This window comes from Pseudomonas sp. 43NM1, assembly GCF_002836905.1.
Lineage (GTDB): Bacteria > Pseudomonadota > Gammaproteobacteria > Pseudomonadales > Pseudomonadaceae > Aquipseudomonas > Aquipseudomonas prosekii.
This window is the reverse complement of the sequence record NZ_MKGS01000159.1, coordinates 1-40,613: the sequence shown is the minus strand read 5'-3', so window position 1 is coordinate 40,613 and position 40,613 is coordinate 1. Positions and strand designations below refer to the sequence as shown.

General features: G+C 60.9%; 30 protein-coding genes. 15 read left to right on the top strand and 15 right to left on the bottom strand.

From position 1 onward, the window contains the following. Window positions 1-214 precede the first annotated feature (214 nt). From BI292_RS19000 to BI292_RS18985, 4 genes are all read right to left on the bottom strand, one after another. Window positions 215-3,061 (bottom strand): valine--tRNA ligase, encoded by a 2,847-nt coding sequence (locus BI292_RS19000; RefSeq protein WP_092272893.1) that lies wholly within the window; start codon window positions 3,059-3,061, stop codon window positions 215-217. A 275-nt stretch (window positions 3,062-3,336) separates the two neighbouring features. Beyond that, window positions 3,337-3,735 (bottom strand): DNA polymerase III subunit chi, encoded by a 399-nt coding sequence (locus BI292_RS18995; protein WP_101208776.1) that lies wholly within the window; start codon window positions 3,733-3,735, stop codon window positions 3,337-3,339. Between the two features lie 8 nt (window positions 3,736-3,743). After that, window positions 3,744-4,172, bottom strand: a complete 429-nt coding sequence (locus BI292_RS18990) for a DNA polymerase III subunit chi (protein ID WP_092272887.1) — start codon at window positions 4,170-4,172, stop codon at window positions 3,744-3,746. A 60-nt stretch (window positions 4,173-4,232) separates the two neighbouring features. Next, window positions 4,233-5,723, bottom strand: coding sequence for a leucyl aminopeptidase (locus BI292_RS18985; RefSeq protein WP_092272884.1), 1,491 nt, complete (start codon window positions 5,721-5,723; stop codon window positions 4,233-4,235). Between the two features lie 319 nt (window positions 5,724-6,042). Here BI292_RS18985 and lptF point away from each other — a divergent pair, with 319 nt between their 5' ends. From lptF to pdxJ, 8 genes are all read left to right on the top strand, one after another. After that, window positions 6,043-7,161 carry an LPS export ABC transporter permease LptF gene (gene lptF / locus BI292_RS18980; RefSeq protein ID WP_092272881.1) on the top strand — a complete coding sequence of 373 codons (1,119 nt, stop codon included), beginning with the start codon at window positions 6,043-6,045 and terminating at the stop codon, window positions 7,159-7,161. After that, the gene (lptG, locus tag BI292_RS18975) at window positions 7,154-8,215 is read left to right on the top strand and encodes an LPS export ABC transporter permease LptG (protein ID WP_092272878.1); all 1,062 of its coding nucleotides are present in this window, start codon (window positions 7,154-7,156) and stop codon (window positions 8,213-8,215) included. The genes lptF and lptG overlap by 8 nt, the downstream gene beginning before the upstream one ends. A 172-nt stretch (window positions 8,216-8,387) precedes the next feature. Continuing rightward, window positions 8,388-10,187 carry a translation elongation factor 4 gene (gene lepA / locus BI292_RS18970; RefSeq protein ID WP_092272875.1) on the top strand — a complete coding sequence of 600 codons (1,800 nt, stop codon included), beginning with the start codon at window positions 8,388-8,390 and terminating at the stop codon, window positions 10,185-10,187. Window positions 10,188-10,192: 5 nt separating this feature from the next. Continuing rightward, window positions 10,193-11,047, top strand: a complete 855-nt coding sequence (lepB, locus tag BI292_RS18965) for a signal peptidase I (protein WP_092272872.1) — start codon at window positions 10,193-10,195, stop codon at window positions 11,045-11,047. A gap of 185 nt (window positions 11,048-11,232) precedes the next feature. After that, window positions 11,233-11,922, top strand: a complete 690-nt coding sequence (gene rnc / locus BI292_RS18960; RefSeq protein ID WP_092272869.1) for a ribonuclease III — start codon at window positions 11,233-11,235, stop codon at window positions 11,920-11,922. After that, window positions 11,915-12,817, top strand: coding sequence for a GTPase Era (gene era, locus BI292_RS18955; RefSeq protein ID WP_092272866.1), 903 nt, complete (start codon window positions 11,915-11,917; stop codon window positions 12,815-12,817). Before rnc ends, era begins: the two co-directional genes overlap by 8 nt. Before the next feature lie 172 nt (window positions 12,818-12,989). Then, complete coding sequence (gene recO / locus BI292_RS18950) at window positions 12,990-13,679, top strand: DNA repair protein RecO (RefSeq protein ID WP_101208775.1); 690 nt, start codon at window positions 12,990-12,992, stop codon at window positions 13,677-13,679. Window positions 13,680-13,726: 47 nt separating this feature from the next. Continuing rightward, a complete protein-coding gene (gene pdxJ / locus BI292_RS18945) occupies window positions 13,727-14,473 on the top strand; it encodes a pyridoxine 5'-phosphate synthase (RefSeq protein WP_092272859.1) in 747 nt (248 codons plus the stop codon). 127 nt (window positions 14,474-14,600) lie between these two features. Here pdxJ and mltF read toward each other — a convergent pair whose 3' ends face one another. Next, on the bottom strand, window positions 14,601-16,061 hold the full coding sequence (gene mltF / locus BI292_RS18940; protein WP_092272856.1) for a membrane-bound lytic murein transglycosylase MltF: 1,461 nt from the start codon (window positions 16,059-16,061) through the stop codon (window positions 14,601-14,603). A gap of 274 nt (window positions 16,062-16,335) precedes the next feature. Here mltF and purL point away from each other — a divergent pair, with 274 nt between their 5' ends. Both purL and BI292_RS18930 read left to right on the top strand, forming a co-directional pair. Further along, a complete protein-coding gene (gene purL, locus BI292_RS18935) occupies window positions 16,336-20,232 on the top strand; it encodes a phosphoribosylformylglycinamidine synthase (RefSeq protein WP_101208774.1) in 3,897 nt (1,298 codons plus the stop codon). A gap of 5 nt (window positions 20,233-20,237) precedes the next feature. Continuing rightward, entirely contained in the window at window positions 20,238-20,549 is a 312-nt protein-coding gene (locus BI292_RS18930) for a YqfO family protein (RefSeq protein WP_101208773.1), read from the top strand. Between the two features lie 100 nt (window positions 20,550-20,649). Here the strand turns inward: BI292_RS18930 and BI292_RS29210 are convergent, their stop codons facing one another. From BI292_RS29210 to BI292_RS18890, 9 genes are all read right to left on the bottom strand, one after another. Next, window positions 20,650-23,418, bottom strand: coding sequence for a membrane-targeted effector domain-containing toxin (locus tag BI292_RS29210; protein ID WP_256592712.1), 2,769 nt, complete (start codon window positions 23,416-23,418; stop codon window positions 20,650-20,652). Window positions 23,419-23,430: 12 nt separating this feature from the next. Further along, window positions 23,431-26,385, bottom strand: a complete 2,955-nt coding sequence (locus BI292_RS29205; RefSeq protein WP_256592711.1) for a hypothetical protein — start codon at window positions 26,383-26,385, stop codon at window positions 23,431-23,433. A gap of 89 nt (window positions 26,386-26,474) precedes the next feature. Next, window positions 26,475-28,184 (bottom strand): N-acetylglucosamine-specific PTS transporter subunit IIBC, encoded by a 1,710-nt coding sequence (gene nagE / locus BI292_RS18920; protein WP_101208772.1) that lies wholly within the window; start codon window positions 28,182-28,184, stop codon window positions 26,475-26,477. 29 nt (window positions 28,185-28,213) lie between these two features. Further along, the gene (gene ptsP / locus BI292_RS18915; RefSeq protein WP_101208771.1) at window positions 28,214-30,745 is read right to left on the bottom strand and encodes a phosphoenolpyruvate--protein phosphotransferase; all 2,532 of its coding nucleotides are present in this window, start codon (window positions 30,743-30,745) and stop codon (window positions 28,214-28,216) included. A 264-nt stretch (window positions 30,746-31,009) separates the two neighbouring features. After that, window positions 31,010-32,032, bottom strand: a complete 1,023-nt coding sequence (locus tag BI292_RS18910) for an SIS domain-containing protein (RefSeq protein WP_101208770.1) — start codon at window positions 32,030-32,032, stop codon at window positions 31,010-31,012. Next, complete coding sequence (gene nagA, locus BI292_RS18905; protein ID WP_101208769.1) at window positions 32,013-33,119, bottom strand: N-acetylglucosamine-6-phosphate deacetylase; 1,107 nt, start codon at window positions 33,117-33,119, stop codon at window positions 32,013-32,015. The genes BI292_RS18910 and nagA overlap by 20 nt, the downstream gene beginning before the upstream one ends. A 33-nt stretch (window positions 33,120-33,152) precedes the next feature. Then, window positions 33,153-33,884, bottom strand: coding sequence for a GntR family transcriptional regulator (locus BI292_RS18900; RefSeq protein ID WP_092272830.1), 732 nt, complete (start codon window positions 33,882-33,884; stop codon window positions 33,153-33,155). Between the two features lie 510 nt (window positions 33,885-34,394). Beyond that, the gene (locus tag BI292_RS18895) at window positions 34,395-34,898 is read right to left on the bottom strand and encodes a murein L,D-transpeptidase family protein (protein WP_092272827.1); all 504 of its coding nucleotides are present in this window, start codon (window positions 34,896-34,898) and stop codon (window positions 34,395-34,397) included. A gap of 78 nt (window positions 34,899-34,976) precedes the next feature. Then, window positions 34,977-35,528 carry an NUDIX hydrolase gene (locus tag BI292_RS18890; RefSeq protein WP_092272824.1) on the bottom strand — a complete coding sequence of 184 codons (552 nt, stop codon included), beginning with the start codon at window positions 35,526-35,528 and terminating at the stop codon, window positions 34,977-34,979. Between the two features lie 146 nt (window positions 35,529-35,674). Between BI292_RS18890 and BI292_RS18885 the strand changes: the two genes are divergently transcribed. The 5 genes from BI292_RS18885 (at window position 35,675) to purT (ending at window position 39,110) form a co-directional block, all read left to right on the top strand. Continuing rightward, window positions 35,675-36,274: a CoA pyrophosphatase gene (locus BI292_RS18885; RefSeq protein ID WP_092272821.1), complete on the top strand. Its 600-nt coding sequence runs from the start codon at window positions 35,675-35,677 to the stop codon at window positions 36,272-36,274. Between the two features lie 51 nt (window positions 36,275-36,325). Next, window positions 36,326-36,850, top strand: coding sequence for a gamma carbonic anhydrase family protein (locus BI292_RS18880; RefSeq protein ID WP_092272818.1), 525 nt, complete (start codon window positions 36,326-36,328; stop codon window positions 36,848-36,850). After that, window positions 36,847-37,056: a DUF1289 domain-containing protein gene (locus BI292_RS18875; protein WP_092272815.1), complete on the top strand. Its 210-nt coding sequence runs from the start codon at window positions 36,847-36,849 to the stop codon at window positions 37,054-37,056. Before BI292_RS18880 ends, BI292_RS18875 begins: the two co-directional genes overlap by 4 nt. 304 nt (window positions 37,057-37,360) lie before the next feature. After that, window positions 37,361-37,828, top strand: coding sequence for a VUT family protein (locus tag BI292_RS18870; RefSeq protein WP_092272811.1), 468 nt, complete (start codon window positions 37,361-37,363; stop codon window positions 37,826-37,828). A gap of 100 nt (window positions 37,829-37,928) precedes the next feature. Continuing rightward, window positions 37,929-39,110, top strand: coding sequence for a formate-dependent phosphoribosylglycinamide formyltransferase (gene purT, locus BI292_RS18865; RefSeq protein ID WP_092272808.1), 1,182 nt, complete (start codon window positions 37,929-37,931; stop codon window positions 39,108-39,110). Between the two features lie 100 nt (window positions 39,111-39,210). On the opposite strand, the gene BI292_RS18860 is transcribed toward purT, so the two are convergent. Beyond that, window positions 39,211-40,527 carry an MFS transporter gene (locus tag BI292_RS18860; RefSeq protein ID WP_092272805.1) on the bottom strand — a complete coding sequence of 439 codons (1,317 nt, stop codon included), beginning with the start codon at window positions 40,525-40,527 and terminating at the stop codon, window positions 39,211-39,213. Window positions 40,528-40,613: the final 86 nt, after the last annotated feature.

Here is a 40,613-nt window from a genome sequence, read left to right as displayed (position 1 = left end):
GTATGGCTGAAAGTGGCGGGCATTGTCCCACAGACGATGCTCGCGCGGGGATCCTGTAGGAGCGAGGCTTGCCCGCGAAGGCCGCGACACGGTTAATCAGGTACACCGCGTTATCGTTCTTCGCGGGCAAGCCTCGCTCCTACGGAGGGGAGAAAGCGTCGGGCAGAAAAAAGGGAGGCCATTGCTGGCCTCCCTGTTTCATTGCGCGTTGCCGTTACAGGCTGGCAATCCGCGCGTGTTGCTCGGCCAGTTTGCCCAAAGCCTGTTCGGCTTCAGCCAGTTTGGCGCGTTCCTTGTCGATGACTTCGGCCGGGGCCTTGTCGACGAAACCGGCGTTCGACAGCTTGCCGCCAACACGCTGGACTTCGCCCTGCAGACGCAGGATTTCCTTGTCCAGGCGCGCCAGTTCGGCGTCCTTGTCGATCAGGCCGGCCATTGGCACCAGCACTTCCATCTCGCCCACCAGTGCGGTAGCGGACAGCGGTGCTTCTTCGCCAGCAGCCAACACAGTGATCGATTCCAGACGCGCGAGCTTCTTCAGCAGCGCTTCGTTCTCGGTGAGACGACGCTGATCTTCGGCGCTGACGTTTTTCAGGAACAGATTCAGCGGCTTGCCCGGCCCGATGTTCATCTCGGCGCGGATGTTGCGCGTGCCGAGCATCAAGGTTTTCAACCACTCGATATCATCTTCGGCGCCCTGATCGATGCGCGCTTCGTTGGCCACTGGCCAAGGTTGCAGCATGATCGTCTTGCCTTCGATACCGGCCAGCGGCGCGATGCGCTGCCAGATTTCTTCGGTGATGAACGGCATGAACGGGTGCGCCAGGCGCAGCGCCACTTCCAGAACCCGCACCAGCGTCCGGCGAGTGCCACGCTGACGCTCGACCGGGGCGTTTTCGTCCCACAGCACAGGCTTGGAGAGTTCCAGGTACCAGTCGCAATACTGGTTCCAGATGAACTCGTACAAGGCTTGCGCGGCCAGGTCGAAACGGAACTGGTCGAGTTGACGAGTCACTTCGGCTTCGGTGCGTTGCAGCTGCGAGATGATCCAGCGATCCGCCAGCGACAGCTCGTAGGCTTCGCCGTTCTGGCCGCAGTCTTCGCCCTTGTCCAGAACATAACGCGCGGCGTTCCAGATCTTGTTGCAGAAGTTGCGATAGCCTTCGACGCGACCCATGTCGAACTTGATGTCGCGACCGGTCGATGCCAGCGAGCAGAAGGTGAAGCGCAGGGCGTCGGTGCCGTAGCTGGCGATGCCGTCGGCGAACTCGTCGCGGGTCTGCTTCTCGATCTTCTTCGCCAGTTTCGGCTGCATCATGCCCGAGGTGCGTTTCTGCACCAGGTCTTCCAGCTCGATGCCGTCGATGATGTCCAGCGGGTCAAGGACGTTGCCCTTGGACTTGGACATCTTCTGGCCCTGGCCATCGCGGACCAGACCGTGCACATAAACAGTCTTGAACGGCACTTGCGGCGTGCCGTCTTCGTTCTTCACCAAGTGCATGGTCAGCATGATCATCCGGGCAACCCAGAAGAAAATGATGTCGAAACCGGTGACCAGCACGTCGGTGGAGTGGAATTTCTTGAGGAATTCGGTCTGCTCAGGCCAGCCCAGCGTCGAGAACGTCCACAGGCCGGAACTGAACCACGTGTCCAGAACGTCGTTGTCCTGTTGCAGCGCAACGTCCGGGCCGAGGTTGTTTTTCGCGCGGACTTCGGCTTCGTCGCGGCCGACGTAGACTTTGCCCGACTCGTCGTACCAGGCCGGAATCCGGTGGCCCCACCACAACTGACGGCTGATGCACCAATCCTGGATGTCGCGCATCCACGAGAAGTACATGTTTTCGTATTGCTTCGGCACGAACTGGATGCGGCCATCTTCCACGGCAGCAATTGCAGGCTCGGCCAAAGGTTTGGTCGATACGTACCACTGGTCGGTCAGCCACGGCTCGATGATGGTCCCGGAGCGATCGCCTTTCGGCACTTTCAGGCCGTGATCGTCAACGCTGACCAGCAGGCCGGCGGCGTCGAATGCCGCGACGATTTGCTTGCGCGCTTCGAAACGGTCGAGGCCGGCGTATTCGGCCGGGATCTTGCCGTCGATGCTTTCGTTCAGCGTGCCGTCGAGGTTGAACACCTGACAGGCTGGCAGCACGGCGGCGTTCTTGTCGAAGATGTTCAGCAGCGGCAGGTTGTGGCGCTTGCCGACTTCGTAGTCGTTGAAATCGTGGGCCGGGGTGATTTTCACGCAACCGGTGCCGAATTCTGGGTCGCAGTAATCGTCGGCGATGATCGGGATGCGGCGGCCGACCAGCGGCAGCTCGACAAATTTGCCGATCAGGGCCTGGTAGCGCTCATCGTTCGGGTTAACCGCAACGGCGGCGTCGCCGAGCATGGTTTCCGGGCGAGTGGTCGCGACGATCAGGTAATCATTGCCTTCAGCGGTCTTGGCGCCGTCGGCCAGCGGGTATTTCAGGTTCCACAGGAAACCTTTCTCGTCGTGGTTTTCCACTTCGAGGTCGGAAATCGCCGTGTGCAACTTGGTGTCCCAGTTGACCAGACGCTTGCCGCGATAGATCAGGCCGTCTTCATGCAGGCGCACAAAGGCTTCTTTCACCGATTCCGAGAGGCCGTCGTCCATGGTGAAGCGCTCGCGGCTCCAGTCCACGGACGAGCCGAGGCGGCGGATCTGCCGGCTGATGTTGCCGCCGGACTGATCCTTCCATTCCCAGATTTTCTCGAGGAATTTCTCGCGACCGAGGTCGTGACGGCTCTGGCCCTGAGCTTCGAGCTGGCGTTCCACGAGCATTTGCGTGGCGATGCCGGCGTGGTCGGTGCCCGGCTGCCACAGGGTGTTGCGACCCTGCATGCGGCGGAAACGGATCAGGGCGTCCATGATCGCGTTGTTGAAGCCGTGACCCATGTGCAGGCTGCCGGTGACGTTCGGCGGCGGGATCATGATGGTGTAGGACTCGCCCGCGCCTTGCGGGGCGAAGTAATTCTCGGACTCCCAGGTGTTGTACCAGGAAGTTTCAATGGCGTGCGGCTGGTAGGTCTTATCCATGCGCGGCGGGACCCTATTGGCAGTAATTCAGGAAAAGCCGACGAGTATAGCGGGGCATGGGACGCAGAGCGAGCAGGGGCGGACGGCGCGCAGGCTAAATGTGGGCATGAGCTTTTGTGGCGAGGGGGTTTACCCCCGTTCGGCTGCGAAGCAGTCGTCAAACCTGAGCATGCGGTCCGCCAAACACACCACGCTGGCAGGTTTTAGGGCCGCTTCGCGACCCAACGGGGGTAAATCCCCTCGCCACACTAGCTCGCTCCCACAAGGGACAGCGGTTAGTCGTACTGACTGAGCAACCGTTCCATGCGCGCGTCGAGTCGGCGCTTGATCTCGGTTTCGATGTGCGGCGCGAAGTCGTCGATCACGTCTTGCAGGATCAATTGCGCGGCGGCGCGCAGTTCGCTGTCCAAGTGCAGCAAAGCGTCGGGGCCTTTGCTCGCGGTGTCAGCCGGTTGCGCGGCTGGGGCAGGCGTAGGGGCAGGGGCAGCAGCCTCGGTGGCTTGCGGCGTATTGCCGGTGGCCTCGAATAACATCGGAATCTGTTCCTGTTCGTCTTCATTGACCGTGTCGGTCAGCAACGGCGGTTGCAGGTTGTCATCGCCGAGCAGTTGGCGGATCGACTCGAGGTCATCCAGCAGGTGCGCGGACTTTTGTGGCGGTTTTGGCGTGTCCATCGGAATACTCAGAGTCGCTGTAAACGGTGGTCTTGCAGAGGATAGCCCTGTTCGCGGTAGAAGCGGAAACTCTCCCGCGCGGCTGCCCGGCTCGTCGGATCTTCGACCACCACTTCCGCCACACGGGCGAACTTGTTGGCAAAACCCGGCACTTTCAGGTCGAGATTGACCAGCAAATCCTGGTGCGCGCCACAGTCGTCGCCGAACCCGAGCACCACCAGACTTTCCGGTTCGCTCTCGGCTGGGCCATGCGGCACGAAGCTTTCGCCCTTGAACGCCCACAGGCGCGCATCGAGGTCGTCACGCTGGGCGGCATCGCTGCAATGCAGGTAAATGCGGTGGCCCATGCGCCAGGCTTTCTCGGTGAGCTTGCAGGCAAAATCCAGACGCGCGGAAGGATCGGCGCTCGGCAGGATATAAAAGTCGACTTTGGTCATTGCGGTTCCTGAGCCAGAGGCGGCGCTGCTGGAAAACAGCGCCGCCCCGGGTCATCGGTTTCAGGCTTTGGCGCGGTCCAGCAGGTATTGGGTCAGCAACGGCACTGGACGGCCAGTGGCGCCCTTGTCCTTGCCGCCGCTGGTCCATGCGGTGCCAGCGATGTCCAGGTGCGCCCAGTTGAGGTTCTTGGTGAAGCGCGAGAGGAAGCACGCGGCGGTGATGGTCCCGGCTTTCGGGCCGCCGATGTTGGCGATGTCGGCGAACGGGCTGTCCAGCTGTTCTTGGTATTCATCGAACAGCGGCAGTTGCCAGGCGCGATCGTCAGCGGTCTGGCCGGCGCTCAGCAGTTGACCGATCAGCTCGTCGTTGTTGCCGAGCAGGCCGGAGGTGTGCGCGCCCAGCGCAACCACGCAAGCGCCGGTCAGGGTGGCGATGTCGATTACCGCTTGTGGCTTGAAGCGCTCGGAGTAGGTCAGCGCATCGCACAGCACCAGACGGCCTTCGGCGTCAGTGTTGAGGATTTCCACGGTCTGGCCGCTCATGGTGGTGACGATGTCGCCCGGACGCGAAGCGTTGCCGCTCGGCATGTTCTCGGCGCACGCCAGAATACATACCAGGTTGATCGGCAGTTTCAGTTCGAGCACGGCACGCAGGGTGCCGAACACGCTAGCTGCGCCGCCCATGTCGTACTTCATTTCGTCCATGCCGGCGCCCGGTTTCAGGCTGATGCCGCCAGTGTCGAAGGTGATGCCTTTGCCGACCAGCGCGTAGGGCTTCTCGGATTTCTTGCCGCCGTTGTATTGCATGACGATCAGGCGCGGTGGCTGGGCGCTGCCCTGGCCGACGGCGTAGAACGAACCCATGCCCAGGTCCTTGATCTTCTTCTCGTCGAGGACTTCGACTTTCAGCGATTTGAATTCTTTGCCGAGGCTTTTCGCTTGCTCACCGAGGAACGTCGGGTGGCAGATGTTCGGCGGCAGGTTGCCGAGGGTGCGGGTGAACGCCATGCCGTTGGCGATCGCAGTACCGTGGGCCACGGCGCGCTCGACTTCAGCCTGGGCAGCCTTGATCGTCACCAGAGTGATTTTCTTCAGCGCGCGCGGTTCGGCTTTCTGGCTCTTGAACTGGTCAAAGGTGTATTGACCGTCGACCAGGGTTTCGGCCAGCAGGCGGGTCTTGCCGTAGCTGTCGCGGCCCTTGACCACGACTTCGTCCAGCGCCAGCACGGCATCGCTGCCGCCCAGACCTTTAAGGGTGTTGAGGACGCCGGCGATGATTTTGCGGAACGGGCGGTCGCCCAGTTCTTCATCCTTGCCGACGCCGACCAGCAGAACACGTTCGGCCTTGAGGTTCGGCAGGCTGTGCAGCAGCAGGCTCTGGCCGACTTTGCCGGCGAGGTCGCCGCGTTTGATCACGGTGCTGATGGCGCCGCCGCACAGTTCGTCGAGCTGTCTGGCGACGGCGCCGAGCTTGCGGTTTTCGCCGACGGCAACCACCAGCGTGGCGGTTTTCAACGTTTCCGGGCTAACGCTTTTTACAACCAGTTCCATGTCGGGGTCCCTGAATTAATGGTCAACACGCAGCATTCGACAGAGTCTGCAAACGCCTGCTTATATAGATGAAAAGACAGATAGAAAGACGCAGGTCACGGCCCGCGACAAAGGCCGCAGTTTGAACCTCGCTACCAGCGCCTGACAACCCTCGGTTCGACGATCTTCGGTGCTTTGCGCATGTGCTTGAGCTTGCGCAGTGACAGGCGCACCCAATCACAGGATAATGCGCCATCTTTTTTGGCGGCCCTGCCTTGCGGGTCGGCCGCTACGTTTGCTTGTTTGGCCGCCTTAGCCTGACAACCCTGGAGTGTCTGGTTTGATCGTCTTCCGTTATCTGTCCCGCGAAGTCCTGTTGACCTTGAGCGCCGTGAGCGCCGTGCTGCTGGTCATCATCATGAGCGGTCGCTTCATCAAATACCTCGCGCAGGCGGCTTCCGGCCAGCTCGATCCGGGTTCACTGTTCCTGATCATGGGGTTTCGCCTGCCGGGTTTCCTGCAGCTGATCCTGCCATTGGGGCTGTTCCTCGGGATCCTGCTGTCCTACGGCCGCTTGTACCTGGAAAGCGAAATGACCGTGCTGTCGGCCACCGGCATGAGCCAGCAACGGCTGTTTCGTATCACCCTGTTTCCAGCGACGCTGGTCGCGCTGGTGGTGGCGTGGCTCAGCCTGAGCCTGGCGCCGCAGGGTGCCAATCAGTTCCAGTTGCTGCTGAACAAGCAGGACGCGCTGACCGAATTCGATACCTTGGAGCCGGGGCGCTTCCAGGCGCTGCGCGACGGTACGCGGGTGACCTACACCGAAACCCTGACCGATGACCGGGTCAATCTGGGCGGCGTGTTTATCTCGCAGAAAAACTTTTCCTCCGACAAAAAAGAGCGCGGGATTTCCGTGCTGGTGGCCGAGAAGGGGCGCCAGGAAATCCGTCCTGACGGCAATCGTTACCTGATTCTGGAAAACGGCTTCCGCTACGACGGTAATCCGGGGCAGGCCGACTATCGCAAAATCAAGTACGACGAATACGGCGTGCTGCTGCCCAAGCCGGATGTCAGTGAAGAAGTCACCGACCGCGATGCCATGACCACGCTGTCGCTGGTCGGCAGTGATGACATCCGCGCGCGTACCGAACTGCAATGGCGTCTGTCCCTGCCGTTGCTGGTGTTCATCGTGACCCTGATGGCGGTGCCGCTGTCGCGCGTCAACCCGCGTCAGGGCCGTTTCCTCAAGCTGCTCCCGGCGATTCTTCTTTATATGGGTTACCTGACCATCCTCATTGCCGCTCGTGGCGCCCTCGAAAAAGGCAAGATCCCGCCTGCGCTGGGCTTGTGGTGGGTGCACGGGATATTCCTCGTCATCGGCCTGATCCTGCTCTACTGGGAGCCGATGCGCCTGAAGCTGGCCAGTCGCCGCGATGCGCGGGAGGTGGCCCGTGGTTAAGCTCGATCGCTACATTGGTAGCAGCGTTTTCGTGGCGATCCTCGCGGTTCTGGGGATCATCCTCGGTCTGGCGACCTTGTTTGCCTTCATCGATGAAATGGGTGACGCCAGCGACACCTACACCTTGGTCGATGTGCTTGTCTATGTGCTGCTGACCGCGCCACGGCGCATGTACGACATGTTGCCGATGGCCGCGCTGATCGGTTGCCTGATCGGCCTCGGCAGTCTGGCCAGCAACAGCGAACTGACGATCATGCGCGCCGCTGGCGTCTCAATCGGGCGGATCGTCTGGGCCGTGATGAAACCGATGCTGGTGCTGATGATTGCTGGCGTGTTGATCGGCGAATACGTGGCGCCGGCCACCGAAGTTGCCGCGCAAGCCAAGCGCTCGCTGGCCCAAGGCAGCGGTGATGCGCAAAGTGCCCGGCACGGTTTGTGGCACCGCCAGGGCGACGAGTTCATTCACGTCAACTCGGTGCAACCGAACGGCTTGCTGTACGGCGTCACTCGTTATCACTTCGACAAAGAACGCAACATGCTCTCGGCGAGCTTCGCCAAACGTGCGGAGTTCGACACCGATCACTGGCAGTTGAGCGAAGTAACGACCACGCGGTTCCATGAAAAGAACACCGAAGTGGTCAACGCGCCGGTCGAACGCTGGGAAGTGGCGTTGAGCCCGCAATTGCTCAGCACCGTGGTGATGGCGCCCGAGTCGCTGTCGATCAGCGGTTTGTGGGGTTACATCCATTACCTGTCGGACCAGGGGCTGGCGAACGGCCGTTACTGGCTGGCGTTTTGGGTCAAGGTGTTGCAGCCGTTGGTCACCGCAGCGCTGGTGCTGATGGCGATCTCCTTTATCTTCGGGCCGCTGCGTTCGGTGACCCTCGGCCAGCGGGTATTTACCGGTGTGCTGGTGGGCTTCACCTTCCGTATCGTCCAGGATTTGCTCGGGCCTTCGAGCCTGGTGTTCGGTTTCTCGCCGCTGTTCGCGGTACTGGTGCCGGCCACGGTGTGTGGCCTCGCCGGGGTCTGGTTGCTGCGTCGGGCCGGTTGATTCCGGGGTTTTCCTGACCTTGCCAGTTGCTCAAAAACGCCCTTGTCGCAAGACCGGGGCGTTTTTGTATTCGCCGTCTGACCTGTGAACGTGACGCTTGCGCCGAGGATCAGGTACAATTCCCGGCTATTTTTCGGCGGGCTATGCCTGCAGCCTTTTTGAGTGTTGATCCGTGAGTGATTTGAGTCATATCCGCAATTTCTCCATCATCGCCCACATTGACCATGGCAAGTCGACGCTGGCCGACCGCTTCATCCAGATGTGTGGCGGCCTTGCCGAGCGCGAAATGGAAGCCCAGGTCCTCGACTCCATGGACCTGGAACGTGAACGCGGGATCACCATCAAGGCCCATAGCGTCACTCTTTATTACACTGCCCGCGATGGCATCAAGTACCAGCTGAACTTCATTGACACCCCCGGCCACGTCGACTTCACCTACGAAGTCAGCCGTTCGCTGGCGGCGTGTGAAGGTGCGTTGCTGGTGGTCGATGCCGGTCAGGGCGTTGAAGCGCAATCGGTTGCCAACTGCTACACGGCGATCGAGCAGGGCCTGGAAGTCATGCCGGTGCTGAACAAGATCGACCTGCCACAGGCCGATCCGGACCGCGTCAAAGAAGAAATCGAGAAAATCATTGGCATCGACGCCACTGATGCCGTCGAGTGCAGCGCCAAGACTGGCCTGGGCGTCGATGAAGTACTCGAGCGCCTGGTTCACACCATTCCCGCGCCGACCGGCAACTACGAAGATCCGCTGCAAGCGTTGATCATCGATTCCTGGTTCGACAACTACCTGGGCGTTGTTTCCCTGGTTCGCGTGCGCCACGGTCGTGTGAAGAAGGGCGACAAGATCCTGGTCAAATCCACCGGCAAGATCCACCTCGTGGACAGCGTCGGTGTATTCAACCCGAAACACACCGCCACCGTTGACCTGAAGGCCGGCGAAGTGGGCTTCATCATTGCCGGTATCAAGGACATTCACGGTGCGCCAGTAGGTGACACCCTGACCTTGAGCTCGACCCCCGACGTTGACGTGCTGCCCGGCTTCAAACGTATACAGCCGCAGGTTTACGCCGGTCTGTTCCCGGTCAGCTCCGACGACTTCGAAGATTTCCGTGAAGCCCTGCAAAAGCTCACGCTCAACGACTCGTCGCTGCAGTACACCCCGGAAAGCTCCGACGCCCTGGGCTTCGGTTTCCGTTGCGGGTTCCTCGGCATGCTGCACATGGAAATCATCCAGGAGCGCCTTGAGCGCGAGTACGACCTGGACCTGATCACCACGGCGCCGACGGTAATCTTCGAGCTGCTGCTGAAAACCGGTGAAACGATTTACGTCGATAACCCGTCGAAGCTTCCAGACCTGTCTTCGATCGAAGACATGCGCGAGCCGATCGTGCGGGCCAATATTCTTGTGCCGCAAGAGCACCTGGGCAACGTCATTACCCTGTGCATCGAAAAGCGTGGCGTTCAACACGACATGCTGTTCCTCGGTTCGCAGGTCCAGGTGACTTACGATTTGCCGATGAACGAAGTGGTCCTGGACTTCTTCGATCGTCTGAAATCGACCAGTCGCGGCTATGCTTCGCTGGACTACCATTTCGATCGTTATCAATCAGCTAATCTGGTGAAACTGGATGTGTTGATCAACGGTGACAAGGTCGACGCCCTGGCGCTGATCGTGCACAAGGATAACGCGCACTACAAAGGTCGCCAGTTGACCGAGAAGATGAAAGAACTGATTCCGCGCCAGATGTTCGACGTTGCGATCCAGGCCGCCATTGGCGGGCAGATCATTGCGCGGACCTCCGTCAAGGCACTCAGAAAGAACGTATTGGCCAAATGCTACGGCGGTGACGTTAGCCGTAAGAAGAAACTGCTCGAGAAGCAGAAGGCCGGTAAAAAACGCATGAAGCAAGTCGGCAACGTGGAAATTCCACAAGAAGCCTTCCTTGCAGTGCTCAGGTTGGATAGTTAGGTCCTATGTCACTAAATTTCCCGCTGTTGCTGGTCATCGCCGTGTTCGTCTGCGGCCTGTTGGCGTTGCTCGATCTGGTTTTCCTGGCGCCGCGTCGGCGTGCCGCCATTTCCTCCTATCAGGGCAGCGTCAGCCAGCCGGATGTGGTGGTGGTCGAGAAACTGAACAAAGAGCCGCTGCTGGTCGAGTACGGCAAGTCGTTCTTCCCGGTGTTGTTCATCGTGCTGGTGCTGCGTTCGTTCCTGGTGGAACCGTTCCAGATTCCGTCCGGCTCTATGAAACCGACCCTGGACGTTGGCGACTTCATTCTGGTGAACAAGTTTTCTTACGGGATCCGCCTGCCGGTGATCGACAAGAAAGTCATCGAAGTCGGTGATCCGCAGCGCGGCGATGTGATGGTGTTCCGCTATCCGAGCGACCCGAACGTCAACTACATCAAGCGTGTAGTCGGCTTGCCGGGCGACCAGATTCGCTACACCGCCGACAAGCGCCTGTTCGTCAACGGCGAGTCGATCGCCGAAAAACTGGTCGGCACCGAGCCGGGCACGTTGGGCAGCGCTGAGCTCTACGAAGAAAAACTCGGTGCGGCCGAGCACTTGATCCGCAAGGAAATGAGCCGCTACCGCGCCACGCCGGACCATAGCTGGACCGTGCCTGCCGGCCATTACTTCATGATGGGCGACAACCGCGACAACTCTAACGACAGTCGCTATTGGGATGATCCGAGCATTCCGAAAGATCTGCTGGGCATGGTTCCCGACAAGAATATTGTCGGCAAGGCCTTCGCAGTCTGGATGAGCTGGCCAGAACCCAAACTCAGCCACCTGCCGAATTTCTCGCGGGTTGGCCTGATCAAGTAATCACTCCACGGCGCTGTTGAACACAGCGCCGAATGCATTTCTGGAGCCGCCACAATCGGCGCCAGCAGCATGAAAACACTGATATTCAGGACGTAATTTTTGAACACAGCGTTAATTGTCCCAGGCCTGCGCCGCATCACGGCGATGGCGGTGGAATCCATCCACGAACTCAGCGTGGGTAAACCGTGAGCGCCTCCTTAAGTCGTCTAGAGCGTCAGCTCGGCTACACCTTCAAGGACCAGGAACTGATGATTCTGGCCCTGACTCACCGTAGTTTTGCCGGGCGTAACAATGAACGCCTGGAATTCCTCGGTGATGCCATCCTCAACTTCGTCGCGGGCGAGGCGCTGTTCGATCGCTTCCCGCTGGCGCGCGAAGGCCAGTTGTCGCGTTTGCGCGCGCGCCTGGTGAAAGGTGAGACTCTGGCCGTACTGGCCCGTGGGTTTGATCTGGGCGACTACCTGCGCCTGGGTTCGGGTGAATTGAAAAGTGGCGGTTTCCGTCGCGAATCGATTCTGGCCGATGCCCTCGAAGCGCTGATCGGTGCGATCTACCTGGACGCCGGCATGGACATGGCGCGCGAGCGCGTGCTGGCCTGGCTGACCGGTGAATTCGAGGGGCTGACCCTGGTCGACACCAACAAAGATCCAAAAACCCGTCTGCAGGAATTCCTGCAATCGCGGGGCTGTGAGCTGCCACGTTACGAAGTGGTGGATATCCAGGGTGAGCCGCATTGCCGAGTTTTCTTCGTCGAATGCGAAATCACCTTACTGAATGAAAAAAGCCGAGGTCAGGGTGTGAGTCGTCGTATTGCCGAACAGGTAGCGGCCGCCGCAGCACTGATTGCCCTGGGTGTGGAGAATGGCAATGACTGATACAACTGCAACTCGCTGTGGCTATGTTGCCATCGTCGGCCGTCCCAACGTGGGCAAGTCCACGCTGCTGAACCATATCCTGGGTCAGAAGCTGGCGATCACCTCGCGCAAGCCGCAAACCACTCGTCACAACATGCTGGGCATCAAGACCGAAGGCGCCGTTCAGGCCGTCTACGTCGATACCCCGGGCATGCACAAGGGTGGCGAGAAAGCGCTGAACCGCTACATGAACAAGACCGCTTCGGCTGCGTTGAAAGACGTCGACGTGGTGATCTTCGTGGTTGACCGCACCAAGTGGACCGACGAAGACCAGATGGTGCTCGAACGCGTCCAGTACGTGACCGGCCCGTTGATCGTCGCGCTGAACAAGACCGACCGCATCGAAGACAAAGCCGAGCTGATGCCGCACCTGAGCTGGTTGCAGGAACAGCTGCCGAACGCGCAGATCATGCCGATCTCGGCCCAGCACGGGCACAACCTCGAAGCGCTGGAGCGGGTGATCGCCGGTTATCTGCCGGAGAACGAGCATTTCTTCCCGGAAGACCAGATCACCGACCGCAGCAGCCGCTTCCTCGCCGCCGAGCTGGTACGCGAGAAAATCATGCGCCAGATGGGCGCCGAGCTGCCGTACCAGATCACCGTCGAAATCGAAGAGTTCAAGCAGCAGGGCAAAACCCTGCACATTCATGCACTGATCCTCGTCGAACGTGACGGCCAGAAGAAGATCATCATTGGCGACAAGGGCGAGCGCATCAAACGCATCGGCACCGAAGCGCGCAAGGACATGGAGCTGCTGTTCGACTCCAAGATCATGCTCAACCTCTGGGTGAAAGTGAAAGGTGGCTGGTCCGACGACGAGCGCGCTCTGCGTTCGCTGGGTTATGGCGATTTGTAAAACGGGTCTGCGCTACACCGTAGATCCCCTGTGGGAGCGAGCTTGCTCGCGATGAGGGCCTGACATTCAACAGCCATGTTGACTGACGGACCGCAATCGCGAGCAAGCTCGCTCCCACATTGGTTTTGGGTGGTTTATAAATCTGTGCTGACTCATTGAGAAACTGACTTCCATGTCTCAAACCCCACCCATCGGCCAACTCGCCTACGTGCTCCACTCCCGCGCCTACCGCGAAAGCAGTGCGCTGGTGGATTTCCTTACGCCGCAAGGTCGGCTGCGGGCGGTGTTGCGCAGTGCGCGGGGCAAGGCCGGGACGTTGGCGCGGCCTTTCGTGCCGCTGGAAGTCGAGTTTCGCGGGCGCGGCGAGCTGAAGAATGTCGGGCGCATGGAAAGCGCCGGTATTTCCACCTGGCTCAACGGCGAAGCGCTGTTCAGCGGGCTCTACCTCAATGAACTGCTGATTCGCCTATTGCCGTCCGAAGACCCGCACCCCGGCGTGTTTGATCACTACGCGGCGACGTTGCTCGCGTTGGCCGAAGGTCGGCCGCTGGAGCCGCTGCTGCGTTCGTTCGAATGGCGCTTGCTCGATGATCTCGGTTACGGCTTCGCCCTGAGCACCGACATCCACGGCGACGCGGTTGCGCCCGACGGGCTCTATCGCTTGCAGGTGGATGCGGGGCTGGAGCGGGTTTATCTGCTGCAACCCGGCCTGTTCAACGGCACCGAATTGCTCGCCATGTCCGAGGCTGACTGGACCGCCCCCGGCGCCTTGTCCGCCGCCAAGCGCCTGATGCGTCAGGCACTCGCGGTGCATTTGGGCGGTCGTCCCCTGGTCAGTCGCGAACTGTTTCGCAAGCCGTAGTCTCCCCGTATGCTGTGCGCCGAATCTTTAAATTCAGGAGCGCTTCCGTGACCACCAGCAATCGCATTCTTCTTGGCGTCAACATCGACCACGTCGCCACCCTGCGTCAGGCCCGCGGCACGCGTTACCCGGACCCGGTCAAAGCAGCGCTGGACGCGGAAGAGGCGGGCGCCGATGGCATCACTGTGCATTTGCGTGAAGACCGTCGGCACATTCAGGAGCGCGACGTATTGCTGCTCAAGGATGTGCTGCAAACCCGCATGAATTTCGAAATGGGCGTCACCGAAGAAATGCTGGCGTTCGCCGAGCGCATCCGCCCGGCGCACATTTGCCTGGTGCCGGAAACCCGTCAGGAACTGACCACCGAGGGTGGGCTGGATGTGGCGGGGCAGGAAGCGCGGATCAAGGCTGCGGTGGATCGCCTGGCGAAGATTGGTTGCGAAGTGTCGCTGTTCATCGATGCCGATGAGCGGCAGATTGCGGCGTCGAAGCGTGTCGGTGCGCCGGCCATCGAGCTGCACACTGGCCGTTATGCCGATGCCGAAACGCCAACCGATGTCGCGGAAGAATTGCAGCGTGTGGCCGATGGTGTCGCGTTTGGTCTGGCCCAGGGACTGATCGTCAACGCTGGCCACGGGTTGCATTATCACAACGTCGAAGCCGTGGCAGCGATCAAAGGCATCAACGAACTGAACATCGGCCACGCGTTGGTGGCGCATGCTTTGTTTGTCGGGTTCAAGTCAGCTGTTGCCGAGATGAAAGCGCTGATCCTCGCGGCCGCCGCAAAAGCTTAAACCGCACACAAAACAATTGTGGGAGCGAGCTTGCTCGCGATGAGGCCCAGTCAGTCACCATAATTGGTGGCTGTCAGACGGCTATCGCGAGCAAGCTCGCTCCCACAGTTTTGATGGGTGTACGGCTTTAGAGCGGCGGGGTTTCCTGATTCGGCTTGGTCTTGTCGATCCCCGGCACGTGCAGGTTGCCTTCCGCCACCTGATCACCTTCAAGCTGCGGCTGCGTGACCCAGGTCAGGATGTCGTAATAGCGGCGGATGTTCGCCACAAAATGCACCGGTTCGCCGCCGCGCGCGTAGCCGTAGCGGGTTTTGCTGTACCACTTCTTCTCCGACAGGCGCGGCAGAATCTTCTTCACGTCCAGCCATTTGTCCGGGTTCAAACCTTCCTTCGCCGCCAGTTTGCGCGCGTCATCCAGGTGACCGCTGCCGACGTTATAAGCCGCCAGGGCAAACCAGGTGCGGTCCGGTTCCTGGATCGAATCGTCCAGTTGGTCCTTCATGTAAGCCAGGTACTTGGCGCCGCCCATGATGCTTTGCTTTGGATCGAGGCGATTCGACACGCCCATCGCTTGCGCTGTGTTTTGGGTCAGCATCATCAAGCCGCGCACGCCGGTTTTCGAGGTGACTGCCGCTTGCCATAACGATTCCTGATAACCGACCGCCGCCAACAGGCGCCAATCGACTTTCTCTTTCTTCGCGTAATTCTTGAAATGCTGTTCGTACTTCGGCAGGCGTTGCTGCAGATGCTGGGCGAACGTGGTGGCGCCCATGTAGCCGAGGACATCGACGTGCCCGTAATAACGGTCCTTCAGGCGTTGCAGGGTGCCGTTTTTCTGCACCTTGTCGAGGTAGGCGTTGATCTCGTTGAGCAGGCTGTTGTCTTCGCCGGGCGCCACGGCCCAGCTCTGGTTGCTTGCGTCACCGAGGTCGAAGGCCACCTGAATCTTCGGGAAGTAGACCTGGTTCATCGCCACTTCATTGGAATCGACCAGCGTCAGGTCAATCTGCCCTTCATCGACCATGCGCAGCAGGTCGACCACTTCAACCGCGTCGGACTCTTCGTATTCAATGCCGGGATATTTCTTTTTCAGCTCCGCCAGTTGCTCGGCGTGGGTGCTGCCCTTGAGCACCATGATCTTCTTGCCGACCAGATCGCCAGCATCCGTCGGCCGCGACTGGCCGTTGCGGTAGATCACCTGCGGGGTGACTTCGAGGTAGGAGTGGGAGAAGCGCACCTGCTTTTTGCGCTGTTCGCTGCTGACCAGGCCGGCCGCCGCGAGTACCGGGCCGTTCGGCTTGCCGACTTGAGTGAACAAGTCGTCGAGGTTGTCGGCGGTCTCGATTTTCAGTTCGACCCCCAGATCTTCGGCAAAGCGCTTCACCAGCTCGTATTCGAAGCCGGTTTCACCGTTACGATCCTGGAAGTAAGTGGCGGGGCTGTTGCGGGTAACCACCCGCAGCACACCGTCCTCCTTTACGCGCTCCAGCGTGTTGGGTTTATCAACACAGCCACTGAGCATCAGGAAGAGTCCGGTTGCGATCAGCCATTTGGCGTACCGCGGACGCAAAGCCGTTGGGGAAAACATCTGCGCAGTATACGCAAAGGACCACGGCCGCCATATCTCGACAGCGCAGGGCTTGTCTGCTAGGCGCCGAAAAACTGCTCGCGAGCCCGCAGGAATGGGCGTGTAGCGCATTTTGTCACAGAAAAAATAAGCGCCGATTTGTGCCGTTTGCCGGCGCAGTCAACCGCCCCGACGTTCGGGTACGGCCGCGCGTACCGTTTCGGGTGATGTCGCGGACGGTTTAGGCTAGAATGCACGGCCTCAAAGCACACCCCTTCCCGAGGCTGTCCCGAAGATGTTGATCCTGCGCGGCGCTCCTGCCCTTTCTGCCTTTCGCCACAGCAAACTCCTTGAGCAACTGAGCCAGAAAGTTTCGGCTGTCAGCGGCTTGTATGCTGAATTCGCTCACTTCGCCGAAGTTACCGGTGACCTGACCGGCGACGAACAGCAGGTGCTTGCGCGCCTTCTGAAGTACGGCCCAAGTGTCCCGGTGCAAGAACCGACCGGCCGTCTGTTCCTGGTGTTGCCGCGTTTCGGCACTATTTCGCCATGGTCGAGCAAGGCCAGCGACATCGCTCGCAACTGCGGCCTGAGCAAGATCCAGCGCCTGGAGCGCGGCATCGCGTTCTACGTGGCCGGCCAGTTCAGCGACGCCGAAGCCCAGCTGATCGCCGATGTGCTGCACGACCGCATGACCCAGATCGTCCTCGGCAACCTCGAACAGGCCGCCGGCCTGTTCAGCCATGCCGAGCCGAAACCGCTGACCGCGATCGACGTGTTGGGTGGCGGCCGCGCCGCGCTGGAAAAAGCCAACACCGAGCTGGGCCTGGCCCTCGCTGAAGACGAGATCGATTACCTGGTCAACGCCTTCATCGGCCTCAAGCGCAACCCGCACGACATCGAATTGATGATGTTCGCCCAGGCCAACTCCGAGCACTGCCGTCACAAGATCTTCAACGCCAGTTGGGACATCGACGGCCAGAGCCAGGAAAAAAGCCTGTTCGGCATGATCAAGAACACCTACGTAATGCACAGCGAAGGTGTTTTGTCGGCTTATAAGGACAACGCCTCGGTGATCGTCGGCAACGTTGCCGGCCGTTTCTTCCCGGACCCTGAGACCCGCCAGTACGGCGCGGTGCAGGAACCGGTGCACATCCTGATGAAAGTCGAAACGCACAACCACCCGACTGCGATTGCCCCGTTCCCCGGCGCATCGACCGGCAGTGGCGGGGAGATTCGCGACGAAGGTGCAACCGGTCGCGGCGCCAAGCCAAAGGCTGGCCTCACCGGTTTCACCGTGTCCAACCTGCAGATTCCGGGTTTCGAGCAGCCGTGGGAAGTGCCTTACGGCAAACCCGAGCGCATCGTTACCGCGCTGGACATCATGATCGAAGGCCCACTCGGTGGCGCCGCGTTCAACAACGAATTCGGCCGTCCAGCCCTGACCGGTTACTTCCGTACCTTCGAACAGTCGATCACCACCCCGCGTGGCGACGAAGTTCGCGGTTACCACAAGCCGATCATGCTGGCCGGCGGCATGGGTAACATCCGTGCCGAACACGTACAGAAAGGCGAAATCATCGTTGGCTCGAAGCTGATCGTGCTCGGCGGCCCGGCGATGTTGATCGGTCTGGGCGGCGGCGCGGCTTCCTCGATGGCCACCGGCACCAGCTCGGCTGACCTCGACTTCGCTTCGGTACAGCGCGAAAACCCGGAAATGGAACGTCGCTGCCAGGAAGTCATCGACCGTTGCTGGCAGTTGGGTGAGCACAACCCGATCAGCTTCATCCACGACGTCGGCGCGGGCGGTCTATCCAACGCCTTCCCGGAACTGGTCAACGACGGCAACCGTGGCGGTCGCTTCGAACTGCGCAATATTCCAAATGACGAGCCGGGCATGGCCCCGCACGAAATCTGGAGTAACGAATCTCAGGAACGCTACGTTCTGGCGGTCGGCCCGTCCGACTTCGAGCGCTTCCAGGCGATCTGCGAGCGCGAGCGTTGCCCGTTTGCCGTGGTCGGCGAAGCCACTGCCGAGCCGCAACTGACCGTTACCGACAGCCACTTCGGCAACAGCCCGGTGGACATGCCGCTCGAAGTGCTGCTGGGCAAAGCCCCGCGCATGCACCGTTCGGCCGTTCGTGAAAACGAATTGGGCGACGATTTCGATCCAAGCACGCTGGAAATCGCAGACTGCGTCGAGCGCGTTCTGCATCACCCGGCCGTGGCTAGCAAAAGCTTCCTGATCACCATCGGCGACCGCACCATCACTGGTCTCGTGGCCCGTGACCAAATGGTCGGCCCGTGGCAGGTGCCGGTGGCTGACGTTGCCGTCACCGCCACCAGCTTCGACGTTTACACCGGTGAAGCCATGGCCATGGGCGAGCGTACTCCGCTGGCACTGCTGGACGCTCCGGCGTCGGGCCGCATGGCCATCGGCGAAACCCTGACCAACATCGCCGCGTCGCGCATCAACAAGATCTCCGACATCAAACTGTCGGCGAACTGGATGTCCGCCGCCGGCCACCCGGGCGAAGACGCGCGTCTGTACGACACCGTGAAAGCGGTCGGCATGGAACTGTGCCCGGACCTGGGCATTACCATTCCGGTGGGCAAGGACTCGATGTCCATGGCCACGCGCTGGAACGATGAAGGCGTCGACAAAACCGTCACCTCGCCGATGTCGCTGATCGTCACCGGTTTCGCGCCTGTCGCTGACATCCGTCAGACCCTGACGCCGGAACTGCGCATGGACAAGGGCACCACCGACCTGATCCTGATCGATCTGGGCCGTGGCCAGAACCGCATGGGCGCCTCGATTCTCGCCCAGGTTCACGGCAAGCTCGGCTCGCAAGCGCCGGACGTTGACGACGCCGAAGACCTCAAAGCCTTCTTCGCGGTGATCCAGGGCCTCAATGCCGACGGTCACTTGCTGGCGTACCACGACCGTTCCGACGGCGGTCTGCTGACCAGCACCGTGGAAATGGCCTTTGCCGGTCATTGCGGTCTGAGCCTGAACCTCGACGGTCTGGCGGAAACTTCCGCCGACATCGCCGCCATTCTGTTCAACGAAGAACTCGGTGCAGTCATCCAGGTTCGTCAGGACGCCACGCCGGATATCCTCGCGCAGTTCAGCGCCGCCGGTCTGGGCGACTGCGTGTCGGTGATCGGTCAGCCGATGAACAACGGCCAGATCAACATCACCTTCAACGGCGAAACCATCTTTGAAGGCCAGCGTCGTCTGCTGCAACGTCAGTGGGCAGAAACCAGCTACCAGATCCAGCGTCTGCGTGACAACGCCGACTGCGCCGAACAAGAGTTCGACGTGCTGCTGGAAGAAGACAACCCGGGCCTGAGCGTCAAGCTCAGCTACGACGTCAACCACGACGTCGCCGCGCCGTACATCAAGAAAAACATTCGCCCACAGGTTGCCGTACTGCGTGAGCAGGGCGTCAACGGTCAGGTGGAAATGGCGGCAGCCTTCGACCGCGCCGGTTTCAACGCGATCGACGTGCACATGAGCGACATTCTGGCCGGCCGTGTCGACCTGAACGAGTTCAAAGGTCTGGTCGCTTGCGGCGGTTTCTCCTACGGCGACGTCCTCGGCGCCGGCGAAGGCTGGGCCAAATCGGCACTGTTCAACAGCCGCGCCCGCGATGCGTTCCAGGGTTTCTTCGAACGTAACGACAGCTTCACCCTCGGCGTGTGCAACGGTTGCCAGATGATGTCCAACCTGCACGAGCTGATCCCGGGCAGCGAGTTCTGGCCGCACTTCGTGCGCAACCGTTCCGAGCAGTTCGAAGCGCGTGTGGCGATGGTTCAGGTCCAGGAGTCGAACTCGATCTTCCTGCAGGGCATGGCCGGTTCGCGCATGCCGATCGCCATCGCGCACGGTGAAGGTCATGCCGAGTTCGCCAGCGAAGAAGCGTTGCTTGAAGCCGATCTGTCGGGTTGCGTGGCGATGCGCTTCGTCGACAACCACGGCAAGGTCACGGAAAAGTACCCGGCCAACCCGAACGGCTCGCCGCGCGGGATCACCGGTTTGACCAGCCGCGACGGTCGCGTGACGATCATGATGCCGCACCCGGAACGGGTGTTCCGCGCTGTGCAGAACTCGTGGCGTTCGGAAGACTGGAACGAAGACGCACCTTGGATGCGTATGTTCCGTAACGCTCGCGTGTGGGTTAACTAAGCACTGTGTATAAGCTCTGCTTTTTCGTTCCGGCCAGTCATGTGGAACAGGTCAAAAGCGCCGTATTCGCTGCCGGTGGCGGGCGAATCGGTGCTTATGATCATTGCGCGTGGCAAGTGTCGGGCCTCGGCCAGTTTCGCCCTCTGGATGGCAGTCAGCCGTTTATTGGCGAAACGGGGCAGGTCGAACAGGTTGAGGAATGGAAAGTCGAGTTGGTGGTGGCGGATGAGTTGATCGTGGCTGTGGTGGCCGCGCTGAAACTCAGCCATCCCTACGAGACGCCGGCTTATGAAGTGTGGCAGTTGGAAGATTTCTGATCTTCGCACCGCTTGAACTGAAAACCCGCTGATGCGAATCAGCGGGTTTTTTGTTGCCGGCGAAAATCTGCTCCTGCTAGGGGCGGCCGGTTCGGCCAGCTTACGGCGCGGGCGTCAGATTGACCTCACTCTGCAGCATCTGAATCAGCTGATTGAGGTATTTGAAGGTCTGCTGTTTCTTGCCCCAGCGATCAATGAAAAACAGCCCGTTGTCGTTGATCTGGATCGGTGTCGAGACGATGTCCCCGGTGCTGGAGCGGTGCAGCAGATTGGTCTGGGCAGTCGATGGGCGTTCGACCAGGAAATGCCCGGCCTGCGTCAATTTCGACCGGTCGAGAGGCACGAACGGCGGCGGAATCGGCATCCCCGCGGTACCCACGTCAATCTTGAAATCGCTGCGTAAAGCACTTGAAGCAAACGTCGTCGGGTCGGTTTCCCAGAAACCGCGATGAATGCTTCGCGACAGCGTCGGCGCGGTATCCCTGACGTTCAGACTGACGGCGCCAAGCATTTCCGCCAGCCCCGGTACACCGAGGTTGTTATTGCTGTGAGCACTGCCAACCAACGCGATCCATTTGTGCGGCCCCTGGGCCAATTGATCGGCCTGAATCACCTGTGCGGCGAAGTAGCTGAACATCGAGTTGCGCGAGACATCGCGATCGCCCAGCCCCTTGAGGTGATAACTGGCCGTGCAGTCGAGCGCCCGGACGCGGATGCCATACTTGCCGGCGGCCTGGACCACTTGCGAGTAGGTATTGGGCCCGTCGTAGAACGGGCCCATGTGGCCCGAATCCTGGTTTTTCAGGTAAATCTTGAGTCCACTCGGCAGGTGTTGGCTCTGATGGAAAATATCGAGTTCGGCCTGATGCAGATCCGTCAGTAAGTGTTCGACGTACAGCGTCTTGAACCCCGCTTGTTTGATCTTTTTCATCTGCGTTCTGAGCAGTGCCTTGCTTGATTCGTGCACATGGGCCTCGCCGATGACCAGCCCCGGCAAAGCGCTATCGCCGATTTGCTTCAGAAACGCTTCCGCCGTGGTACTCGCGGTTATTTGCGGCAGCGTTGGTCGGGGTGGCGGCACATAGTCGGTAAAAAACTGTTCGGCCCTGGTCCTCAGGCTGGAGCGCAGTCGGACAAATTCAAAGAACGGTTCCTGGTTAACCGGGTTAACCGGGTTGACCGGAGCGAAACGGGTGTCGAGGCCGTGCGGCTCATTGGCGAGGCGGACAACTTGTTCCTTGAAAGAAGGTGAAATATCGAACTCGCTGAAATGCTGTAATGCCGGTTCCGGCGCGGCGACGGCCCTGGTGGCTGATGCGGGTGCTTTGTAGGGGGTGCGCAAAGTCATGCAGTAATCGGCTTTGGCCAGCGCATCACCCGGTATCGAACCTGCGACATCGACGCGAATGCCCACCGGTTGATCGACGCCGACGTCTTCGATGCGCAACGCAACCGCGTCATGCAAATCGGCGAGGCCGGGCGTTTCCTTGAAGGTGCGCAGACGCGATTGTTCGACCAACGCAATCCAGCGCTCGCCCGGCACTTCGGCGACGTCTGCGGTGATCACCTGGTGGGAATAGAAATTCCTCACGCGGTTGTCCCGAGGCACGGTCGGCGAGGCTTTACGCATGAGCAAAACATCGTCCAGTTGATAAGAGGTCGAGGCGTCGAGTGCGTGAATCTTCAGGCCTTTTTCTCTGGCCTTGCGCACCAGCGCGAGATAGGAATAGTCGGCGCCGGAGGGGAATTTGAACGAGCGGTCTATCGCCTTCAGGTGTGTTTCGATGTGTTGCCAGGATTTACCGCTGTTGAGCTTTTGCAGTTTCAGGTGGAAAACATCACCCGGCAAGTACTCCAGGTACAAGTGCTTGAAGCCCTTGTCGAGCAGCGCATCCATGTTGGCGATCAGGGCTTTTTTACTGGCGATCGAGCCCGGCACGGCACCGATGATCAGGCTTTTATTGCCGGCAAAGGCTTCGCTTTCGATCAACTCTGTCAAGGAGGTCGCTTCGATCGCCGGGACGTCGGGGCGCACCGGCAGTGGCGCGAGGTTGTCGAAGAACTGCTTGGCATGGTCCGTCAAGCGTCGGGATTGTTGAAGGTACGCAATGCGCGGAAGTTTTAGTTCGTCGGCAGCGCTTTCCAGTGTCAACAGGGGCAAATCCACCTGATCGCCCCAGGTCAGCAATCGCTCCCTCATTTGCGGATCGAGAACTTGTTCAATGCGCACCCGGTGTTTCGCCGGTACGCCGTAATCGGTGTGCGGCCCTGGTGTTTCCTGCACGGTTTCATATTTGGGCGCACCGCCCGAAACGCCGCTGCGCACCAGGTTGCCCTCGGCATTCAGGGTGGCCAGGCGGCCGGTGGACAGCCAATTGCCATGAGCATCGAGGCGATACAGCAAGTAACGACCGATCGCATCAGGTGTCTTCGGTGCCCAAAGCGGCCGACCTTCGAAAAACACCGGACGCAGATCCAGCGAGGTACGGGCCTCAGGCTCCATACGTCTGATCAAATCCATCGCTCTGTTGTGCGCTGCACCGGCAGCAACCCGGCGCGGTGTTCGACCAATGGGTTTGAGTGAACGCAGGGCCGGGCGCAGATCGGTGAACAAGGCGCCGGCGCTGTTGAGCAGATAACCGGCGAAATGCTCAAGCGCCGCCGAAGTATCGCCCTGGTTGTAAGCGTGCAGCGCGAGCATGGCGTCCTTGAACGCCAGCAGCAGGCCGGTGCTCAGACTGAGGATAGGGAAAGGTGCGGTGGCAATCGCGCTGACCCATTCGACGCAACTCCAGACGATCTCGCTGATCATTTGGCTGCGATTGACGGTGGTCGCGTTGACGTCGTCGATCTTGCGCTGCAGCTTCATGCTGTACAGCGCCTAACGCAGGTCCGGCACTGGCGCAACGTTACGAGTCGAGTCGTAGCGCGCCGGGCTGAGCGTGGTTGTATTCAACTGATCGGGCAATTGCCGTTGGGCTTCTTGCAGGAACGTGCGGACCCGCACCTGCGCTTGCACGCCGACACGTTCAGTGAGGTAGGCGATCATGCCGGGCTGTTGTTTGAGCAGGTAATTGAACAACCGCGCCTCGCGAAAACTGATGCCGTCGGGCGCGTGGGGCGTGTAGAGCAGCACGGGATTGTCGCCATGGCTGAACAGAAAAGTGTCGATGACCCATTCGCCATCGATCATCAAACGATGGATGGCGTAGGTGCTGCGCGTTGCCGCGGAGGTCTCGCCGAGGCTGGCAATGCTCGACTCCAGCCATTGCAGATCGACGCTGGTGATGTGCCCTTGCAGGTGACATTCGAGCGCGGCGGCGGACATCTGCCGCTGAGTAATCGCCAGCGTGGTGTTGCGCCGCAGGGCAAAACCGGGGCTTTCGGGGCTCTGCAATTCACTGCGGACTTTGTCGATGTAGCGCTGACCGATCCACACACCGGTGACCGAACGCGCGACTTTTTGCGCGGTGAGCAGGCTCAGCTCGATGCCCGGCGGACCTTTGAACTGCGCCGAGCGCGCGAATTTTTCATCGAGAAACCCCACACCATCGGCATAACCGTCGCGATACAACTGGGTGTAAGTCAGCGGCGGCGGGGTCCAGTTACCGACAATCGCCGGCGGCGAAAAGGCCCACACCGTGTCGGGGTCGACATCGTTGGCGGGGCGCTGCAACAGCTCATTCAGACGCTTTTTTGCCTGCTCATGCAGATAAGTCTCGAAGCTTGGAAAGCGGCTTTGTGACGAAGCATGGTCGTTGAAGCCTCGCAACATGCCTTCGGCTTCTTCGGTATGCGTGGTGAGTTTTTTCCGCTGCGCGGCTGAGGCCGAGCGATACCACAACGGCGTGGCGAATTCATGATCGTCGACCCGCGTCGCCAACACATGCTCCGCCATCGCCTTCAGGCAATCGCTATGACTGCCAACGTAATTCAACGCGACTTCCTGGTACTCGTGGTCGGCCGCTTTGAAGTTCAGGCCTGCGAGAAACTGGCGCATGGTGTGGCGAAAGCGCAGGGGCAGTCGTTTGATCAGGTAGTCGGTCATGCGCGTGGCAGCGTTGTCCCGAGCCCAACCCAAAATGTGTTGCTGGCACGCGGTCTCGCTGTCGAAGGCTTGGAAACAGGCGCCTTGTGGTGCTTCCGGGCTGCACAGCAACAGGCGCTTCATGTCGCCGTTTTCATCATGCTCACGCAGCAGCCACAGGTCCTGAAGTTGTGCGCCATGCAGCGCAAGTGTGCCAGCGCTCAATTGTGTAGCGGCGCCCGCGCGCAGGCGCTGGATCAGTTCGAGGTCGCCCTGAAGCAAATGGCCCTGCAGAAACGCGGTATAGGCCAGCGCCTTGATGCGCTTGTCGAGCATTTCCTCGATCGCCTGCCGAACTTGCACGCGGGCATGCATTTGCGTCTGCACATAAGCAAAATCGACACGCGGTTGCAGAGTCTTCAATTGTTCCGCAAGCCACACCGGGGTCAGGTCGCTGTGCGCTGCCTGCAATGGCTGATCGCGATGGGTAATGGTGCTGTTTAGGAGGAAATCCGATCCGGGCAATTCGTCGCCGATGTGCGCGCCGCGCAGGGCCATTTCGATCAGGTTTCGCGAGTGCTCAAACACACCAAAACCGGCGACATAACGCCGAGTGATGACGTGCAGGTGTTCAGGCTGTAGATCATCAATCTGCAAGTCATCACTCAAGCGTTCAAGCCATTGCTGCTGCGCCAGGGTTTGCGCACTTGTCGCGGGGCCGAGCAGCTCGAGGAGTTTTTGCCGGGCCTGATGATAGCCGCGCGAGTGCAGCGCCAACTCTGTGCGCCGCGCTTCATTGGCGCTGCGATACCAGTCGGGGGCGCTGTGCCGCAGGCTGCGTTCGAGCAGGGCCTGGGCGTGTAATTCGCGGCGCGCGCTGAGGTCGGGCAGGGCGGCGGTGATCGCCCGGTCGAGGGCGCCGAGCAATTGCGCCGAGTCGTGCTGCGGATTGTCTTCAAGACTCAAGGCGCGTTCGATGTCCTTGCTGCGCTTGTCGAGCAGCTTGTCGTAGAGGTGTTCAAACAATGGCTGATTGTTGATCGGCGATAACTGCAATGGCCAGATCCCGCCGGCACTCAAGGCTTGATAACGCGTTGGCAGGCGCTGCAGGAATTCGTCGCGGCCGGTGGCGTGATCCATGCTTTGCAGCAAATGCGTATTGAGTTCGCTAAGGGAATCGAAGGCTTCGATGCCTCTGGAAAGCGTGAACAGCAGCACCTGGCCGACGCTCTGCGGGTCCAGCGGATCGCTCACCGTCGGGGTGTTTTTCTCGGTGACGACGAAGGCGCCGGCCAGTTCCACAGTTTGTGATTGGTAGTCGAACTGGACGGCATACAGACCCGGGCGCAGTTCCGCGCCGAGGGTCAAGCGGTCCAGCAGATTGGCGGCTTGCGGATGCAGCAAACGGTCCTGAATCGCCAGTCGCGCCTCGTGGCCAATGGCGGTGAAACCAGCGTCAAAGGTCATGTAGCTTTTGGCCGGTTTGCCATCGATGACTTCGCGCAGGTCCAGGTCCGACAGCTGTTCGTTCAGCGTGATTTTGAGCGTGGCCAACAGGGTTTTACCTGCGTCGCTCTGCAAGTCGCTGTGCTCCAGCGCCTGATAATGCGTGCGGCACTTGCGCAGAAATTGCTCTCGATGCACCTGCAGAATCCCGTTCAGGCGATCCAGATACACCTGCTCGGCAGAAGGCCGGTGTTGCGGGCTCAGCGGTTTATCAGTCTTGAGCAAGTGCTGGCCGATCTGATTCAGATAACCTTTGATTTCTTCAAAGGACGGCGCAGGTGGGGGTGTTCCTGAAGTGCTCATCGGCTCGCTCCATGCGGGTGGGATAACCATCAGCATGGAGTGAGCGAGCGCGGCGGTGGTGGTAGATAGTTATCGCTTTTTGCGTGGCATCAGACTTTCGCGCTGACCTCGTTACGGTTGACCAGTGCCTGCAGGGCGCCGCTCAAACTTGGCGCTTTATCGCCGATCAACAAGTGCCAGACGCCGCCGCCCAATGGGCTGACGCCTTGGCAACCCAGCGCTTGCAACTGGCCTTCGGACAATGCCTCGCCGTCCGCCAGTTGCAGGCGAATCCGCGTCATGGCGATGCAGTCCATTTGCAGCACATTGTCGCCACCGCCCAGCGCCTTCAGCCATTGCTGTGCTTCGGGCAGTGCCAGCGGTTTCGCCGTTTCGACCGCGGCGACCGGCGCGGTGATGACTGCGCGGCCAAGCGCCGGCATCGCCAGGCGAATCTCATCGGCGATGCTGTCCGCCATCGGTCCGACCACCACTTGCAAACTGCCGCCCTTGCCCGGCCGCACGACCGCCATCGCGCCCAAGGCTTTCAGTTCGGCATCGTTGGCCAGGTTGCGATCAACCATGTCCAGCCGCAACCGCGTGGTGCACGCGCCGACCGTGATCAGGTTGGCCGCGCCGCCCAAGGCCTGGATGTATGCCCCGGCGCGCTGATTTTCGGCGATCTGGACTTTCTCGGCAGACGCCACGTCTTCACGGCCCGGCGTCTTCAGATTGAAGCGGCGGATACAGAAGTCGAACACCACGTAGTAGATCACCGCGTAAGCCAGCCCGACCGGTATCACCAGCCAGCCATTGGTGGACTTGCCCCAGCCAAGAATCATGTCGATGAAACCGCCGGAGAAGGTAAACCCGAGATGAATGTCGAGCAGGTTGGTCACCGCCATCGACAACCCGGTCAGCAGCGCGTGCAGCAGGTACAGCATCGGTGCGAGGAACATGAAAGCGAATTCGATCGGCTCGGTCACCCCGGTCAAAAACGAGGTCAGGGCCATCGACAGGAAAATCCCGCCCATGACTTTGCGGCGTTCCGGCAAGGCGTTGCGGTACATCGCCAGGCACGCGGCGGGCAGGCCGAAGATCATCATCGGGAACATCCCGGTCATGAACTGGCCGCCCTTCGGGTCGCCGGCAAAGTAGCGCGACAGGTCGCCCGTGACCACGGCGCCGGTGGCCGGGTCGGTGAAGCTGCCGAAGATGAACCACGCCATGTTGTTGAGGATGTGGTGCAGGCCGGTGACGATCAGCAAGCGGTTGAACACGCCGAACACGAACGCGCCGAAGCTGCCACTTTCCATCATCAACGCGCCGAAGCTGTTGATGCCTTGCTGGATCGGCGGCCAGATGTAGCCGAACACCACACCCAAACCGACGGCGGCGAACCCGGTTGCAATCGGCACAAAACGCCGGCCGCCGAAGAACGCCAGGTACTCCGGCAACTTGATGTCCTTGAAACGGTTGTACAGCGCACCGGCCATCAAACCGCTGACGATCCCGGCGAGCATGCCCATGTTGATGCTCGCGTCCAGCACCTTCAGCGTGGAGATCATCACCAGATACCCGATCACCCCGGCCAGGCCTGCGGTGCCGTTGTTGTCCTTGGCGAACCCGACGGCGATGCCGATGGCAAAGATCATCGCCAGGTTGGCGAAAATCACTTGGCCGGCGTCATGGATGATCGCGATGTTCAGCAGATCGGTGTCGCCCAGGCGCAGCAACAGCCCGGCGATTGGCAGGATTGCAATCGGCAACATCAGCGCACGGCCGAGGCGTTGCAAGCCTTCGATAAAGTATTGGTACATGGCGGTTCTCCGTGGATTCTTTTTGTTGTTCAGCTCAGGGGCCAATGTTGCTGGCAGGCCTGACGCACCGCCGCCGCGCTGCGCAACTTCAGCAGGTCACGGCTGAGGCGTTGGCATGCGCTCGCGTCGAGGTGGCGCACGCGGTCCTTGATTTCACCGATCTGCACCGGGCTCACCGACAACTCGCGCACCCCCAGACCGATCAACACCGGCGTAGCCAGCGGATCGGACGCGAGCGCGCCGCACACCCCGACCCAACGCTGATGCACCGCCGCGCCGGCGCAGGTTTGCGCGATCAGACGCAGCAGCGCCGGGTGCAAGGCATCGACGCGGGAGGCGAGGCCCGCGTGGTCGCGGTCCATGGCCAAGGTGTATTGCGACAAATCGTTGGTGCCGATCGACAAGAAGTCCGCGTGTTCGGCCAGTTGCTCTGCAAGCAACGCGGCGGCGGGCACTTCGATCATCACGCCGAGCTCGGGCCGTTCATTCACTTGCAGCTCGGCGCACAGCGCGTCGAGGCGTTGGCGAATGTGCAACAACTCGTCGACTTCGGTGACCATCGGCAAGAGGATCCGGCAACGCGACAGAGGGCTGACTCTGAGCAGCGCGCGCAGTTGTTGATCGAGCAATTCCGGGCGCACCTGCGCCAGACGAATACCGCGCAGGCCCAACACCGGGTTGGCTTCGGCGGGCAGTGGCAGATAGTCGAGTTGCTTGTCGCCGCCGACGTCGATGGTGCGGATGATCACCGGTTTGTCGCCCATCGCATCGAGCACGGCTTGATAGGCCTGACATTGTTCCTGCTGGTCCGGCGCGGTGTGGCGATCGACGAAGAGGAACTCGGTGCGCAGCAGGCCGACGCCATCGGCGCCATTGGCCAGCGCATCGGCGGCTTCGGCGCTGGACGCAACATTCGCCGCGACTTCGATGTGGACGCCGTCGAGGGTCAACGCGTTGCCATGCGCTTGCGATTGTTGCAACGCGCGACGTTGCTGATGTTCGAGTTGCGCTTGCTGCACTTCGGCCAGGCGTTGACTGCTCGGCGTCAGTTCTAGGCGCCCGCCGTCGGCATCCAGCACCACCGACTGACCCTGTTGTTGCTCCCGCTGCTCCAGTAGCGCTGAACCCAGCGCCACCAGACACGGCAGACCTTTGCCGCGCGCCAGAATCGCCACGTGCGAGGTCGCGCCGCCCGCCGCCATGCACAATCCGCCGACGCCTTGCTGGCTCAGGTGCAGCAAGTCGGACGGGGTCAATTCATGTGCGGCAACAATCGCACCGTGGGGGATTTCGTAGTGCCAGGTTTCCCCGAGCAAGGCGCGCAGCACCCGTTGCTTGAGGTCGCGCAGATCGTTGGCGCGCTCGGCCAGCAACGGGCTGCCGAGCTGTTGCAGCACCTCGCATTGCGCATCGATGGATGCACTCCAGGCGTGGGTCGCGGCGCTGCCGCAGGTGATCGATTGCGCGGCAGCGTCGAGCAGCGCCGGGTCTTCCAGCAACGCCAGATGCGCGGCGAAAATCGCTTCTTCGTCGCTGTTTCGCTGTTTTCTGGCCAGCGCCAAGGTCTGCTCGATATCGCTGCGTACATGGCTCAGCGCGGCATCGAGGGCGTGGCGTTGCTGCTCGCAATCGTGATTGCCGGCGTCCACCGGCAGGCTGATCGCGTTCAACCGAAACAGCGGCCCGGCGACCAAGCCCGGCGCGGCGCAAACGCCGTGCAGCACACCCTTTTCGGCCGGACGTTGCGGGGCGGTAATCGGCGTCGGCGCGGCGGCCGCGTGGCTGTCTTCGGCCAGCGCGGTGGACAGCGCTTGCAGCAAGGCTTGCAACGCTGCTTCCGCGTCCGGACCGTGGCTGCTGACTTTGACTTCCTGCTGCTCGCCGATCGCCAGGCTCATCAGCCCGATCAAGCTGTCGCAGGACGCCGATTTGCCGGAGAAATGCAGCTGCGATTTGCTCTGGAAACCTTGCGCGGTCTGCCGAATCAACGCCGCCGGGCGAGCGTGCAAACCACCGCGATGGGCGATTCGAATATGCCCGTGAACCTCGATCCCGCTGATCTCGATTTCACTCGCCACGCCATGGGCCACTCGACGCACGATGTGCAGCAGCGGGTCGCCGACCTTGACCGATTTCAAGGTGATTGGCCGCGCCTGAAATTCTTCGCTGTTGGTCAGGATCAGCAGGCTGACCAGGCTTTTGCATTGCAGCGCAACTTTGTCCACGTCATAGCGCAACAGCGCCTGGCCATTGGTGACGCGCGCACCTTCGGCGACCAGCACCGAGAAACCTTCGCCCTGCAACTCGACAGTGTCGAGGCCCAAATGCAGGAGCAATTCGGCGCCGTTGTCGGCGCGCAAGGTGATTGCGTGACCCGTGCGGGCGACGTGCATAACCACACCGGCGCACGGGGCGTAGAGGGTGTCGTTGAGCGGGTCGATGGCGATCCCGTCACCCATCGCGCCACTGGCGAACACCGGGTCCGGAACGTTGGCGAGCGTGAGCACCGGGCCGCTGAGCGGGGCGCTGAGGGTCAGCTCTTTATTATTGTTGTCGGGCATGGCTCGGTCTCATCAGTAAACAATTCGGTTCGGATCACTTGGTTTTCTGTAAATGCGGTGCTTTTGTGGGAGCTGGGCTTTTGTAGGCACTGGGCTTTCGTAGGCTTCACACTTTTGTAGGAGCTGGGCTTTTGAAGAGCTGGGCTTTTGTGGGAGCCGAGCTTGCTCGCGATGGCGTCGGTGAATCCGATGCATTTCTGTGACCGAAATACCGTCTTCGCGAGCAAGCTTTGCTCCCACAGGTTGGTTCTATGGATTCAGCATTCAGTGAGTACGCGTGACTTTGCTCAGGTGCCGTGGCTGGTCCGGGTCCATGCCGCGGGCGACGGCCAGGCCGGCAGCCATCACATAGAAACTCTGAATCGCCAGAATCGGATCAAGCGCCGGATGTTCGGCACGGGTCAGGGTCAGGTCGCGCTCGCTGACGTCATCCGGCGCCGCCAGCAACACACGGGCGCCGCGTTGGCGCATGTCGGCGGCCAGGCTCAGCAGACCGGCCTGTTCGGCGCCGCGCGGGGCGAACACCAGCAGCGGGTATTGCTCGCCGATCAACGCCATTGGGCCGTGGCGCACTTCGGCGCTGCTGAACGCTTCAGCCTGGATCGCCGAGGTTTCCTTGAACTTCAACGCGGCTTCCTGGGCGATGGCAAAACCGGCGCCACGGCCGATCACCATCAACCGTTCGCAATCGCGCAATGCGTCGATGGCCAGGCGCCAATCCTGCTGCGCCGCTTCGCGCAAACCTTGCGGCAGTGCAGTGCCGGCTTCGAGCAATTCGAGGTCCTCTTTCCAATGCGCGATCAACCGCGCGCTGGCGCTGAGGGTGGCGATAAAACTCTTGGTTGCGGCGACGCTGCTTTCGGTGCCGGCCAACAACGGCAAGCTGAATTCACACGCCGCTTCCAGAGGTGAATCGGCGGCATTGACCATAGAAATGCTCAGCGCCCCGCGTTTGCGCAACAGCCGCAGACTGTTGACCAGATCCGGACTTTGCCCCGACTGCGAAAACGCGAACGCGACCTGGCCGCTGACCTTCAACGGCGCTTGCTGCATGGTCACCACCGACATCGGCAACGACGCCACCGGAATCCCCAGTTGCTGCATGGTCAGGTAGGCGAAATAGCTCGCGGCGTGGTCGGAGCTGCCGCGCGCGACGGTCATCGCCACTTGCGGCGGCTGACGGCGCAAGCGCCCGGCGATCTCGATCATCTGCGGGTCGAGTTGCTGCAATTGAGCCTGCACGGCCTCGAACGAGGACAACGCCTCTTCAAGCATTTTTGAAGTCAATGTCTTCTCCTTCGACCATGACGGCGGTCAATGTCAGTGAGCGATCCAGGCGCACGCAGTCGGCCCACGCGCCGGGTTGCAGGCGCCCGCGTTCGGTGATGCCGAGGTAGTCGGCGGGGAATTGCGAAAGACGTTGCGAGGCTTCGGCAATCGGCAAACCGATCTTCACCAGGTTGCGCAGCGCCTGATCCATGGTCAGCGTGCTGCCGGCGAGGGTGCCGTCGGCGAGGCGCACGCCGCCCAGGCATTTGGTCACGGTGTGGCTGCCGAGTTTGTATTCACCGTCGGGCATGCCCGCCGCAGCGGTCGAGTCGGTGACGCAATACAGGCACGGGATCGAGCGCAACGCGACGCGCATGGCGCCGGGGTGCACGTGCAGCAAATCGGGAATCAATTCGGCGTATTTCGCGTGGGCCAGCGCCGCGCCGACGATCCCCGGTTCGCGGTGATGCAGCGGGCTCATGGCGTTATACAGGTGAGTAAAACTGCTGGCGCCGGCCTCCAGCGCGGCGACGCCTTCCTCGTAACTGCCGAGGGTGTGGCCGATTTGCATGCGCACGCCGCGCGCACTGAGGGCGCGGATCAAACCGTCGTGGCCGGCGATTTCCGGGGCGATAGTGATCACCCGAATCGGCGCCAGTGCGAGGTATTCTTCGACTTCGGCCATCAACGCGGTGTGGGCGAAATTCGGTTGCGCGCCGAGTTTGCCGGGGTTGATGTACGGCCCTTCGAGGTGCACGCCGAGCACGCGGGCGCTGTTTTTCGGGCGCTGCTCGCAGAACTCGCCGACGGCTTTGAGCACGCTGGAAATCTCTGCGCTGGGCGCGGTCATGGTCGTCGCCAACAGCGACGTGGTGCCGAAACGCACGTGGGTTCTGGTGATGGTTTCGAAGGCTGTCGCGCCTTCCATGATGTCTTTGCCGCCGCCGCCGTGAACATGCAGGTCGATGAAACCCGGCAGCAGGTAAGGCAAGTCGTTGTCCGCCGGATCGCAGGGCACGCCTTCGATGGACACGACTTTGCCGTGTTGGTGAATCAGCCGGCCGCGAACCCAGCCGTGGGCGGTGAGGATATTGTCTTCGGACATTTCTGTTCTCGCTGTTTGACGACTTCGCCCGGTTTAGCGGCGCAGCTCTGCAACAAAGTCGTAGTAGTCGTTGCGGCAATAGGTGTCGGTGACTTCGATGGGCGTGTTGTCTTCCAGGTAGCCGACCCGGGTCATCAGCAACATCGCGGTGCCCGGCGCGATGCCGACCAGCGCGGCGAACTCGTCCGAGGCGTTGATCGCCTGAATATGCTGCAAGGCGCGCACGATCGGTTTGCCAATGCCATCGAGAAATTCGTAAAGGGAATCGCCCACCGCTTGCGGCTTGGGAATGATCGAGGCGGGCAGGGTGCTCATCTCGATCGCCATCACCGTGTCATCGGCTTTGCGCAAACGCTTGAGCCGCGCCACTTTGTCGTTGGGCGAGAGGCCGAGGCGGATCAGTTCTTCGTGGGTCGGCGGGGTGATTTCGCGCTCCAGCCACTGCGAGCCGGGGACAAAACCTTTCAAGCGGAGCATCTCGCTGAACCCGGACAGGCGCGACAGTGGTTGTTCCAGGCGTGGCGTGATGAAAGTGCCGGAACCCTGATTGCGCCGGATCAGGCCTTGATCGAACAACACCTCCAGAGCCTTGCGTGCGGTCACGCGGGAAATGCCCAGCAATTCGCTGAGGCTGCGCTCGGACGGCATCGCCTGCTCGGCTTTCCACTGGCCGGCATGGATCGCCGCTTCCAGATTGCGCGCCAGTTGCAGGTACAACGGCGTCGGCTGAGAGTCGTCAGGACGTAGGGCCTGGATGTCATTCATGTAGGCTGTTTCCGATGCGGATGTTGGATTGTTGTCGCCCGGTTGTGGGACGGAAGCTAATACCACTTAAATACCATGTCAATGAGACCACTTGGCTCGACAGGCAATGAAATCGGGGCTTTCAGACGCGTCGGCAGGGGGTTGCCTTGAAGTGGTATTACAGCGAGGGGTTTTGCGGGCGAAGATCGCAGCCTGCGGCAATGCTTGTACAGGCAAGTGGTATCTCCACTGCCGGCGCTGCCGAGTGCTGCAATTTTTTGATTTATTTTGCGAAGGGCGACCGAAGGTAGCGCTCAAAACCCTCTGCCTGAGCTGGCACACAACTCTGTGGCGAGGGGGTTTACCCCCGTTGCACTGCGCAGCAGTGCCAAATCTTGCCGCGCAGGTCTCATCGACAAACCGCGTGTGCTGACTTCACGACTGCTGCGCAGCCGGACGGGGGTAAACCCCCTCGCCACACATGCAGAGGAGCTCAGGAAGAACGGATGCAAAACAACTTATGCAAAAAAGCTACGGGCGGATCTCGATCATCGTGCCATCCGGCACCAGTCCCCAGACTTCGCGCATGTCCATGTTGCGCATGGCGATGCAGCCATCGGTCCAGTCCAAGGTGTGAAAGAGGTTTTCCGGGTAGTCGTAGGTATCCGGCGTGCCGTGGATCATGATCATGCCGCCCGGCGGTACGCCTTCGCGGCGCGAGCGCTCGGTGTCGTCGCGGTTGGGGTAGGAAATGTGCATCGCCAGGTTGAAGCGGTCACTGACCTTGCGCCAGTCCACCCAATAAAAGCCTTCCGGCGTGCGCTTGTCGCCCTCCATCAGCTTCGCGCCACGCGGCTGTTTGCCCAGCGAGATGCGGTAAGTGCGCAACGGCTGGCCGTCGGCAATCAGTTGCAGTTGATGGGCCGATTTGAGCACCAGCACTTTATCGATGGTTTTGCCGTCCAGGGTGACCGTGGTGGAGGCCTGGGAGACGACAACAAACGACAGGCAAAACAAGGCAAGCAACCAGCGCATTGAAACGATATCCCTAGAGGTGTCGCGACATGATTAAGTTATAGACGGCTAATTCAAAGCTGCTTTGCGCGCAGACGCTTAAGTGATGGCAGCTTGCGCGAGCGGTGGGATCGACTCGGAACGCACCGGGTAGACCTCGGTCTGCCGGTCCGCGAAGAAGCATTCTAAGGTACGGCCCACGGTGCGGAAAGCCAGGTCGGACCAAGGGATGTCCGCCTCTTCGAAAAGCTGCACTTCGAGGCTTTCCGGGCCGGCAGAAAAGTCCAGGTCGACCAGCTCGGCGCGGAAGAACACGTGCACCTGGCTGATGTGCGGCACGTCGATCAAGGTATAGATGCTCAATTCACGCACGCGGGCGCAGGCTTCTTCGGCAGTTTCGCGCACGGCGGCTTGCTCGATGGTCTCGCCGTTTTCCATGAAACCGGCGGGCAGCGTCCAGTAACCGAGTCGCGGCTCGATGGCGCGGCGGCACAGCAACACTTTTGAACCCCAGGTGGCGACGCAACCGGCGACGATATTGGGATTCTGATAGTGAATGGTCTGACAGCTGTCGCAGACAAATCGCAGGCGCGAGTCGCCTTCGGGAATACGCTGGGTGACCGGGTTACCGCACTGGCTGCAAAATTTCATGCTTGGGTTCCTGGAGGCTGCGCCTATCTTGGCGTGCGGCGGTGGCAGTCGGCAAGTTGTCGTTTCACGACATGGCGCAGTTCGGGGGTTGGGCGGTCGGTTCGATTGGTGCATGATGCGAGGTAGCCAACAGATCGAGAGCACTCATGCTGGACGAGCTACTTCATCGGGTAAGCAACCACACGCCAACTACGCTGGAGACCGACAAGCGTTTCCCCGAAGCGGCGGTGCTGGTGCCGATCACCCGCAGCGACGAACCGGAACTGGTCCTGACCCTGCGCGCCAGCGGGCTCTCGACCCATGGCGGCGAAGTGGCCTTTCCCGGCGGGCGGCGTGACCCCGAAGACCCTGACCTGATATTCACCGCGCTGCGTGAGGCCGAAGAAGAAATCGGCCTGCCGCCGGGGCTGGTCGAAGTGATCGGCCCGCTCAGCCCGCTGATTTCGCTGCACGGCATCAAAGTCACGCCTTACGTCGGGGTGGTCCCCGATTACGTCGAATACCTGGCCAACGATGCCGAAATCGCCGCAGTGTTCAGCGTGCCGCTGGAGTTCTTCCGCAAGGACCCGCGCGAGCACACGCACCGCATCGATTACCAGGGCCGCAGTTGGTACGTGCCGAGTTATCGCTACGGCGAATACAAGATCTGGGGTTTGACCGCGATCATGATCGTCGAATTGATCAACCTGCTGTACGACGCCGACATCAGCCTGCACCGTCCGCCGAAAAGCTTTATCAATACCTGAATCAATACCTGAAAGTGCACCCGCGGCTGCCTGAGCCTTGAGGATAACGAGATGAAATACCGCTTGGGCGATGCCCGTGTCGAAACCCATCCACAGAGCTGGGTCGCGCCTAATGCCGTGCTGGTGGGCAAGGTCAAACTGGAAGAGGGTGCCAACGTCTGGTTCAACGCCGTGTTGCGCGGCGACAACGAACTGATCCTGATCGGCAAGAACAGCAACGTCCAGGACGGCACCGTGATGCACACCGACATGGGCTATCCGCTGACCATCGGCACCGGTGTGACCATCGGCCACAACGCCATGCTCCACGGCTGCAGCGTCGGCGATTACAGCCTGATCGGCATCAACGCGGTGATTCTCAACGGCGCAAAAATCGGCAAGAACTGCATCATCGGCGCCAACTCGCTGATTGGCGAAGGCAAGGAAATTCCCGACGGCTCGCTGGTCATGGGTTCGCCGGGCAAAGTGGTGCGCGAACTCACCGAGCCCCAGAAGAAAATGCTCGAAGCCAGCGCCGCGCACTATGTGCACAACTCGCAGCGTTACGCGCGCGATCTGGTCGAGCAGGAAGAATGAATCCTGCGGAAAGACCCGTGATGTCGCCGTGCGTAAGCATTTGTGCGCTGGACGAAGATGACATTTGCACCGGTTGCCAGCGCACGGTCGAAGAGATCACCCGCTGGAGCCGGATGGACAACGACGAGCGGCGCAAGGTGTTGGGGTTGTGCCATGAGCGGGCCAAGTCCAGCGGGTTGATCTGGATGTTGCCTTCGAAATCCTGATTCGGCTTGAGATCGACCCCTCACCCTAACCCTCTCCCCGGGGGGGAGAGGGGACTGACCGAGGTGTCCTTGGAGTTACATCGACCTGAAAGACAGTGCCGAACTCGGGTTCCGGAACAGCGGCTTTGGATTGAGCCGAACACCTGAAAACACCGAAGATCGGCTCCCTTTCCCCTCTCCCCACTGGGGAGAGGGCTGGGGTGAGGGGTGGCTCTTGAAGTCCGGCAACGATCTCAACATTCCCTCCCTTGGCCCGACCTCACTCCCTGAAGTACCCTGTGCGCCAATTTCCCAGGTCGACCCCATGATTTTCCTGATTTCCTACATCAGCAGCGTCGTGCTGATCAACTACGCCTTTTCCACTGCGCCGCACCTCGACATCATCTGGTCGGCGTGGGGCGGCTTGGTGTTCGTGCTGCGCGACATGGTGCAGACCCGTTTCGGTCACGGCGCCATCGTCGCGATGCTGGCGGCGCTGGTGTTGTCCTACGTCACCTCCGATCCATCAATTGCGCTGGCCAGCGCCACCGCATTCGCGGTGTCCGAATGCATTGACTGGCTGGTGTTCAGCATCACCAAACGGCCGTTGCACGATCGCCTGTGGATAAGTTCGGCGCTGAGCATCCCGCTCGACACCTTCATCTTTTTCGGCATGATCGACGCGTTCACCCCAGGCGTGATCCTCACCGCAATGGGCTCGAAGTTCGCCGGCGTCACCGCCGTGTGGCTGATCATGGCGTGGCGCCTGCGCAAACAGGCCGTCGCCGGCTGAAGCCAAACCCTGCAGTTCATGTAAAATGCCGCGCTTTCTCCCCATGGGAAGCGCGCCCGGCGTCGCGACCCTCGATGATCCGCTTCTTTGAGGACCTGAGATGACCCGTATCGGAACTCCATTGTCGCCAACCGCGACCCGCGTAATGCTGTGTGGCTGTGGCGAGTTGGGCAAGGAAGTGGTGATCGAGCTGCAACGCCTGGGCGTTGAAGTGATTGCCGTCGATCGCTACGCCGACGCGCCGGCCATGCAAGTCGCGCATCGCAGCCACGTGATCAACATGCTCGACGGCGCCGCCCTGCGTGCGGTGATCGAAGCCGAAAAACCGCACTTCATCGTGCCGGAAATCGAAGCCATCGCCACCGCAACCCTGGTCGAACTGGAAGCCGAAGGCTTCACCGTGATCCCGACCGCGCGCGCCACCTCGCTGACCATGAACCGCGAAGGCATCCGTCGCTTGGCCGCCGAAGAGCTGGACCTGCCGACCTCGCCGTACCACTTCGCCGACACATTCGAGGACTACAGCAAGGCTGTCGAAGACCTCGGTTTCCCGTGCGTGGTCAAACCGGTGATGAGTTCGTCGGGCAAGGGCCAGAGCCTGTTGCGCAGCGTCGATGACGTGAAAACCGCGTGGGATTACGCGCAAGAAGGCGGCCGCGCAGGTAAAGGGCGGGTGATCGTCGAAGGGTTTATCGATTTCGACTACGAAATCACCTTGCTCACCGTGCGCCACATCGGCGGCACCACGTTCTGCGCGCCGGTCGGTCACCGTCAGGAAAAGGGCGATTACCAGGAATCCTGGCAGCCGCAAGCCATGAGCCCGATTGCCTTGGCAGAATCCGAGCGCGTTGCCAAAGCCGTGACCGAGGCCTTGGGTGGCCGGGGTCTGTTTGGCGTCGAGTTGTTCATCAAGGGTGATCAGGTGTGGTTCAGCGAAGTTTCGCCGCGTCCGCATGACACCGGTCTGGTGACATTGATTTCTCAGGACCTGTCGCAGTTCGCGCTGCACGCGCGGGCGATTCTGGGCTTGCCGATTCCGTTGATCCGTCAGTTCGGGCCATCGGCTTCAGCGGTGATTCTGGTGGAAGGGCAGTCGACCCAGACCGCTTTCAGCAATCTGGGCGCGGCACTGAGCGAGCCGGACACGGCGTTGCGTTTGTTCGGCAAGCCTGAAGTCAACGGCCAGCGCCGGATGGGCGTGGCGTTGGCGCGCGATGAGTCGATTGAAGCGGCCCGCGCCAAAGCGACCCGTGCTTCGCAGGCAGTTGTGGTAGAGCTGTAACCGCGGCGCGGCCTTCGCGGGCAAGCCTCGCTCCTACAGGATCACGCCAAGGTTCGGCGGAGATCTGTAGGAGCGAGGCTTGCCCGCGAAGCTTTTTCTGTCAGGCCACCCGATTCAAATCGTTATTACGCGTCTCTTTCAAGCACAGCACCGCAATCAAACTCAGCACCGCCGCCCCCGACACATACCCGCCGACGTAGCTCAAACCACCCATCGCCACCAGTTTCTGCGCAAAGAACGGCGCCGCCGAGGCCCCGACAATGCCGCCGAGGTTGTAGGCCGCTGACGCTCCGGTATAACGCACATGCGTCGGAAACAGCTCCGGCAGCAACGCGCCCATCGGCGCAAACGTTACGCCCATCAGAAACAGTTCGATGCACAAGAACAGTGCGACGCCCCAGGTCGAACCCTGCGTCAGCAACGGCTCCATCAGGAAGCCCGATAAAACCGCCAGCACGCCGCCGATGATCAACACCGGTTTGCGCCCGTAACGGTCACTGGCCAGCGCTGACAACGGCGTTGCGGCAGCCATGAACAGCACCGCAAAACACAGCAGCGCGAGGAAGGTTTCGCGGGTGTAGCCGAGGGTCGACACGCCGTAACTCAGCGAAAAAACCGTCGAGATATAAAACAGCGCGTAGCAAACCACCATCGATCCGGCACCCAGCAACATCGGCGCCCAGTATTGGCTGAACAGCTCGACCAGCGGAATCTTCACCCGTTCCTGACGCGCCATGGCGTTGGCGAACACCGGGGTTTCGTGGAGTTTCAGGCGCACGTACAGGCCGACCATCACCAACGCCGCGCTCAGCAGAAACGGAATGCGCCAGCCCCACGCGCGGAACTGCTCGTCGCTGAGGGTCATGGCCAGCGTCAGGAACAAACCGTTGGCCGCAAGGAAACCAATCGACGGCCCCAGCTGCGGAAACATGCCGAACCAGGCGCGTTTGCCTTTCGGCGCATTTTCGGTCGCCAGCAACGCCGCGCCGCCCCATTCACCGCCCAATCCCAAGCCTTGGCCGAAGCGCAGCACACACAACAAAATCGGCGCCCAGGCGCCAATGCTGTCGTAACCCGGCAACACGCCGATCAGCGTTGTACAAACGCCCATCAACAGCAGCGATGCGACCAGCGTCGATTTGCGCCCGATGCGGTCACCGAAATGGCCGAACAGCGCCGAGCCCAGCGGTCGCGCGAGAAACGCGATGCCGAAGGTGAGAAACGCCGAAAGCATTTGCGCGGTGCCGGAGGTCTGCGGAAAGAACACCGGCCCGATCACCAGCGCGGCGGCGGTGGCGTAGACGTAGAAGTCGTAGAACTCGATGGCGGTGCCGATGAAACTCGCAGTGGCCACGCGGGTGGCGGAGTTTGTCGGCGGGGCAGGCGTGGTGTCGCTATAAGCGGTGCTGGTGGTCATGCGTTGATCCCTGACAGTCATGCTCCAGTGGAGCGAATTATTATGGTCGAACACCCAGGGATGTGGGTTTGCAGCGGGGTGCGGGT

Excerpts from the sequence above, each read along its gene's own strand:
- BI292_RS19000 (WP_092272893.1), bottom strand. The coding sequence starts at position 3,061 with ATGGATAAGACCTACCAGCCGCACGCCATTGAAACTTCCTGGTACAAC.
- BI292_RS18995 (WP_101208776.1), bottom strand. The coding sequence starts at position 3,735 with ATGGACACGCCAAAACCGCCACAAAAGTCCGCGCACCTGCTGGATGAC.
- BI292_RS18990 (WP_092272887.1), bottom strand. The coding sequence starts at position 4,172 with ATGACCAAAGTCGACTTTTATATCCTGCCGAGCGCCGATCCTTCCGCG.
- BI292_RS18985 (WP_092272884.1), bottom strand. The coding sequence starts at position 5,723 with ATGGAACTGGTTGTAAAAAGCGTTAGCCCGGAAACGTTGAAAACCGCC.
- lepB (WP_092272872.1), top strand. The coding sequence starts at position 10,193 with ATGTCACTAAATTTCCCGCTGTTGCTGGTCATCGCCGTGTTCGTCTGC.
- era (WP_092272866.1), top strand. The coding sequence starts at position 11,915 with ATGACTGATACAACTGCAACTCGCTGTGGCTATGTTGCCATCGTCGGC.
- recO (WP_101208775.1), top strand. The coding sequence starts at position 12,990 with ATGTCTCAAACCCCACCCATCGGCCAACTCGCCTACGTGCTCCACTCC.
- mltF (WP_092272856.1), bottom strand. The coding sequence starts at position 16,061 with ATGTTTTCCCCAACGGCTTTGCGTCCGCGGTACGCCAAATGGCTGATC.
- purL (WP_101208774.1), top strand. The coding sequence starts at position 16,336 with ATGTTGATCCTGCGCGGCGCTCCTGCCCTTTCTGCCTTTCGCCACAGC.
- BI292_RS29210 (WP_256592712.1), bottom strand. The coding sequence starts at position 23,418 with ATGAAGCTGCAGCGCAAGATCGACGACGTCAACGCGACCACCGTCAAT.
- BI292_RS29205 (WP_256592711.1), bottom strand. The coding sequence starts at position 26,385 with ATGAGCACTTCAGGAACACCCCCACCTGCGCCGTCCTTTGAAGAAATC.
- nagE (WP_101208772.1), bottom strand. The coding sequence starts at position 28,184 with ATGTACCAATACTTTATCGAAGGCTTGCAACGCCTCGGCCGTGCGCTG.
- ptsP (WP_101208771.1), bottom strand. The coding sequence starts at position 30,745 with ATGCCCGACAACAATAATAAAGAGCTGACCCTCAGCGCCCCGCTCAGC.
- nagA (WP_101208769.1), bottom strand. The coding sequence starts at position 33,119 with ATGTCCGAAGACAATATCCTCACCGCCCACGGCTGGGTTCGCGGCCGG.
- BI292_RS18900 (WP_092272830.1), bottom strand. The coding sequence starts at position 33,884 with ATGAATGACATCCAGGCCCTACGTCCTGACGACTCTCAGCCGACGCCG.
- BI292_RS18895 (WP_092272827.1), bottom strand. The coding sequence starts at position 34,898 with ATGCGCTGGTTGCTTGCCTTGTTTTGCCTGTCGTTTGTTGTCGTCTCC.
- BI292_RS18890 (WP_092272824.1), bottom strand. The coding sequence starts at position 35,528 with ATGAAATTTTGCAGCCAGTGCGGTAACCCGGTCACCCAGCGTATTCCC.
- BI292_RS18885 (WP_092272821.1), top strand. The coding sequence starts at position 35,675 with ATGCTGGACGAGCTACTTCATCGGGTAAGCAACCACACGCCAACTACG.
- BI292_RS18880 (WP_092272818.1), top strand. The coding sequence starts at position 36,326 with ATGAAATACCGCTTGGGCGATGCCCGTGTCGAAACCCATCCACAGAGC.
- BI292_RS18875 (WP_092272815.1), top strand. The coding sequence starts at position 36,847 with ATGAATCCTGCGGAAAGACCCGTGATGTCGCCGTGCGTAAGCATTTGT.
- BI292_RS18870 (WP_092272811.1), top strand. The coding sequence starts at position 37,361 with ATGATTTTCCTGATTTCCTACATCAGCAGCGTCGTGCTGATCAACTAC.
- purT (WP_092272808.1), top strand. The coding sequence starts at position 37,929 with ATGACCCGTATCGGAACTCCATTGTCGCCAACCGCGACCCGCGTAATG.
- BI292_RS18860 (WP_092272805.1), bottom strand. The coding sequence starts at position 40,527 with ATGACCACCAGCACCGCTTATAGCGACACCACGCCTGCCCCGCCGACA.